The 57,671-nt window shown below is 72.9% G+C and carries 51 protein-coding genes (1 of these 51 running past the window's edge); 8 read left to right on the top strand and 43 right to left on the bottom strand.

What is annotated here, in order from left to right:
* The 7 genes from carB to efp all read right to left on the bottom strand — a co-directional run.
* Positions 1–3,097 carry the 5' portion of a carbamoyl-phosphate synthase large subunit gene (carB, locus tag ABD979_RS00250; protein WP_345505411.1) on the bottom strand. 239 nt of this gene lie to the left of the window's left edge, so 3,097 of the gene's 3,336 nt are visible here — the first part of the coding sequence; it begins with the start codon at positions 3,095–3,097; its stop codon lies beyond the left edge, outside the window.
* The gene (gene carA, locus ABD979_RS00245) at positions 3,097–4,308 is read right to left on the bottom strand and encodes a glutamine-hydrolyzing carbamoyl-phosphate synthase small subunit (RefSeq protein WP_425583871.1); all 1,212 of its coding nucleotides are present in this window, start codon (positions 4,306–4,308) and stop codon (positions 3,097–3,099) included. The genes carB and carA overlap by 1 nt, the downstream gene beginning before the upstream one ends.
* Positions 4,305–5,648, bottom strand: coding sequence for a dihydroorotase (locus ABD979_RS00240; RefSeq protein WP_345505410.1), 1,344 nt, complete (start codon positions 5,646–5,648; stop codon positions 4,305–4,307). The genes carA and ABD979_RS00240 overlap by 4 nt, the downstream gene beginning before the upstream one ends.
* Entirely contained in the window at positions 5,645–6,646 is a 1,002-nt protein-coding gene (locus ABD979_RS00235) for an aspartate carbamoyltransferase catalytic subunit (protein ID WP_345505409.1), read from the bottom strand. Before ABD979_RS00235 ends, ABD979_RS00240 begins: the two co-directional genes overlap by 4 nt.
* Positions 6,643–7,245 carry a bifunctional pyr operon transcriptional regulator/uracil phosphoribosyltransferase PyrR gene (gene pyrR, locus ABD979_RS00230; protein ID WP_345505408.1) on the bottom strand — a complete coding sequence of 201 codons (603 nt, stop codon included), beginning with the start codon at positions 7,243–7,245 and terminating at the stop codon, positions 6,643–6,645. Before pyrR ends, ABD979_RS00235 begins: the two co-directional genes overlap by 4 nt.
* Before the next feature lie 196 nt (positions 7,246–7,441).
* On the bottom strand, positions 7,442–7,855 hold the full coding sequence (gene nusB / locus ABD979_RS00225; RefSeq protein WP_345505407.1) for a transcription antitermination factor NusB: 414 nt from the start codon (positions 7,853–7,855) through the stop codon (positions 7,442–7,444).
* A gap of 16 nt (positions 7,856–7,871) precedes the next feature.
* On the bottom strand, positions 7,872–8,435 hold the full coding sequence (gene efp / locus ABD979_RS00220) for an elongation factor P (RefSeq protein WP_345505406.1): 564 nt from the start codon (positions 8,433–8,435) through the stop codon (positions 7,872–7,874).
* 268 nt (positions 8,436–8,703) lie between these two features.
* On the opposite strand from efp, the gene ABD979_RS00215 reads away from it, so the two are divergent.
* Positions 8,704–10,734 carry a HelD family protein gene (locus ABD979_RS00215; RefSeq protein ID WP_345505405.1) on the top strand — a complete coding sequence of 677 codons (2,031 nt, stop codon included), beginning with the start codon at positions 8,704–8,706 and terminating at the stop codon, positions 10,732–10,734.
* A gap of 18 nt (positions 10,735–10,752) precedes the next feature.
* On the opposite strand, the gene ABD979_RS00210 is transcribed toward ABD979_RS00215, so the two are convergent.
* The 3 genes from ABD979_RS00210 to ABD979_RS00200 form a co-directional block, all read right to left on the bottom strand.
* Entirely contained in the window at positions 10,753–11,046 is a 294-nt protein-coding gene (locus ABD979_RS00210) for a hypothetical protein (protein WP_345505404.1), read from the bottom strand.
* 29 nt (positions 11,047–11,075) lie between these two features.
* Positions 11,076–12,005, bottom strand: a complete 930-nt coding sequence (locus ABD979_RS00205) for an intradiol ring-cleavage dioxygenase (RefSeq protein ID WP_345505403.1) — start codon at positions 12,003–12,005, stop codon at positions 11,076–11,078.
* A 107-nt stretch (positions 12,006–12,112) separates the two neighbouring features.
* On the bottom strand, positions 12,113–12,976 hold the full coding sequence (locus ABD979_RS00200; protein ID WP_345505402.1) for a PHP domain-containing protein: 864 nt from the start codon (positions 12,974–12,976) through the stop codon (positions 12,113–12,115).
* Between the two features lie 79 nt (positions 12,977–13,055).
* On the opposite strand from ABD979_RS00200, the gene ABD979_RS00195 reads away from it, so the two are divergent.
* The 3 genes from ABD979_RS00195 to ABD979_RS00190 all read left to right on the top strand — a co-directional run bounded on the left by ABD979_RS00195 (position 13,056) and on the right by ABD979_RS00190 (position 15,292).
* On the top strand, positions 13,056–13,622 hold the full coding sequence (locus tag ABD979_RS00195; protein ID WP_345505401.1) for a GrpB family protein: 567 nt from the start codon (positions 13,056–13,058) through the stop codon (positions 13,620–13,622).
* 89 nt (positions 13,623–13,711) lie between these two features.
* The gene (locus ABD979_RS20070) at positions 13,712–14,425 is read left to right on the top strand and encodes a DUF6226 family protein (RefSeq protein ID WP_425583870.1); all 714 of its coding nucleotides are present in this window, start codon (positions 13,712–13,714) and stop codon (positions 14,423–14,425) included.
* A 237-nt stretch (positions 14,426–14,662) separates the two neighbouring features.
* Positions 14,663–15,292, top strand: a complete 630-nt coding sequence (locus ABD979_RS00190; RefSeq protein WP_345505400.1) for a Clp protease N-terminal domain-containing protein — start codon at positions 14,663–14,665, stop codon at positions 15,290–15,292.
* Between the two features lie 119 nt (positions 15,293–15,411).
* Here ABD979_RS00190 and aroQ read toward each other — a convergent pair whose 3' ends face one another.
* The 15 genes from aroQ to ABD979_RS00115 all read right to left on the bottom strand — a co-directional run bounded on the left by aroQ (position 15,412) and on the right by ABD979_RS00115 (position 32,888).
* Complete coding sequence (gene aroQ, locus ABD979_RS00185) at positions 15,412–15,849, bottom strand: type II 3-dehydroquinate dehydratase (protein WP_345505399.1); 438 nt, start codon at positions 15,847–15,849, stop codon at positions 15,412–15,414.
* Between the two features lie 10 nt (positions 15,850–15,859).
* Positions 15,860–16,987, bottom strand: coding sequence for a 3-dehydroquinate synthase (gene aroB, locus ABD979_RS00180; RefSeq protein WP_345505398.1), 1,128 nt, complete (start codon positions 16,985–16,987; stop codon positions 15,860–15,862).
* Positions 16,984–17,523, bottom strand: coding sequence for a shikimate kinase (locus ABD979_RS00175; protein WP_345505397.1), 540 nt, complete (start codon positions 17,521–17,523; stop codon positions 16,984–16,986). The genes aroB and ABD979_RS00175 overlap by 4 nt, the downstream gene beginning before the upstream one ends.
* Entirely contained in the window at positions 17,517–18,737 is a 1,221-nt protein-coding gene (aroC, locus tag ABD979_RS00170) for a chorismate synthase (protein WP_345505396.1), read from the bottom strand. The genes ABD979_RS00175 and aroC overlap by 7 nt, the downstream gene beginning before the upstream one ends.
* Positions 18,738–18,799: 62 nt before the next feature.
* A complete protein-coding gene (locus ABD979_RS00165) occupies positions 18,800–19,501 on the bottom strand; it encodes an A24 family peptidase (protein ID WP_345505395.1) in 702 nt (233 codons plus the stop codon).
* On the bottom strand, positions 19,498–20,355 hold the full coding sequence (locus tag ABD979_RS00160; protein WP_345505394.1) for a shikimate dehydrogenase: 858 nt from the start codon (positions 20,353–20,355) through the stop codon (positions 19,498–19,500). Before ABD979_RS00160 ends, ABD979_RS00165 begins: the two co-directional genes overlap by 4 nt.
* On the bottom strand, positions 20,349–21,614 hold the full coding sequence (mltG, locus tag ABD979_RS00155; RefSeq protein WP_345505393.1) for an endolytic transglycosylase MltG: 1,266 nt from the start codon (positions 21,612–21,614) through the stop codon (positions 20,349–20,351). Before mltG ends, ABD979_RS00160 begins: the two co-directional genes overlap by 7 nt.
* A complete protein-coding gene (ruvX, locus tag ABD979_RS00150) occupies positions 21,611–22,141 on the bottom strand; it encodes a Holliday junction resolvase RuvX (RefSeq protein ID WP_345505392.1) in 531 nt (176 codons plus the stop codon). The genes mltG and ruvX overlap by 4 nt, the downstream gene beginning before the upstream one ends.
* A gap of 2 nt (positions 22,142–22,143) precedes the next feature.
* A complete protein-coding gene (gene alaS, locus ABD979_RS00145) occupies positions 22,144–24,816 on the bottom strand; it encodes an alanine--tRNA ligase (protein WP_345505391.1) in 2,673 nt (890 codons plus the stop codon).
* Between the two features lie 303 nt (positions 24,817–25,119).
* Positions 25,120–26,172 (bottom strand): ABC transporter ATP-binding protein, encoded by a 1,053-nt coding sequence (locus tag ABD979_RS00140; RefSeq protein ID WP_345505390.1) that lies wholly within the window; start codon positions 26,170–26,172, stop codon positions 25,120–25,122.
* Positions 26,169–27,239: an ABC transporter ATP-binding protein gene (locus ABD979_RS00135; protein WP_345505389.1), complete on the bottom strand. Its 1,071-nt coding sequence runs from the start codon at positions 27,237–27,239 to the stop codon at positions 26,169–26,171. Before ABD979_RS00135 ends, ABD979_RS00140 begins: the two co-directional genes overlap by 4 nt.
* Complete coding sequence (locus ABD979_RS00130; RefSeq protein WP_345505388.1) at positions 27,236–28,222, bottom strand: ABC transporter permease; 987 nt, start codon at positions 28,220–28,222, stop codon at positions 27,236–27,238. The genes ABD979_RS00135 and ABD979_RS00130 overlap by 4 nt, the downstream gene beginning before the upstream one ends.
* Before the next feature lie 115 nt (positions 28,223–28,337).
* Entirely contained in the window at positions 28,338–30,116 is a 1,779-nt protein-coding gene (locus ABD979_RS00125) for an ABC transporter substrate-binding protein (protein ID WP_345505387.1), read from the bottom strand.
* 70 nt (positions 30,117–30,186) lie between these two features.
* Complete coding sequence (locus ABD979_RS00120) at positions 30,187–31,218, bottom strand: ABC transporter permease (RefSeq protein ID WP_345505561.1); 1,032 nt, start codon at positions 31,216–31,218, stop codon at positions 30,187–30,189.
* 266 nt (positions 31,219–31,484) lie between these two features.
* The gene (locus ABD979_RS00115; protein WP_345505386.1) at positions 31,485–32,888 is read right to left on the bottom strand and encodes a replication-associated recombination protein A; all 1,404 of its coding nucleotides are present in this window, start codon (positions 32,886–32,888) and stop codon (positions 31,485–31,487) included.
* 17 nt (positions 32,889–32,905) lie between these two features.
* Between ABD979_RS00115 and ABD979_RS00110 the strand changes: the two genes are divergently transcribed.
* Positions 32,906–35,101, top strand: coding sequence for an MMPL family transporter (locus ABD979_RS00110; RefSeq protein ID WP_345505385.1), 2,196 nt, complete (start codon positions 32,906–32,908; stop codon positions 35,099–35,101).
* Positions 35,098–35,874 carry a GNAT family N-acetyltransferase gene (locus ABD979_RS00105; protein WP_345505384.1) on the top strand — a complete coding sequence of 259 codons (777 nt, stop codon included), beginning with the start codon at positions 35,098–35,100 and terminating at the stop codon, positions 35,872–35,874. Before ABD979_RS00110 ends, ABD979_RS00105 begins: the two co-directional genes overlap by 4 nt.
* 27 nt (positions 35,875–35,901) lie before the next feature.
* On the opposite strand, the gene ABD979_RS00100 is transcribed toward ABD979_RS00105, so the two are convergent.
* The 3 genes from ABD979_RS00100 to aspS all read right to left on the bottom strand — a co-directional run bounded on the left by ABD979_RS00100 (position 35,902) and on the right by aspS (position 38,745).
* The gene (locus ABD979_RS00100) at positions 35,902–36,336 is read right to left on the bottom strand and encodes a VOC family protein (protein ID WP_345505383.1); all 435 of its coding nucleotides are present in this window, start codon (positions 36,334–36,336) and stop codon (positions 35,902–35,904) included.
* Positions 36,337–36,345: 9 nt separating this feature from the next.
* Positions 36,346–36,798: a helix-turn-helix domain-containing protein gene (locus tag ABD979_RS00095; protein ID WP_345505382.1), complete on the bottom strand. Its 453-nt coding sequence runs from the start codon at positions 36,796–36,798 to the stop codon at positions 36,346–36,348.
* A 117-nt stretch (positions 36,799–36,915) separates the two neighbouring features.
* Positions 36,916–38,745, bottom strand: a complete 1,830-nt coding sequence (aspS, locus tag ABD979_RS00090; RefSeq protein WP_345505381.1) for an aspartate--tRNA ligase — start codon at positions 38,743–38,745, stop codon at positions 36,916–36,918.
* A gap of 127 nt (positions 38,746–38,872) precedes the next feature.
* On the opposite strand from aspS, the gene ABD979_RS00085 reads away from it, so the two are divergent.
* On the top strand, positions 38,873–39,964 hold the full coding sequence (locus tag ABD979_RS00085) for an acyltransferase family protein (protein WP_345505380.1): 1,092 nt from the start codon (positions 38,873–38,875) through the stop codon (positions 39,962–39,964).
* Between the two features lie 88 nt (positions 39,965–40,052).
* Here the strand turns inward: ABD979_RS00085 and ABD979_RS00080 are convergent, their stop codons facing one another.
* Positions 40,053–40,967 (bottom strand): LysR family transcriptional regulator, encoded by a 915-nt coding sequence (locus ABD979_RS00080; protein ID WP_345505379.1) that lies wholly within the window; start codon positions 40,965–40,967, stop codon positions 40,053–40,055.
* A 72-nt stretch (positions 40,968–41,039) separates the two neighbouring features.
* Between ABD979_RS00080 and ABD979_RS00075 the strand changes: the two genes are divergently transcribed.
* Positions 41,040–42,017 carry an EamA family transporter gene (locus ABD979_RS00075; RefSeq protein ID WP_345505378.1) on the top strand — a complete coding sequence of 326 codons (978 nt, stop codon included), beginning with the start codon at positions 41,040–41,042 and terminating at the stop codon, positions 42,015–42,017.
* Here the strand turns inward: ABD979_RS00075 and ABD979_RS00070 are convergent.
* The 14 genes from ABD979_RS00070 to ABD979_RS00005 form a co-directional block, all read right to left on the bottom strand.
* On the bottom strand, positions 41,919–42,356 hold the full coding sequence (locus tag ABD979_RS00070) for a YchJ family protein (RefSeq protein ID WP_345505377.1): 438 nt from the start codon (positions 42,354–42,356) through the stop codon (positions 41,919–41,921). The genes ABD979_RS00075 and ABD979_RS00070 overlap by 99 nt on opposite strands.
* Complete coding sequence (locus ABD979_RS00065; RefSeq protein ID WP_345505376.1) at positions 42,353–43,030, bottom strand: NUDIX domain-containing protein; 678 nt, start codon at positions 43,028–43,030, stop codon at positions 42,353–42,355. Before ABD979_RS00065 ends, ABD979_RS00070 begins: the two co-directional genes overlap by 4 nt.
* 7 nt (positions 43,031–43,037) lie before the next feature.
* Positions 43,038–44,795 (bottom strand): CTP synthase, encoded by a 1,758-nt coding sequence (gene pyrG / locus ABD979_RS00060; RefSeq protein WP_345505375.1) that lies wholly within the window; start codon positions 44,793–44,795, stop codon positions 43,038–43,040.
* Positions 44,796–44,811: 16 nt separating this feature from the next.
* Positions 44,812–45,966, bottom strand: coding sequence for a glycosyltransferase family 4 protein (locus tag ABD979_RS00055; RefSeq protein WP_345505374.1), 1,155 nt, complete (start codon positions 45,964–45,966; stop codon positions 44,812–44,814).
* Positions 45,960–47,639 carry a lipid II flippase MurJ gene (locus tag ABD979_RS00050; protein WP_345505373.1) on the bottom strand — a complete coding sequence of 560 codons (1,680 nt, stop codon included), beginning with the start codon at positions 47,637–47,639 and terminating at the stop codon, positions 45,960–45,962. The genes ABD979_RS00055 and ABD979_RS00050 overlap by 7 nt, the downstream gene beginning before the upstream one ends.
* Positions 47,636–48,589 carry a hypothetical protein gene (locus ABD979_RS00045; RefSeq protein ID WP_345505372.1) on the bottom strand — a complete coding sequence of 318 codons (954 nt, stop codon included), beginning with the start codon at positions 48,587–48,589 and terminating at the stop codon, positions 47,636–47,638. Before ABD979_RS00045 ends, ABD979_RS00050 begins: the two co-directional genes overlap by 4 nt.
* Entirely contained in the window at positions 48,586–49,530 is a 945-nt protein-coding gene (locus ABD979_RS00040) for a copper transporter (protein ID WP_345505371.1), read from the bottom strand. The genes ABD979_RS00045 and ABD979_RS00040 overlap by 4 nt, the downstream gene beginning before the upstream one ends.
* On the bottom strand, positions 49,527–50,711 hold the full coding sequence (steA, locus tag ABD979_RS00035; protein WP_345505370.1) for a putative cytokinetic ring protein SteA: 1,185 nt from the start codon (positions 50,709–50,711) through the stop codon (positions 49,527–49,529). The genes ABD979_RS00040 and steA overlap by 4 nt, the downstream gene beginning before the upstream one ends.
* Positions 50,712–50,821: 110 nt before the next feature.
* The gene (gene recN / locus ABD979_RS00030) at positions 50,822–52,603 is read right to left on the bottom strand and encodes a DNA repair protein RecN (RefSeq protein WP_345505369.1); all 1,782 of its coding nucleotides are present in this window, start codon (positions 52,601–52,603) and stop codon (positions 50,822–50,824) included.
* A 61-nt stretch (positions 52,604–52,664) separates the two neighbouring features.
* Positions 52,665–53,579 (bottom strand): NAD kinase, encoded by a 915-nt coding sequence (locus tag ABD979_RS00025; RefSeq protein ID WP_345505368.1) that lies wholly within the window; start codon positions 53,577–53,579, stop codon positions 52,665–52,667.
* The gene (locus ABD979_RS00020; protein ID WP_345505367.1) at positions 53,576–54,379 is read right to left on the bottom strand and encodes a TlyA family RNA methyltransferase; all 804 of its coding nucleotides are present in this window, start codon (positions 54,377–54,379) and stop codon (positions 53,576–53,578) included. The genes ABD979_RS00025 and ABD979_RS00020 overlap by 4 nt, the downstream gene beginning before the upstream one ends.
* Positions 54,376–54,804, bottom strand: coding sequence for a hypothetical protein (locus ABD979_RS00015; protein ID WP_345505366.1), 429 nt, complete (start codon positions 54,802–54,804; stop codon positions 54,376–54,378). The genes ABD979_RS00020 and ABD979_RS00015 overlap by 4 nt, the downstream gene beginning before the upstream one ends.
* A 59-nt stretch (positions 54,805–54,863) precedes the next feature.
* On the bottom strand, positions 54,864–55,928 hold the full coding sequence (locus ABD979_RS00010; protein ID WP_345505365.1) for an HAD-IIA family hydrolase: 1,065 nt from the start codon (positions 55,926–55,928) through the stop codon (positions 54,864–54,866).
* On the bottom strand, positions 55,912–57,480 hold the full coding sequence (locus ABD979_RS00005; protein WP_345505364.1) for a tetratricopeptide repeat protein: 1,569 nt from the start codon (positions 57,478–57,480) through the stop codon (positions 55,912–55,914). The genes ABD979_RS00010 and ABD979_RS00005 overlap by 17 nt, the downstream gene beginning before the upstream one ends.
* Positions 57,481–57,671: the final 191 nt, after the last annotated feature.

The following is a 57,671-nucleotide window of genomic DNA, read 5'->3' as shown; positions in this document are numbered from 1 at the left end:
TCTGCACGGTGCCGTCGGTGATGAGGTCGACGATCGAGCGCTCGGTGGGGTCGCCCTCGCCGGAGCGCTCGGTGATCTTGCGGACGACCGTCGCCGGGATGCCGTTGCGCTTGAGGACCGCGGCGGTGCCCTTCGTCGCGAGGATCGTGAAGCCGAGGTCGACGAGGCGCTTGACCGGGAAGAGCATGGCGCGCTTGTCGCGGTTGGCCACCGACACGAAGATCGCGCCCGACCGCGGCAGGCCGGAGCCGCTGCCCTGCTGCGCCTTGGAGAACGCGGAGCCGAAGTCGCGGTCGATGCCCATGACCTCTCCGGTCGAGCGCATCTCGGGCCCGAGGAGCGAGTCGACGGCGACGCCCTCCTTGGTGCGGAAGCGCTTGAACGGCAGCACCGCCTCCTTGCACGAGACCGGCGCGTGGTCGGGCAGCGATCCGCCGTCGCCCGTGGGGGGCAGCACGCCCTCCTCGCGCAGCTCCGCGATCGTCGCGCCGAGCATGACGCGGGCGGCGGCGGTCGCGATCGGCACGCCGGTGGCCTTGGCCACGAACGGGACGGTGCGCGAGGCCCGCGGGTTGGCCTCGATGACGTAGAGGATGTCCTGCGCCAGGGCGAACTGGACGTTCATGAGGCCGCGCACGCCGATGCCCTCGGCGAGCTTCCGGGTCGCGACCCGCACCCGCTCGAGCTCGCCGTCGCCCAGCGTCGCGGGCGGCAGCGTGCACGAGCTGTCGCCCGAGTGGATGCCGGCCTCCTCGACGTGCTCCATGATGCCGCCGAGGTACATGTCCTCGCCGTCGAAGAGGGCGTCGACGTCGATCTCGATGGCGTCGTCGAGGAAGCGGTCGACGAGGATCGGGTGGTCGGGAGAGGCCTCCGTGGCCTTCTCGACGTAGGTGACGAGGGAGTCGTCGTCGTAGACGATGACCATGCCCCGTCCGCCGAGCACGTAGGAGGGGCGCACGAGCACCGGGTAGCCGATCTCGCGCGCGATGACGAGCGCCTCGTCGGCGCTGTAGGCCGTGCCGTGCTTCGGGGCGATGAGGCCGGCGCGGGCGAGCACCTGGCCGAAGGCGCCGCGGTCCTCGGCGAGGTGGATGGCGCTCGGCGAGGTGCCGACGATCGGCACGCCCTCGTCCTCGAGGGCCTGCGCGAGCCCGAGCGGCGTCTGGCCGCCGAGCTGCACGATGACGCCGGCGATCGGGCCCGCCTGGCTCTCCGCGTGGATGACCTCGAGCACGTCCTCGAGGGTCAGCGGCTCGAAGTAGAGCCGGCTGCTCGTGTCGTAGTCGGTCGAGACCGTCTCGGGGTTGCAGTTGACCATGACGGTGTCGAACCCCTTGTCGCGCAAGGCGAACGACGCGTGCACGCAGGAGTAGTCGAACTCGACGCCCTGGCCGATGCGGTTCGGCCCCGAGCCGAGGATGATGACGGCCGGTCGCTCGCGCGGCGCGACCTCGGTCTCCTCGTCGTAGGAGCTGTAGTGGTAGGGCGTCGCGGCCGCGAACTCGGCCGCGCAGGTGTCGACGGTCTTGTAGACCGGGCGCACGCCCAGCGCGTGCCGCACACCGCGGACGACCGCCTCGGGCATCCGCCGCAGGGTGGCCAGCTGGGCGTCGCTGAAGCCGTGCCGCTTGACGAGGCGCAGCAGCTCGGGCGTCAGCTGGTCGGCGTCCGCCACCATGGCCGCCACGTCGTTGACGAGCGCGATCTGGTCGAGGAACCACGGGTCGATGCCCGTGGCGTCGTGCACCTCCTCGACGGTGAGGCCGCCACGAAGGGCCTGCTGCACCAGGACGATCCGGCCGTCGGTGGGTGTGCGGGCGGCCTCGAGCGCGCGCTCGGCGGCCGCTCGGGTGATCTCGCCCTCCCAGTGGAAGGTCGCCCCCTTCTTCTCGAGCGAACGCAGCGCCTTCTGCAGCGCCTCGGTGAAGTTGCGCCCGATCGCCATGGCCTCGCCGACCGACTTCATCGTCGTGGTCAGCGTCGGGTCGGCCGCGGGGAACTTCTCGAAGGCGAAGCGGGGCACCTTGACCACGACGTAGTCCAGCGTCGGCTCGAAGCTCGCGGGCGTCTCGCGGGTGATGTCGTTCGGCACCTCGTCGAGGGTGTAGCCGATCGCCATCTTCGCCGCGATCTTGGCGATCGGGAAGCCGGTCGCCTTGGACGCGAGGGCGCTCGATCGCGAGACGCGCGGGTTCATCTCGATGACGATGATCCGACCGTCGGCCGGGTTGACGGCGAACTGGATGTTGCAGCCACCCGTCTCCACGCCGACCTCGCGGATGACGGCGATACCGATGTCGCGCAGCCGCTGGTACTCGCGGTCGGTGAGCGTCAGGGCCGGCGCGACCGTGATCGAGTCGCCGGTGTGCACGCCCATCGGGTCGAGGTTCTCGATGGAGCAGACGACGACGACGTTGTCGGCGTGGTCGCGCATCACCTCGAGCTCGTACTCCTTCCAGCCGAGGATCGACTCCTCGAGGAGCACCTCGGTCGTCGGGGAGTACTGCAGGCCGGCGCCGCCGAGGAGCCGCAGGTCGGCCTCGTCGTAGGCGAAGCCCGAGCCGAGGCCGCCCATCGTGAACGACGGGCGCACGACGACCGGGTAGCCGAGCTCGTCCGCGGCGGTGAGCAGCTCGTCCATGGAGTGGCAGATGACGGACTTCGCCGACTCCGCGCCGCACCGCTCGACGACGCCCTTGAACTTCTCGCGGTCCTCGCCGAGCTGGATGGCGTCGACGCTGGCGCCGATGAGGGGGCAGCCGTACTTCTCGAGGACCCCGTTGTCGTGCAGGGAGATCGCGCAGTTGAGGGCGGTCTGGCCACCGAGCGTCGCGAGGACGGCGTCGGGGCGCTCCTTGGCGATGATGGCCTCGACGACCTCGGGGGTGATCGGCTCGACGTAGGTCGCGTCGGCGAACTCCGGGTCGGTCATGATCGTCGCCGGGTTGCTGTTGACGAGGATGACGCGGATGCCCTCCTCGCGCAGCACGCGGCAGGCCTGCGTGCCGGAGTAGTCGAACTCGCAGGCCTGGCCGATGACGATCGGGCCGGAGCCGATGACGAGGACGCTCTTGATGTCGTCGCGCTTGGGCATCAGGCGCTGACCTCCGTGGTCTGGTGGGCGGTCTGTCGGTCGGTCATGAGCTCCACGAAGCGGTCGAAGAGGTAGGCGGCGTCGTGCGGGCCGGCCGCCGCCTCGGGGTGGTACTGCACGGAGTAGGCGGGCACGTCGAGGCACTCCAGCCCCTCGACGACGTCGTCGTTGAGGCACACGTGCGAGACGCGCACCCGGCCGTATGCCGTGTCGCTGTCCGTGTCGAGCGGGGCGTCCACCGCGAAGCCGTGGTTGTGCGCCGTCACCTCGACCTTGCCCGTCGTGCGGTCCATGACGGGCTGGTTGATGCCGCGGTGGCCGTACTTCAGCTTGTAGGTGCCGAAGCCGAGCGCCCGGCCGAGGAGCTGGTTGCCGAAGCAGATGCCGAAGAACGGGATCTTCCGGTCGAGCACCTCGCGGAGCAGGGCCACCTCGTGCTCGGCCGACGCCGGGTCGCCGGGACCGTTCGAGAAGAAGACGCCGTCCGGTCCGGACTCCCCCACGGCGAGCAGGTCCTCGATCGTCGCGGTGGCCGGCAGCACGTGCACCTCGATGCCGCGCTGCGCCAGGAGCGTTGGCGTCATCGCCTTGATGCCGAGGTCGACGGCGGCGACGGTGAAGCGCCTCTCGCCCACGGCGCGGACGGCATACGGCTCGGCGGTCGTCACCTCGGCCGCGAGGGCCGCGCCCGCCATCTGCGGGCTCGTGCGCACCGCGTCGAGCAGCTCGGCCTCGGAGCGGTCGGCCGCGTCGCCGCTGAAGATGCCGGCGCGCATCGCGCCGCGCTCGCGCAGGTGGCGGGTCAGGGCGCGCGTGTCGATGTCGCAGATGCCGACGACGCCCTGGTCGGCGAGCTCGTCCTCGAGCTCGCGCGTGGCGCGCCAGTTCGACGAGCGGATCGCGGGGTCGCGCACGACGTAGCCGGCGGCCCAGATGCGCGCGCTCTCGTCGTCCTCGGCGTTGACGCCGGTGTTGCCGACGTGGGGCGCGGTCATGACGATGACCTGCCGGTGGTAGCTCGGGTCGGTCAGCGTCTCCTGGTAGCCGGTCATGCCGGTGGAGAAGACCGCCTCCCCCACCGTCTGCCCGACGGCGCCGTAGGAGGCGCCACGGAAGGTGCGGCCGTCCTCGAGGACGAGGGTGGCCGCGCCGCGCGCGCGGGTGGGGCGGCCGTCCCGGCTCGGGACGGTCAGCGGTGTCTGGGTGGTCACAGGTCTGCTCCCGTGGTCGCGTTCGTCAGTTCTCGGTGGGTGGTGCCGGTGTCCGCCGCGCTGCGGACGTCGTGGGTGACGCGGCCCGCGTGGACCGTCGCCTGGACGGCGCCGCGGAGGGTGCGTCCGTGCCACGGGTTGTTGCGCGAGCGGCTGAGGCTCGCGGCGGCGTCGACGATGACCTCGCGGTCGGGGTCGACGAGGGTGATGTGGGCCGGGCTGCCGACGGCGAGATCCCTTCCCTGGTGGGCGAGTCCGCCGATGCGCGCCGGCGCGCTCGACATGACGCGCGCGACGTCGGCCCAGTCGAGCAGGCCCGGTCGCACCATGACGTCGCTGACGACCGAGAGGGCCGTCTCGAGCCCGAGCATGCCGAAGGCCGCGTCGACGAAGGCGTGCTCCTTGTCGTGCCGCGCGTGCGGCGCGTGGTCGGTGGCGACCGCGTCGATGGTGCCGTCGGCGAGCCCCGCCCGCAGCGCCTCGACGTCCTCCGTCGGGCGCAGCGGCGGGTTCACCTTGAACACGGGGTCGTAGCCGACGAGCAGGTCGGTCGTCAGGGCGAGGTGGTGCGGGGTGACCTCCGCGGTGACGTCGATGCCCTGCGCCTTGGCCCAGCGGACCACCTCGACGGTGCCCGCCGTGGAGACGTGCGCGACGTGCACGCGCGAGCCGGTGTGGCGGGCCAGCATGACGTCGCGGGCCACGACCGACTCCTCGGCGATGCCGGGCCAGCCGGGCAGGCCGAGCCGGCCCGACACCTCGCCCTCGTGGCAGCAGGCCTCGCGGCCCGCGAGCCGCGGGTCCTGGGCGTGCTGGCTGACGACCCCGCCGAACGGCTTGACGTACTCCAGCGCCCGCCGCATGATCCGCGCGTCGTGCACGCAGTGGCCGTCGTCGCTGAAGACCCGCACCCGGGCGCGCGATCGGGCCATCAGGCCGAGCTCGGCGAGCTCGGCGCCCTCGAGGCCCTTCGTCACGGCGCCGACGGGCACCACTTCGGTGAGCCCGCACGCGCGGCCGAGGTCGAGGATGCGCTCGGCCGCCTCGGCGGTGTCGGTGACCGGGCTCGTGTTGGCCATCGCGAAGACGGCCGTGAAGCCGCCGGCGGCGGCCGCGGCCGAGCCGGTGGCGATGGTCTCGGCGTCCTCGCGGCCGGGCTCGCGCAGGTGCACGTGCAGGTCGACGAGGCCGGGCAGGGCGACGAGGCCGTCGGCGTCGAGCACCTGGGCGTCACGGGGCGCACCGACGCTGCCGACCTCGGTGATGACGCCGTCCTCGACGAGCAGGTCGGCCGCGGCCGCGCCGAGGAGGCGGGCGCCGCGGATCACGAGGCGGGTCATCGGGAGGCTCCTTCGGCGACGGCGACGGGGACGGTGGGCGCCGGCGAGTCCTCGCCGGCGAGCAGGTGGTAGAGCACGGCCATCCGCACGGCCACGCCGGCGGAGACCTGGTCGAGCACGACCGACTGCGGCGAGTCGGCCGCCTCCGGCGCGATCTCGAGGCCCCGGTTCATCGGGCCCGGGTGCAGCACGAGCACGTCGCGGTTGCGCGCGACGAGCGTCTCGAGGCGGTCGCGGGTCAGGCCGTAGCCCACGGTGTACTCCCGCGGCGTCGGGAAGAAGCCGCCGCTCATCCGCTCGCGCTGGACGCGGAGCATCATGACCGCGTCGACGGGGCCGTGCTCGCCCTCGCCGGCGAGCACCGGGTCGAGGTGCCAGCTCGTGGCGAAGCCGTCGGCGGCGCTCCACGCGGCGATCCCGCTCGGCATGAGGGTGGGCGGCGCGACGACGGTGACCCGGGCGCCGAGCGTCTTGAGGGTGATGACGTTGCTGCGGAACACCCGCGAGTGGGTGAGGTCGCCGACGATGACGACGTGCTTGCCGTCGAGGTCACCGAGGCGCGTGCGCAGGGTGTAGGCGTCGAGCAGGGCCTGCGTCGGGTGCTCGTGGGTGCCGTCCCCCGCGTTGATGACGCTGCAGCGCACCCACTGGGCCACCTGGTGGCAGGCGCCGGAGGCGTTGTGGCGGATGACGAGGGCGTCGACGGCCATGGCGTCGACGGTCATCGCGGTGTCGCGCAGGCTCTCGCCCTTGCTCGTCGACGACCCCTTGGCCGAGAGGTTGATCGTGTCGGCCGACATCCACTTGCCCGCGATCTCGAAGGAGCTGCGGGTGCGCGTCGAGTCCTCGAAGAAGAAGTTGATGACGGTGCGCCCCCGGAGGGTCGGCACCTTCTTGACCTCGCGGCGCTGCAGGTCGTGCATCGACGCGGCCGTCTCGAGGATGTCCTCGACCTCGGTGCGCGTGAGGTCGGCGGAGGAGATGAGGTGCTTGGTCATCGGGTCTCCCCCCCGCTGATCCGCACGACGTCGAGACCGTCCACCTCGGCGACCCGCACGTGCACGCGCTCGTCGCGCGACGTCGGCAGGTTCTTGCCGACATGGTCGGCCCGGATCGGCAGCTCGCGGTGGCCGCGGTCGACGAGGACCGCGAGGCGCACGGCGCGCGGCCGGCCGAGCTCGGAGAGCGCGTCGAGGGCGGCGCGGATGGTGCGGCCGGAGTAGAGCACGTCGTCCACGAGCACGACGACCTTGTCGTCGATGCCGCCGTCGGGGATGCGCGACCGGTGGGCGGTGCGCACCGGGTTGCGGCGCAGGTCGTCGCGGTGGAGCGTGATGTCGAGCTCGCCGACGGGCACTGCCGTGCCCTCGACGTCCTCGATGCCGGCGGCGAGGCGCCGCGCGAGCGGGACGCCACGGGAGGGGATGCCGAGCAGCACGAGCCCCTCGCTCCCCTTGTTGCGCTCGAGGATCTCGTGACCGATGCGCCGCAGCGCCCGGGAGACGTCCCCCGCGGTCATGACGTCACGCGCGTCGTCGGGGATGCTCGGGCGGTCGCTCGAGGACTGGGCAGATGCACTCAGGTCTGGGCAGGCCATGGCTGCCGGACCTCCTTCCCCGCCTCACAGGACGGTGGTTAAAGGATGTCGTCGCCGTGGAGTCTAGCGTGGCACCGGGACCGGCCCGACGCCGGTCCAGTCCTCGGCATGCCGCGTCCCGGACCGCTTGAGGCCACCCGGAACGCACGAAGCCACCCGCGTGCGGGTGGCTTCGTGCGTTGGGCGCGGCCCGGTGTCAGACGATCGTCGCCTTGACCTCGGCGATGCGGCCGAGCAGGCCGTTGACGAACGTCGGCGACTCGTCGGTCGAGAGCTCGGTCGCCAGCGAGACGGCCTCGGAGATCGCGACGGCGTCGGGGATCTCGCTGTTCCAGAGCACCTCCCACGCGCCGAGGCGCAGGATCGCGCGGTCGACGGCGGGCATGCGCTCGAGCGTCCAGCCCTGGCTGTAGTCGGTCAGGGCTGCGTTGATGTCGTTCCAGTGGCCCACCACGCCGCGCACGAGCTCCGCGGTGTAGGGGTTGTTGGCCGCCCGCGACTCGCGGTCGCCCAGGCGCTCGTCGAGGAGCGTCTCGGCGTTGAGGCCGCGTTGGTCCGCCTCGAAGAGGATGTCGAGGGCCCGCGTGCGGGCCTTGGTGCGTGCTGCCAAGGGAGTTCTGGTCCGCTCAGTCGTTGACGCGGCCGAGGTACGACCCGTCGCGGGTGTCGACCTTGACGCGCGTGCCGGACTCGAGGAAGAGCGGCACGTTGATCTGCGCGCCGGTCTCGAGGGTGGCCGGCTTCGTGCCACCCGTCGAGCGGTCGCCCTGCAGGCCCGGCTCGGTGTGCGTGATCTCGAGGACGACCGACGCCGGCAGCTCGACGTAGAGCGGAGCGCCGTCGTGCGTGGCGACGATGGCGTTCTGGTTCTCGAGGAGGTAGTTCGCCGAGTCGCCCACCACGGTCTCCGACACGTTGACCTGGTCGTAGGTGTCCGTGTCCATGAAGACGAAGTCGCTGCCGTCCTTGTAGAGGTACTGCATCGTCCGCTTGTCGACGTTGCTCGTCTCGACCTTGGTGCCGGCGTTGAACGTCTTGTCGACGACCTTGCCGGAGAGGACGGCCTTGAGCTTGGTGCGCACGAACGCCGGCCCCTTGCCGGGCTTCACGTGCTGGAACTCGACGACGGACCAGAGCTGTCCCTCGAGGTTGAGCACCATGCCGTTCTTCAGGTCGTTGGTCGAAGCCATCGTCACAAACCACTTTCGTATGCCGGCGGGCCCGGTCGGGTGCCGCTGGGCACGCCGCAGCCCCGGGCGTTCTTTGACTTGGGGAGTTGCCGCACGAGTCTAGCCGGGCGCCCACCGGATCGCGGAATCGCTTCACCCCGCCGGTGTACCCTGATCCGCTCCTCCGTCCATCCCCACCGCAACACACCGTGCAGGTCAGGACCCACCGGCATCCGATCCCGGTGCGTTGCCGCCTTCTCGGTGTGCCGGGGTGCAGAAAGGTGCTCGCGTGACCGCCCTCGACTCCGAGCTCGCCCGGGAGCAGGCCTACCTCGACGAGGCCCGCGCGCAGCTGGCCCGGATGCGTGAGCTGGCCGAGTCGCTCGACGCGTCCAAGGCGAGCGACGCCGTCTCGGGCGAGGTGCTCGGCTGGGTGCTCGCCCGCCGCATCGCCTCCCTCCAGGACGACCCGCGCACGACGCTCTTCTTCGGGCGCATCGACGTCGAGCCGGCCGAGGGCCCGGCCGAGCAGTTCCACATCGGGCGCCGGCACGTCTCCGACGAGGCGGGCGACCCGGTCGTCGTCGACTGGCGCGCCCCGATCTCCACCGCCTTCTACCGCGCGTCGCCGACCGAGCCGCTCGACGTCGTGCGGCGCCGCCGCTTCGGCGTCGACCGGGGCCGCCTGACCGCGCTCGAGGACGAGCACCTGCGTGAGCCCGACGCGGCCGACGGCGCCGCCGGCTCGATCCTCGCCGCCGAGATCGAGCGGCCGCGCACCGGGCCGATGCGCGACATCGTCTCGACGATCCAGCCGGAGCAGGACGAGATCGTCCGCAGCGACGTCACCGTCAGCGTCTGCGTGCAGGGCGCCCCGGGCACCGGCAAGACGGCCGTGGGGCTGCACCGCGCGGCCTGGCTGCTGTACTCCTTCCGCGACCGCCTTGATCGCTCGGGCGTGCTCGTCGTCGGGCCCAACCGGGCCTTCCTCGACCACATCGGCGCGGTGCTGCCCTCGCTCGGTGAGGTGCGCGTGGGGCACGCGACCATCGAGACCCTCCTCGACCACGGCCGGGTGCGCGCCGTCGAGCCCGCGGACGTCGCGACCCTCAAGGGCGACGCCCGGCTCGCGGCCGTGCTGCGCCGGGCCGTCTGGTCGAGCCTCGTACGACCGACGGAGGCGCTCGTGGTGCCGCGCGGCGTGCGCAAGCGGCGCGTGCCGGCATACGAGGTCGCGGGGATCGTCGACGAGCTGGCGGCGCGCGGCGTGCGCTACGCGGCCGCGCGGGACCTGCTGCCGCAGCGGCTCGCCCACCACGTGCTGCTCGAGATGGAGCGCGCCGGCGACGCCCCCGACGACCGCGTGCAGGACGCCGTCGCGAAGTCGGCGGCCGTGAAGAAGTACGTCGCGTCGATCTGGCCCGCGCTCGACCCCCAGGCGGTGCTCCACCGGCTGTGGTCGGACTCGTACGCGTTGCGGGAGGCGGCCGGCGACGACCTGACCGCGGACGAGCAGGCAAAGCTGCTGTGGGACAAGCCGGCCCGCACGAAGGGCGCCGCCCGCTGGTCGCTCGCAGACATGGCCCTGCTCGACGAGCTCGACGACCTGCTGCGGCGCGTGCCGAGCCTCGGGCACGTCGTGCTCGACGAGGCGCAGGACCTCTCGCCCATGCAGCTGCGGGCCGTGGGGCGGCGCGCCTCGACGGGGTCGGTGACCGTGCTCGGCGACATCGCGCAGGGCACGACCCCGTGGGCCACTGCGTCGTGGGAGGAGGCGATGCGCCACCTCGGCAAGGAGGAGCACGACCTCGTCGTGCTCGACCGCGGCTTCCGCGTGCCCGCGGTCGTCATCGAGTACGCCGCCCGCCTCCTGCCCGTCATGGCACCCGGCCTCGGCGCCCCCGTGTCGGTGCGCGACAACCCCGGGCGACTCGAGCTGCGCCCGGTCGGCGCCGACAGCCTCGCGGCCGAGGTCGTGGTCGCGGCGCAGCGCGCGGCCGCGTCACCCGGCTCGGTGGGAGTCATCGTGCCCGACCGCGACGTCGAGCGCCTGTCCGCGGCGCTGGCCGCGGCCGGTGTCGAGCACGGCCGGCTCGACCTCGAGCACGGCGACGACGAGGACCACCAGGTCGAGGTCGTGCCCGCGAGCGTCGCGAAGGGCCTCGAGTTCGACCGCACAGTCGTCGTCGAGCCGGCCGCCATCGCGGCGGCCGAGCCCGACGCGCGCACCGGCCTGCGCCGGCTCTACGTCGTGCTCACCCGTGCGGTCTCGGAGCTGACGATCGTGCACGCCGAGCCGCTGCCCGACGCCCTGGCCTGACGGCCCTCGTCTGACCGTTCAGCGCAGCCCGCGGTGCGCCGCCCACACCTGCGCCGCGCGGTGACCCGCCGCGTCGACGAGGGCGTGCAGCTCGGGCCGGTCGGGCACGGTGAAGGACACGTAGGCGCCCCGGCCACCCTCGACCGGCCGGCCGTACGCCTTGGCCGCGAGGTGCCCGTCGGGCAGCATCCGCACGTTGAGCGTGTCGAGGCGGAACTCCTGCCCGCGGCGTGAGTCGGTCCACCGCAACGGCTCGGGGATCGACACGTTGATGGCCATCGCGCTGACGACGATGGGCTCGTCCTCGTCCATGACGCCCAGCCTGCCACGACGCCGGCCCGTCAGACCCCGATCGTCAAGGCGGCCGTGTAGCCCGACGACGCGTCGCCCGACATGGTTGCGAGCTGGTGCACGCCACCGTCGTCGCCGAAGACGTTGTCGCGCGCGAGGCTCACCTGCGCGAGGTTGCCGACGCTCTGCTCGTAGCCGCTCGTCGCGTAGACCGTGTCGCACGCTGCCTGGGACAGGGCGATCTGCGATGTCTTGACGATGGGCCCGCTCGACACCGCATCGCTCACCTTCGAGTAGACCTCGAAGTGGATGTGCGGCCACCGGCCGGAGTAGCACGCCGGGAAGATCGAGGTGAAGGTCGCCGTGCCGGAGTCGTCGGTCTCCTGCACGCCGCGGAGGTAGTTCTCGCCCGCGGCGGCCTGGCTGTACATCGAGTAGTTGCCGTCACGGTCGCAGTGCCAGACGTAGACGGCAGCGCCGACGAGGGCCGAGCTCGTGGCAAAATCCTTCACCGTCAGCTTGACGGTGAGAGGCACGCCCTGAGCCGTCGTCGTCGAGGAGCCGAAGCTGCTGCGGATGTCGCGGCGCACGATGCCCGAGTCGTCGAGCACGTTCTGGCCGTTGGAGCCGTCACCCGGGAACGGCCCGGCCGTCTCGTCCGGTGCCTCGACGAGGCCCGCAGCCGCCGCTGACGTCGCGCCGGCTGACGTGGCACCACTCGACGCGGCACCACTCGACGTGGCACCGCTCGAGGACGCGCCGGCTCCGGACGCTGCCGGTGTCGAGCCGGTGCCGCACGCGGCGAGGGCCCCTGTGACGCCGAGGGCACCGAAGAGCGTCAGGGCGCGGCGTCGGTCGACGAGCGTCCGCAGGTCGAAGACGAGGCCACGGTCGTGGTCCTCGATCTCGTTGCCGTGCTCGTCGATCCACTCGTGCGCGGGTGGTGCGGACGGGCTGTGCGGGTCGGTCGTCGGTGCCATGGTCGAGCCTCTCGTCGCGGACCCGACGGGTCCTTCTGGAAAGACTCTGGGAGTCGCGCCCCTGTCTCAGCGGTGCGCCGCCTGTGCTCGTTCTGTGAGCGCCGAGCTCACCGTCTCGGTGCCGGCCGACGGGTCCACAGGTCCTCCGGCCGTCGACCGGGTCGGAAGCCGAAGTGCTCCAGCATGTGCTGGGCCTCCGGGAAGCCGCCGGCCAATGCCGTCGGGACGTGGGCATCACTGCCGAAGGACACTGCCTGACCGCCCTCCTCCGTCCACCACTGCGGAAGCCACGACGACAGACGGCGGGTGTTCATCTCGAGGGCACGGCCCGACTCGGCGACCGCCCGGAGCGCGACACGGAACTGTCCCTCGAAGCGACGCGGGTCGAAGCGGCCGGCCTGCTCGACGGGCCAGTGCCGGACGGCGTAGTCGAGGTGCGTGAAGACCTCGAAGGCGTCCGAGGCGAGCATGGCGGGGACCTCGTCCAGGTAGGCGTCCATCACCTCGTCCGGGCCCCAGTGGCGGTAGAGCGTGATCGGTTCAGCGCGGTCCGGTCCGACCCGCAGCGTGTGCAGCGACCCGTTGACGCGGTCGAAGCGCGAAAGGTCGACGAGCTGACGAGCCCGGTGCTCGACGAGATGAGGCTGTCCGAACTCCACACCGCTGAGGATGGTGAGGTCCGGAAAGAGCCGACGGCACTCGGCGATCGCCCCGAAGTAGCCCTCGACGTCCAGGGGCGGCGGCACGAGATAGCCGGCTTCGTTGATGTGCTGGGACGCCGCTGGAGGGAACTCCTCCGTGCCGGCGCGCCACGCCTCCTCGACGTCGAAGTGCTCGGTGAAGATCAACGCGGGAAGCCCGATGCGCAGTGCCTGCTCACAGGTGGCCACCATGGTGCCGCGAGCACCGGAGTCCGGACCGCCGGTGTCCCAGGACCACTCACTGTGTACGTGGCTGTCGGCAGTGAGCATGCGCCATTATGGCGAGCGTAACTGCGGACGTCCGCGTCGACGGTTGCCGGCAGTCGTGGCGGCTGCTTACTCTCCTCTGATGCCTACTTCGCGACGCCCTCACCGACGCCCAGACGTCACCACCGCCGAGCTGGTCGGTGGCATCGAGAAGCGTGAGCTCGTCGTCGTCGATCCCGATCCCACGTGGCCCCGGACTTATCAGCGCCACGAGGAATGCATCCGGAACGCGCTCGGGCCGCGGGGTGCCGTGGCCATTGAGCACATCGGATCGACCTCCGTGCCCGGACTCGCCGCGAAGCCGATCGTGGACATCCTCGTGGTCGTGAGCGACATCACCGCCGAAGAGGACTACCTCCCCCAGCTCCTCGCCGCCGGCTACGTCCTGCGGGTCCGCGAGCCCGGCCACCGCTTGGTGCGTACACCGGAGCGTGATGTCCACGTGCACATCCTCGAGACCGATGACCCGCAGATCGCCGAGTACCTCCTCCTACGCGACCACCTACGCGGCGACGAAGCCGACCGCGAGCTGTACGTGCGCATCAAACGTGACCTCGTCGCGCAGGACTGGCCCGACATGAACGCTTACGCCGACGCCAAGACGGAGGTCATCACCCAGATCAAGGACCGAGCGCGACAGCGCATGTGACGTCCACGCTCGACCGACGCACCGTCGACGGCATGGTCGGACGTTCGGGCATCCTGCGGAGCGCCACTTGAGACAAAGCCGTTGCGCGGGTGTCGGCGGACGCTGATGATGCCGAAGTGAGTGACCCGAGTCCCGCCATTCCCCCAGCGTGGCTGAGTGCTCTGGTGCGGGACGTCGATCAGGCGTTCGCCGTGACCGGGGCTGCCACACCTGGCTGGGATGATCCACACCCGGATCGGAGCGCACTGGAGGAGGAGTACTCCAGGTGTTCGGATCCGGGCAAGTACAGGATCTTGGACGCTCGGGCGGATGCCTGGTGCGAAGTGCTTGCCCGTCAAGGGCTCGCGCACGTCACGAACGCCCGGGGGGCTCGCTGGATGGACGGTGTGCGCGACCCGGACGCCTGGTGGCGTGTCAGGCAACTGAACCCTTCGACCCCGGGCGGGCTCACACTGCACCTTGCTTCGACGCTGGTGGACGGGCAGCCCTTCGGCGTGGATGTAGGCGTCAGCGCCGCTACGCGGCCAGCGGTGCACCTGGGCTCCGTGCCCGACTGCGGGTGCGATGCATGCGACAGCGGCTCAGCTGAGCTGCTGGACGTTCTGGATGGGTGGATTCTCAGCGTCGCGGCTGGCGGCGTCGTGCATGCCCGCTCCGATGCCGCCTCGATCAGTCGGACCGCCGAGGGCGGGTGGCAGGCGGATGGCATGGGCTGGTTGGAGTCGTGGCTGGACGCGTCGTCACCCGTCCCTCGAGGTGTTCGGCGATGGATCGGCAGTCCGTGGCACGTGCATGCACATTGAGCGACATGGGCATGCCCACCGGGTCCGATCTGTGTGGGCGCCAGCGCGGCGAGTGTGACCGTACCCAGAGCGGCATGGTCGGACGTCGTCCGACGCGCGGCAAAGTCGGACGAGCGTAGCCGTCCTCAGCGCGGCATGATCGAGCGATCGTTGTCGCCCTCACGGCGTAGGCGTAGTAGACGTTCGACCAAGACCACATGAGTATCGTGGGCGACCCCGGGGAGGCAGGTGATCGGCGTGTTCGACAGGTTCGACAATGATGCGCGCGAAGCGGTGGTGTATGCCCAAGAAGAACTGCGGTCGATGGGCCACCACGAACTTGGGGCGGAGCACCTCTTGATCGGCGTATTGCGCGCAGGTGGAGGGGCAGCTGAGGCCGCCCTGCAAGTCTCCCTCTTGCGGGTTCGTGAACGGCTTGTCGGTACCCGACCATCCCGTCTCGGGTCGTCCTCGGGGCACATCCCCTTTACCGCGAACGCGAAAATGGCCATGGAACTCGCACTCCGGACCTCGCTGGAACTCGGCCAAAGTCGTGTTACGACGGCGCACCTTCTGGCTGGCGTTGTCAAGGTCGATGACCCACTGGTGTCTGGAGCCCTCATCGGCCTGGGCGTCGACCCCGCCGAGGCATACCTGCGTGCGCGAACATGGGCGGGCGACGACGCGCCGCTGGCAGAACGAGATCCGGGCGAGACGGCCGAACAGAGACCCCGCGCGCCATCGGAAGCCGAACTGCAGCGCAAACTCGGAGTCCTCGCCATCGCACTTCGCCGATACGGGCACCACGAGGGCGGCTGCCGGACGCCGGATGCTGCGTGTTCATGCGGTCTCGCCGAAGCACTGGACCTCGCCAGCAACCGGGATTAAGCCGCTCCTCTGGGTTCACGCACATCGGCATGTGGGGACGACTTCGCCCCTCGGTTTGGGGCGTCTAGGCGACGCCTCAACGCGTGCGGCGTCCACCGGTCCCGCCGGACCGCGAGGCATCAGACGAGAGCGCGGAGGGCGAGCAGGTAGGACTGCAGGCCGAACCCGGCGATGGTGCCCGTCGCGACACCGGCCACGACCGAGGTGTGCCGGAACTCCTCGCGCGCGGCCGGGTTGGACAGGTGCACCTCGACGAGGCTGCGACCGCTCGTCGTGACGATGGCGCACGCGTCGCGCACGGCGTACGAGTAGTGCGTGAAGGCCCCGGGGTTGAGCACGACGTCGGCGCCGACGTCGACGGCCTCGTGCAGCCAGTCGATGAGCTCGCCCTCGTGGTTCGTCTGTCGGCAGTCGGCGACGAGCCCGAGGTCACGCGCCTCGCGCTGCACGGCAGCATGCACGTCCTCGAGCGTGTCGGAGCCGTAGACCTCCGGCTCGCGCGTGCCGAGGCGGCCCAAGTTGGGGCCCGACAGGACGAAGACCGTGGGTGCCGTCATGGCGGCGAGTCTAGTGAGCGCGCGCCGCGCCGCGGCGCGCGACGAGGCCGTAGGCCGCCTGGAGCAGCGCGTCGTCGGGGCCGGCGAGCCGGTTCGGGCGGGCGAGGCCGTCGAGCACGACGAAGCGCAGGGTCGAACCGCGGGACTTCTTGTCGCGGCGCATCGCCGCGAGCAGCTCGTCCCAGCGGCCGGCGGCATACGTCGTCGGGAGGCCGAGCGACTCGAGGACGGAGCGGTGCCGCGCGACGAGCGCGTCGCCCTCGCTGCCGGAGAGGTGGCCGGCCAGGCGGGCGAGCTCGGCGACGTAGACCATGCCGACGGCCACCGCCTCGCCGTGGCGCCACGCGTAGTGCTCGACCTGCTCGATCGCGTGGCCGAAGGTGTGGCCGTAGTTGAGGATCTCGCGCAGCGAGCTCTCGCGCAGGTCGGCGGCGACGACCTCGGCCTTGACCCGCACGGCGCGCTCGATGAGCTCGCGCAGGTGCGGGTTGGCCGCGCTGCGGGCGAGCGCCGGGTCCGCCGCGACCGAGGACTCCACCAGGTCGAGGATCACCGGGTCGGCGATGAAGCCGCACTTGACGACCTCGGCGAGACCCGCGACGAGGTCCGCCTCCGGCAGCGTGGCCAGCACGTCGACGTCGCAGAGCACGCCCGCGGGCGGGTGGAAGGCACCGACGAGGTTCTTGCCCTCGACGGTGTTGATGCCCGTCTTGCCGCCGACGGCCGCGTCGACCATGCCGAGCAGCGTGGTCGGCACCTGCACGACGCGCACGCCGCGCAGCCACGACGCCGCGACGAAGCCCGCGAGGTCGGTGACGGTGCCGCCCCCGACCCCCACGACGGCATCGGTGCGGGTGAAGCCGGCCACGCCGAGCTGGGACCACAGCGAGGCCGCGACCTCCGCGGTCTTGGCGGCCTCGGCGTCGGGCACCTCGGCGACGTGCACCGCGTACCCCTCGCCCTCGACGGCGGCGGTCACACGGGCCGTCAGATCGGGCAGGGTCGGCGGGTGAACGACGAGCACGCGCTCGACGTCGGGCCCGAGCAGCCCCCCGACGCGGCCCAGCACACCCGAGCCGATGACGACGTCGTAGTCGGAGCCGACGGCGATGGTCGTCGGCTCGGCGGCACCGCTCACGCGCCGGCCGCCTCGAGCGCGTCGACGACGACGTCGACGACCTCCTCCGGGCTGCGCCCGGCCGTGTCGACCCGTACCGTCGCCACGCGCTCGTAGGTGGGGCGCCGGTCGTTCATCATCCGCACCCACGACGCGCGCGGGTTGACCGAGAGCAGGGGGCGCGAGCGGTCGAAGCCGATGCGCTTGCTGGCGTCGGCGATGGCGACGTCGAGGAAGACGACGGTGTGGCCCGCGAGGGCGTGCTCGGAAAGGGGGTCCATGACCGCTCCCCCGCCGAGCGACACGACCCCGGCCTCGGCGTCGAGCGCGCGCGCCACCTCGGCGCGTTCGAGGTCGCGGAAGGCCGACTCGCCGTCGTCGACGAAGATGTCGCTGATCGACCGGCCCTGGGCCGCCTCGATCGCGGCGTCGACGTCGTGGAAGGCGACCCCGAGGCGGGCGGCGAGCGCCTGCCCGACGGTCGTCTTGCCGGCGCCGGGAGGGCCGACGACGACCGCCACCGGTCGCGTGCCCGGTGTGCTCGACTCGTTCACCACGTGCGCAGCCCCTTCCGGATGCCGTCGAGGTAGGTCGTGTGGTTGCGCGCGGTCTCGCTGACCGAGTCGCCACCGAACTTCTCGAGGCACGAGGCGGCGAGCACGAGGGCGACCATCGCCTCGGCGACGACGCCGGCAGCCGGCACCGCACACACGTCGGAGCGCTGGTGGATGGCGGTCGCGGCCTCCCCCGTCGCGACGTCGACCGTCGAGAGGGCCCGTGGCACGGTGCTGATCGGCTTCATGGCGGCCCGCACGCGCAGCACCTGGCCGGTCGACATGCCGCCCTCGGTGCCACCGGCCCGCCCGGTGCGCCGGGTGATGACTCCGTCGACGAGCTCCATCTCGTCGTGGGCCTCCGAGCCGCGGCGGCGGGCGGTCTCGAAGCCGTCGCCGACCTCGACGCCCTTGATGGCCTGGATGCTCATGAGCGCCTGCGCGAGCTGGCCGTCGAGCTTGCGGTCCCAGTGCACGTGCGAGCCGAGGCCCGGCGGCAGGCCGTAGGCGAGCACCTCGACGACACCACCGAGGGTGTCGCCGTCCTTCTTCGCCGCGTCGACCTCCGCCACCATGGCGGCTGACCCCTCGGGGTCGAAGGCGCGCACCGGGTCGGCGTCGAGGCGCTCGAGGTCGTCGGGCGTCGGCAGCTCGGCGCCGGTGGGCACGCCCGCCGTGCCGATCGAGACGGTGTGCGAGACGAGGCGGATGCCGTAGGCCTGCTCGAGGAAGCGGGCGGCGATCTCGCCGAGGGCGACGCGGGCGGCGGTCTCGCGCGCCGAGGCGCGCTCGAGCACGGGGCGGGCGTCCTCGTGGCCGTACTTCTGCATGCCGACGAGGTCGGCGTGCCCGGGACGGGGTCGCGTCAGCGGCTTGTTGCGCGCGACCTCCTTCTCGGCGTTGACGTCGTCGGAGGCCGCGTAGTCGGCCTCGCTGACGGCCTCCGGGCTCATCACCGTCGTCCACTTCGGCCACTCGCTGTTGCCGACGCGCACGGCGAGCGGCGAGCCGAGGGTCACCCCGTGGCGCAGCCCGCCGAGGAACTCGACCTCGTCCTGCTCGAACTTCATCCGCGCGCCGCGACCGTAGCCGAGGCGGCGGCGGGACAGGGCGGCCTGGAGGTCCTTCGCGCCGACCTCGACCCCGGCCGGCAGGCCCTCGATCATGGCCACGAGGGCGGGGCCGTGGGACTCCCCGGCGGTCAACCAACGCAACATGCCCCGATCCTCCCACGCGCGCCGTGCGCCCTCGCGACCCGCCCGGTCCGCGGGACCGACCGTCAGAAGAGCGGTCGCACGGCGACGACGAGCGCGAGCAGCAGGCCGAGCAGCATCCACGGCCCGAAGGCGATGTCGTCCTTGCGGCCACCGCGGCGCAGGGCGATGCGCGACAGCCCGTAGGCCGCAGAGAGCAGGAAGGCGGCATACGTCGCGACGAGCGTGGCCGACACCCCGAGGTAGCCGGTCGAGAGGCCCACGAGACCGGCAAGCGTCACGTCGCCGAGGCCGAAGCCGCTGCCGAGCAGCGCCGCCACGAGGGCGAGCAGGGCGTAGACGAGCCAGAGCACCGCTCCCACGACGAGCGCGCGCCACAGGGCACCCCAGTCGCCCGAGGCGGCCGACGCGATCGCGAGCTGCACCACGAGGAGGGGGTATGCCGGCCGGGTCAGTCCGCGGGGCAGCCGGTGCACGTCCGCGTCGATCCACGTCAACGCGACCGCCACGGCGCCCAGGCCGAGGTAGGCCGGCGCCAGCGCCCACTCCGAGAGCGGGCCGAACCGCCACGCGATGAGGCCCCAGAGGAGCGCGAGCACGACGGGCACGACGGTGACGGGCACGCGGGGCGGCGGGCCGGTCTCGTCGTCGAGGCGGTAGCCGCCCGTGGCGAGGCGCCGGCGCAGCACCTCGCCCACCGCTCCGCCGGCGAGCGCCACGACGAGCACGAACCACACCGGCGTGGCCGGGAACGCGGCCCAGCTCATGCGCCCGCGCGCACCGGGGTGCCCCACTCGGGATCGACGACGGAGGCGAGTGCCGCGGCCATGGCCTCGAGCGGCGCCGGCCGGCCCGTCATGAGCGTCACCTGGGCAGCCGCCTGGTGCAGGAGCATGTCGGTGCCGGGGGCGAGGGCCCAACCGGCCGCCCGGGCCCGGCGCTGCAGCGGTGTCGGGCCGTCGCCGTAGACGACGTCGAGCACGGCCCCCGCGCCCCGCGGCTGCGGGAGGTCGTCGAGGCGGGTGACGGCATCCGGCGGCACGGTGCTCACGACGACGTCCGCCACCGTCCAGTCGCCGAGGCCGACGACGTCGACCGCCAAACCGGCCGACCGGGCCTGCGCGACGGTCTGCTCGCGCGGCGTGCCGCGCACCATGAAGGTCACGCGCGCGGCGCCGAGCACGCCGAGGGCGGCGACCGCGGACCGCGCCGTGGCGCCGCTGCCCACCACGAGCGCGTGCGCGGGCGCGGTGGCCCCGGCGGACCGGAGCGCCGCGACGATGCCGTGCACGTCGGTGTTGTGCGCGTGCCATCCGGCCTCGGTGGCCACGAGGGTGTTGGCCGCGCCCGTCGCCGCCGCCGTGGCGTCGACGACGGAGGCCGCACCGAGCGCCACCTCCTTGAGCGGCATCGTGAGCGAGAGCCCCCGCCACGTCGGGTCGAGCCCGGCCAGGGCGCCGCTGAAGCCGGCCTCGTCGACCTGCCGCCGGTCGTAGGACCAGCCGGTCAGCCCGAGGGCCGCATAGGCCGCGCGGTGGAGCACCGGTGAGAGCGAGTGCGCGACGGGGCTGCCCCAGACGGCGCAGTGCGCGGTGACCGGGCCCGGCTGCTCGCTCAGCACGCGCCCTTGTTCTGCGTGCACCACTGCTGGAACTGCGCGACGTTGCGCTGGTGCTCGGCGTAGGTCGAGGCGAACTTCGTCTCGCCCGTCGAGAGGTTGACGGTGACGAAGTAGAGCCACTGCCCTGCGACCGGGCTCGCCGCGGCGGCCAGGGCGCTCTCGCCCGGGTTCGCGACGGGGCCGGGCGGCAGCCCGGTGAACCGGCGGGTGTTGTACGGGTTGTTGCTGTCGAGCATCTGCTGGGTCGGCACGCCCCGCTTCTTGAAGATGTAGTTGACCGTCGAGTCGAACCCGAGCGACATCTTGGCGGCGAGGCGGTTCTCGACGACGCGCGCCACCTTCGAGCGGTCGGCCTCGTTCTGGGCCTCCCCCTCGACGAGGCTGGCGATGGTGACGACGCGCTCCATCCGCTCCGGCGCGATGCCGAGCGCGTCGAGGCGCTTCGTCGACTCGGCCACCATCTGCGTCAGCTGGTCGAGGGCGCTCGAGGTCGGCCCGAACTCGTAGCTGGCGGGGAAGAGGTAGCCCTCGATGCGGCCCTTGGCCGACGGCGGCAGGCCGAGCTCGTCGACCTTCTTGGCGGCGGCCTGGTACTGCGCCACCGGGATTCCCGACGCCGCCGAGAGCCGGGGGTAGATCTCACTCGCCCAGAGGCCCTCGGGCACGGTGACGCGGGTGACGAGACGGTTCTTCGGGTCGACGAGGATCGCGAGCGCGTCGGCCGCGCGCATCTGCTTCTTCATGACGTAGACGCCGGGCTGGATGCCGCTGCTCTTCGCGTCGGCGTTCGCGGCCTCGATGAAGGCCTTGCTCGACTTGACGACGTCGCTGTCGACGAGCTCCTTGGCGATGCTCGCCCCGCCCGCGCCCTGGGCGACGGTGACGCGCACCTCGCCGGTGCCGGGGCCGGGGTAGTCGTTCGACTCGAGGAACCCCTCGACGACCGGCCGCAGGGCCGTCCACGCGACGGCCACGCCGCCACCGATGACGCCGAGAGCGAGCACGATGACGATCAGCCGCCGCAGCGTGCGGGCCTTCCCCGGGCGCGCGCCACGACGTCGCCGGCGTCCGCGCCCACCGTCCGCACCGGTGTCGGCCCGCTCGCGGCGGCTCGCCGGCGGGGTGGCCGCCGCGGCGTCCGGGTGGTGCGGGTCGTCCTGCTCGTGCGCGTCGTGCACGTCGAGGGCGTGCGCCTCGTGGGCGGGCACGTCGTGGTCGTCGTGGTCACCGAAGATCGACGACTCGAGGTGGTCCTTCATCGACGGCGCTCCTTCTTCCGTTTGCCCTCGGCCGAGAGGGTCTCCCCCGGTGGCCGGCCCGAGAGCGCCTCGGTGTCGAGAGCCGTCTGCAGGATGAGCACGGCTGCGGCCTGGTCGATGACGGCCCGTTGCCCCCTGCCCGGGACGCCGCTGTCGCGTAGTCTGCGGTGCGCGTCCACCGTGGTCAAGCGTTCGTCGACGAGCCGCACCTCCACCGTACCCGCGCCACCGCCGGCACGGACGCCGAGACGGACGGCGAGCTCCCTCGCGTACGCGCGGGCGATCCGGGCCGACTCCCCCTCCTCGCCCGAGAGGAGCCGCGGCAGCCCGACGACGACCTCGACGGCCTCGAGCTCCTCGACGAGGGCGACGATGGCATCGAGGTCGGAGCCGCCGGCCACGTCACGCGGGAGCGTGCGCACCGGGTGCGCGAAGACCCCGGAGGCGTCCGACGCGGCGACGCCGACGCGGGCGTTGCCCACGTCGACGCCGACGCGTGCCCCGGGGCGGGAGCGCTGCTCCGCCAAGGTCAGGAGCCCCGCCGCGCCAGCTGGTCCTCGACCGCGCCGAGGGCGGCCGACACGAGCGAGGCGTCGGTGCCGCCACCCTGCGCGAGGTCGTCCTTGCCGCCGCCGCCACCACCGAGGGTCTGCGCCGCGACCTTGACGAACGCGCCCGCCTTGAGGCCGATGTCGCGGGCCCGCTCGTTCGTCGCGACGACGGCGACCGGGCGCCCGTTCGCGACGGAGGCCATCGAGACGAGGACGGGACGGTCGTTGCCCAGGCGGCCGCGCACGTCGGTGACGAGCTTGCGCAGGTCGTCGCCCGTCACGCCCTCGCCCGCGTCGTGGCTGACGAACGTCACGCCACCGATGTCGCGGGCGGAGGCGACGAGACCGGCGGCCGCGCCGAGCACCTGGCTCTGGCGGACGGCGGCGATCTCCTTCTCCGCGTCGCGCAGTCGGGCGACGATCGTGGCGATGCGGTCGGGCAGCTCGTCGCGGCGCACGCCGAGCGAGTCGGTCAGCTGGCTGACGATCGAGGCCTCGCGCGCGAGGTGCGAGTAGGCGTCCGCACCGACGAGCGCCTCGACCCGGCGCACGCCGGAGCCGATCGAGCTCTCGCCGAGCAGCTTGACGACGCCGATCTGGCCGACGCGCGGCGTGTGCGTGCCGACGCAGAGCTCGCGCGACCACTCGCCGATGGAGACGACGCGCACGCGGTCGCCGTACTTCTCCCCGAAGAGTGCCATCGCACCGAGCTTCTTCGCGGCGTCGATCGCCATGATGTCGGCCGTCACGGGCAGGTCGTCGAGGAGCACGGCGTTGATGCGCGCCTCCATCTCGGCCATCGCCGAGGTCGGCACCGCCTGGAGCGACTTGAAGTCGAAGCGAAGGCGTCCGGGCGAGTTCTCCGAGCCGGCCTGGGTGGCCGTGTCGCCCAGCTCGTCGCGCAGCGCCTGGTGCACCATGTGCGTCGCCGTGTGGGCGCGCGAGATCGAGCGGCGGCGCACGACGTCGACCTCGGCCTCCGCGTCCTCGCCGACGGAGACCTCACCGTCGAGCACGGTGGCCCGGTGCACGACGAGCCCGGTGATGGGGCGCTGGACGTCCGTGACCTCGACGAGCGCGCCGTTCGCGAGCCGGATGCGGCCGTGGTCGGCCTGCTGGCCGCCCGACTCCGCGTAGAGCGGGGTGCGGTCGAGCACGAGCTCGATCTCGTCGCCCGGTCCGACCCGGTCGACGACGAGGCCGTCGCGGATGAGCCCGCGCACGCGGGTGTCGGTCACGGTCTGGTCGTAGCCGGTGAACTCGACCTCGCGGCCGAGGGTGTCGCTCACCTGGCGGTAGACGCTCGTGTCGCCGTGCGCCGACCGCTTCGCCCGCGCGTCGGCCTTGGCGCGGTCGCGCTGCTCGCCCATGAGCCGGCGGAAGCCCGGCTCGTCGACCTGCAGCCCCTGCTCGGCGGCCATCTCGAGGGTGAGGTCGATGGGGAAGCCGTAGGTGTCGTGCAGCGCGAACGCCTCCGCGCCGCCGAGGCTCGAGGAGCCCGACGCCTTCGCCTTGGCGACGGCCGTGTCGAGGATCGTGGTGCCCGAGCTCAGGGTGTGGCGGAACGCCTCCTCCTCCGCGTAGGCGATCTGGCTGATCCGGCGGAAGTCGGTCTCGAGCTCCGGGTAGGACGCCTTCATCCGCTCCATGCTGACGGGCAGCAGGTGCTCGAGCGTCGGCACGTCGACCCCGAGGAGCCGCATCGAGCGCACCGCGCGGCGCAGGAGGCGGCGCAGCACGTAGCCACGGCCCTCGTTGCCGGGCGTCACGCCGTCGCCGATGAGCATGAGCGAGCTGCGCACGTGGTCGGCCACGACGCGGAAGCGCACGTCGTCGTCGTGGTTCGCGCCGTAGCGGCGACCGGTCAGGTCCTCCGCGGCCGCGATGACCGGGAAAACCTCGTCGGTCTCGTAGATGTTGTCGACGCCCTGGAGCAGGAACGCGACGCGCTCGAGGCCCATGCCGGTGTCGATGTTGCGCTTGGGCAGGTCACCGACGATGTCGAAGACCTCCTTGGAGCGCACGTTCTCGAGCTCGTACTGCATGAAGACGAGGTTCCAGAACTCGAGGTAGCGGTCGCCCGCCTCCCAGTCGCCGTCGGCGCCGAACTCGGGCCCGCGGTCGAGCAGGATCTCGGAGCAGGGGCCACCGGGGCCGGCGACGCCCATGTTCCAGTAGTTGTCCTTGCGGCCGAGGCGCACGATGCGGTCGTCAGAGAGGCCGGCGACCTTCTTCCACAGCGCGATCGCCTCGTCGTCCTCGTGGTAGACGGACGCGTAGAGGTCCTTCTCGTCGAAGCCGAGGCCGCCCTCGGACTGGCTGCGCGTGATGAGCTCCCACGCGAGCTCGATGGCGCCTTCCTTGAAGTAGTCGCCGAAGCTGAAGTTGCCGTTCATCTGGAAGAACGTGCCGTGGCGGGTCGTCTTGCCCACCTCCTCGATGTCGAGGGTGCGCACGCACTTCTGCACGCTGGTCGCGCGGCTGAACGCCGGGGTCTCCTGGCCGAGGAAATACGGCTTGAAGGGGACCATGCCGGCGTTGACGAAGAGCAGGTTCGGGTCCTCGTGCACGAGCGGCGCGCTCGGCACGACGGTGTGGCCGCGGCTGCCGAAGTACGAGAGCCAACGACGCCTGATCTCAGCGGTTTCCATGGTGAAGTCCTTGCAGTGGTCGGGAAGGTGGCAGGCGGGGCGGGGGCAGCGCGCGCGTCACGGGCGCGCGGCTGACCCCCGGCGAGCTCGCCTCGCTCGCGCCACGGCGAGCAGCCGGGTCGCGCTGGGTCCCGTTCGAACCACGGTCGTCGTCCTTCGTTCGTCGGCGCACGCAGTCGCGCCGAGGTCAGTCAACCCTAACGGACCCGGCCCTTGCGGGCCCACCACGTATGCCGTCACCACACGCCGCTGGGCCGGCCCCCTCGTGCGGGAGCCGGCCCAGCGGCATACGGCGTCGGCGGGTCAGGCGGTGCGCTCGACCTCGGCGACGAGGTTGGTCTTGACCTCCGGGAAGTGGCACGCCTGCAGGTGCACGCCGCCCTCGCGGTAGGCGCGCGTCGACTCGTCCGCCGTCGACGACGTGAGCGGCGGCTCCTGGGTGGCGCAGATGTCCTGCGCCTTCCAGCAGCGGGTGCGGAAGCGGCAGCCGCTCGGCGGGTCGATGGGGCTGGGCACGTCGCCGACGAGACGGATCCGCTCCTTGGGGGCGATGCCGCGGGCGACGTTGATGTCCGGCGCGGCCGAGAGCAGCGCCTGCGTGTACGGGTGCTCGGGAGCCTCGTAGATCTTCTTCTTGTCGCCGTACTCGACGATCTTGCCGAGGTACATCACCGCGACCTGGTCGCAGAAGTGGCGCACGACGCCGAGGTCGTGGGCGACGAAGATGAAGGCGAGGTCGAGCTCGTTGCGCAGCTTGGCGAGCAGGTTCATCACCTGCGCCTGGATCGAGACGTCGAGGGCCGAGACGGGCTCGTCGGCGACGATGAGCTTCGGCTCGACCGCGAGGGCCCGGGCGATCCCGATGCGCTGGCGCTGCCCGCCCGAGAACTCCGAGGGGTAGCGGTTGATGTGCTCGGGGTTGAGGCCGACGAGCTCGAGCAGCTCCTGGACGCGGGCCTTCTCCTTGCCCTTGTGCAGGCCGTGCACGCGCAGGGGGGTGCTGAGGATCGAGCCGACCGTGTGCCTCGGGTTGAGCGAGGAGTAGGGGTCCTGGAAGATCATCTGCACGTCGCGGCGGATGCCGCGCAGGTCGCTCTCCTTGAGGTGCGTGATGTCACGCCCCTCGAACTCGATGGAGCCCCCGGTGGGCTCGTCGAGGCGGGTCACGAGCCGCGAGGTCGTCGACTTGCCGCAGCCGGACTCGCCGACGAGGCCGAGGGTCTGGCCCTGCTTGACGGTGAAGCTGATGCCGTCGACCGCCTTGACGTTGGCCCGCACCATCCGGAGGCCCTGGACCTCGCGGAAGGGGAAGTGGCGCTGGAGGTCGGTGACCTTGAGCAGCGTCTGGTCGCTCATCGGGCTCCCTCGTCGTTGTTCAGGGTGGCGACGGGATCGGCCAGGTGGCAGCGGATCTCGCGGTTGAGCAAGCCCGGCGTCGGGCGCCACTCCGGCAGCTGCGTCCAGCACGCGTCACCCTCGACCTGCGACTTGAAGTCGCAGCGGGGGTGGAACGAGCAGCCGGACGGCAGGTTGAGCAGGCTGGGCGGCGAACCCTTGATGGCGCGCAGCTCCTCGAGGTCCTCGGACGTCGAGGGCAGCGACTGCAGCAGGCCGTGGGTGTAGGGGTGCGACGGTGCCGCCAGCACCTCCTTGGCGTCGCCCTTCTCGACGCCACGACCGGCATACATCACGAGGATGTCGTCGGCCGTCTCGGCGACGACCGCGAGGTCGTGCGTGATGAGGATGACCGCCGAGCCGAACTCCTTCTGGAGGTCGTTGACGAGGTCGAGGATCTGCGCCTGCACCGTCACGTCGAGGGCCGTCGTCGGCTCGTCGGCGATGAGCAGCTTCGGGTCGTTGACGAGGCCGAGGGCGATCATCGCGCGCTGGCGCATGCCGCCCGAGAACTCGTGGGGGTACTGGTTGGCGCGGCGCTGCGGATTGGGGATGCCGACGAGGTCGAGCATCTCCACGGCCCGCTTGAGCGCGACCTGCTTGCTCACCCGGTGGTGCGCGCGGTAGGCCTCGGCGATCTGCTTGCCGACCTTGTGGAACGGGTGCAGCGAGCTCTGCGGGTCTTGGAAGACCATCGCGGCCTTGGTGCTGCGGACCTTCTGGAAGGTCGTGGCCGGCGCACCGACGAGCTCGAGGCCGTCCAGCTTGATGCTGCCGGTGATCTGCGTGCGCTTCGGGTTGTGCAGGCCGAGCACGGCCATGCTGCTGACCGACTTGCCCGAGCCGGACTCGCCGACGATGGCGAGCGTGCGGCCGAGTCGCGCCTTGTAGTTGAGGTTGGAGACGGCCTTGACCAGGCCCTCCTCCGTCGGGAACGCCACGGTGAGGTCGGTGACCTCGAGGACGACGTCGCCCGCGTTGCGCGCCTCGGCGCCCTGGGTGGAGATGGTGTCTGCGGTCGCGGTCACGAGAGCCTCACTCGCGGGTCGATGAAGGAGTACATGATGTCGACCACGAGGTTCATGATGACGACGACCACGGCTCCGATGAGCACGGTGCCCATGATGACGGGCAGGTCCTGCGCCTTGAGGGCCGCGAGGCCGCGACGGCCGATGCCGTCGACGCCGAAGATCTGCTCGGTGATGAGCGTGCCGGTGAGCAGGGCTGCGATGTCGAGTCCGAGGATCGTCGCGATCGGGCTCATGGCGGCCCGGAAGCCGTGCCGCAGGAGCACGGTCCGCTCGCTGATGCCCTTCGAACGAGCGGTGCGGATGTAGTCCATCGACAGCGTCTCGATCATCGAGTTGCGGGTGTAGCGCACGTACGACGCGGACGTGACGAAACCGAGGATCAACGCCGGTGCCAGCATGCCGAGGAAGTACGGTCCGACCCCCGAGGAGAGGGACGAGTACTGCGGCAGGATGTTCCAGAGGATCACGGGGTAGAGCGCGACGAGCAGCGCGAGCACGTAGTACGGGATGGCGCCGAGCACCTGCGAGGCACCGACGACGGTGCGGTCGAGGGCGGTGCCGCGGCGGACGGCGGCGAAGATGCCGACCGCGACGCCGATGGTCACGAACACGACGGCGGCCATGAGGGCGAGCACGACGGTGTTCGGGAAGCGGGAGAAGAGCTCGTCGTTGACCGAGCGACGCGTCACGAACGAGAAGCCCAGGCAGGGCGCACCGCAGTGCACGGTGTCGCCGGCGTAGAGGAAGTCACGACCGACGAAGAGGCCCTTGAAGTAGTCGAGGAACTGCGCGCCGAGCGGCTTGTCGAGCCCGAGGCTCTTGGTGATCGCCTCGAGGCGCTGCGCGTTGCACCGGGTCTCGGGGCACATGGCGCGGGCGGGGTCGGACGGTCCCGCGAAGAAGATGAGGAACGTCGACACCAGCGTGGCCAGGATGACGCTCAGGGCGAGAGCCAGCCGCCTGAGGATGTACGTGAGCACGGTTTGCCTTCCAAACGAGGTGGGCGCCGGTGGTGGGGGCCCGGGATGTCCCGGGCCCCCACCACGGCTATCAAGTCAGATCCTGCTCCCCCGAGGGGGCGCTGTCACTGATGACTTACTGGTCGAGCCACACGTCGTTAAGGTCCGGCATGCCCTTGTTCGGGTTGTTGACGACGTTCTTGACCTTCGTGCCGAAGACCGAGTTGCCCTTGTCGTTGTTGTCCGGGATGGCGAGCAGGTACGTCTCCGTCAGCCACTTGTCCATCTTGCCCCACTCCGGGCCCTGCTCCGTGATCGAGAGCTGCTGGATGCGCTTGATCTCGGAGTCGATCTTGGCGTCGGAGAAGTTGCCGAACGTCGTGCCACCCTGCGAGAGGGCGATCGTGCCGAAGGTGGGCGGGATGATCGAGTCGGCGGACGGCCAGTCGAAGCACCAGCCGCGCGGCGACTGGAGCATGTTGTACTTGCCCTTCGGGTCGCCGACGAGCTTGCGACGCTCGGCGTTCGGCACGCCGATGTCGGTGACCTTGAAGCCGGCCTTCTGCAGCGCCTGCTTGCGGACCTGGTTCACCTTCTGGGCGGTGTCGTCGTCGTTCGTGTAGTAGTAGATGAGCTCGAAGGGCTTGTCGGCGCCGTAGCCGGCGGCGGCGAGCATCTTCTTGGCCTCGTCGGCGTTGCCGTCGCCCTGGCCGTTCATCTTGAAGCCCGGGGCGGCCTCGGCCGTGTAGTCCAGGTGGCCCGGGATCTGCGGCGGGATGATCGTGCTGGCGGGCGAGAACGAGTGCGTCGTCTCACCGCCGGCCTTGTGGATCGAGTCGAAGGGCCACGCCACGGCGATCGCCTTGCGGATCGGCAGCGGGATCTTGCGGGCGTCGAGGTTGACCATGAGCACGCACGAGGACGGGCCCTCGGCGAACTGCGCCTTCTTGTCGCCCTCGATCTGCGGGATGAGCGAGGAGTCGATCGGGTCCCAGTTGAGGCTCGTCGCGTCGTCGCCGTTGGAGGCGAGGATGGCGGTCTGCGTCTTGATGGTGTCGACGCCCCACTTGAAGTGGAAGCCGTCCGGGTAGTCGTGGCGCGCCGGGTCGGTGTTCTTGTCCCAGTTGGGGTTGCGCTTGAGGATGAGCTCGGTGCCGGGCGTGTACTTGTCGAACATGTACGGGCCGGTGGCGAGCGGGTGCAGCTGGTAGTCGGCCTTCTTGTCCTTCGCCTCGGGGATCGGCGTGAACTGGTTGAAGGAGACGAAGTACGGCAGCGTCTCGAAGCGCTTCTCGAGGTGGAAGACGATCGTCTTGTCGTCGGTGGCCTCGACGCCCTTCCAGTTCTTGTCACCCTTGTAGGGGCCCTGGTAGTCCGCGCCGCCCTTGAAGAACTCGCGCTGGTAGGTCGGGCCGTTCGCCGCGAGGTCGGGGTCGAACGAGCGCTTGGCCGCGAAGACGATGTCCTGGGCCTTGACCGGGCTGCCGTCCTCGTACTTGATGCCGTCCTTGAGCGTGAAGGTCCACGTCAGGCCGTCCTCGGACTGCTTGCCGAGGTCGGTGGCGAGGTCCGGAACGAGCACCTGCTTGCCCTCGCGGCTGACGTAGGTCGTCAGGGCGCGGTGGGTGAGCGAGAAGATGACGGCCGTGTCCTGGTAGAACTGGTCGCTCGGGTCGAAGTTGGCCGGAACCGAGGCGTAGGGCACCGTGAGGATGCCGCCGCGCTTGGCGCCCTGGATCTCCGGGGCGGGGCCCTTGGCGTTCGGGTCGAGGGCGGCGCCGGCCTGGTCGACAGGCGCGTTGCCACCGTTGGTGCCGTTGCCGGCCCCACCGTTGTTGGCGGACGGGGCGCCGCAGGCCGCGACGAAGCCGAGGGAAGCCGCGGCTCCCACGGTCAGGACTTTGGTCCAGCGCATTGTTGTTTGCTCCCTTGTGCTTGTCCCGGCTCTTTGCCGGGAACATCGGTGTGCCGAAGCCGGGGTGGGGCTAGCGGCGGCTGGTGGGGTCGAAGGCGTCGCGGATCGAGTCGCCGAGCAGGCTCAGGGCGAGGACGAGGAGCGACAGGCCGATGACCGAGGGCCAGAGCCACAGTGGATACGTGGCGAAGAGGTTCTGCGCGTCGGCGATGGTGCGGCCCCACGACGCGGTCGGCTCGACGAGGCCGGCGCCGAGGTAGCTCAGCGTCGCCTCGTACGTGATGTAGGCGGGCACGGCGATGGACGCCGAGACGATGATCGGGCCCACGAGGTTGGGCAGGATCTCGCGGAAGAGGATCTGGCGGGTCGGCACGCCGATGGCGCGCGCGGCCTGGACGAACTCGCGTTCACGCAGGCTCTTGACCTCTCCTCGGACCAGGCGGGCCAGACCCATCCAGCCGAAGACGAAGAGGATGACGATGAGCACGATGAAACGGATCTGCGAGATCTCGTCGGCGGTGAGGTCGCCGGTGCCGGCGAGGCTCTTCTGCATGATCGGCACGATGGCGAGCACGAGGAGCAGGATCGGCAGCGACAGGAAGAAGTCGATGACCCACGAGATGATCTTGTCGGCGACCCCGCCGAGGTAGCCGGCGACGAGGCCGAGCGTCACACCGATGATCGTCGAGGCGGCCGCCGCGACGAAGCCGATGATGAGAGAGGGGCGCGCGCCGATCGCCCAGCGGGCGAAGAGGTCACGGCCGAGGCGCGGCTCGACGCCGAGCCAGTGGGCCGAGCTCGCCCCGACCTCGGGCAGGCCGTTGAAGTCGATGAGCTCGGTGTGCGTCGCGTAGGGGTCCGCCTTCACCCCCGTCAGCGGGTCGACGGACTCGAGGGAGTAGAGCAGCGGCGCGAAGATCGCGACGATGATGAAGAAGAGCACGATGGCGAAGCAGACGATCGCCACCTTGTCCTTCTTGAGCCGCGACCAGGCCACCTGACCGGGAGAACGACCGGTGCGGGCCTCCTGGTGCTCGGGGGCCTTCGTCGAACCCTGCTCCTCGGATTCCTCGATCAGCGTTCCTGCTGAGGGCTCCGGCATTGCGTTCAACGCGTCGTCTCCATCCTGGGGGGATCTCATCGGCCCGACGAGCTCTGGCGGGCCCCCGACGTCGTGGCCGCAGCGATCGCGTGCCACCCCCGTCGGGACGTCGTCACACTGCCACACAGTTTCGCGCTGTCCAAGCACCGAGACGCGCATGGATGACAAATCGTTACCGAGCCCCGGGGCCTCGCCGCACGATGTCCGCCCGAGCGTGACCGCCCCGAAACAATCCCCGAAACGGTCCCCGGCGCGGCGCCCTCGCGTCAGTTGCGGCGCGTGCGTCCCAGACGTCCCGCCAGCCATTCCCAGCGTGCCCGGAGCCGCTCCTCGAAGCCCCGGTCGGTCGGGCGGTAGTAGCTGACCGCGTCGTGCAGGTCGTCGGGCAGGTACTGCTGGGCGGCCACGCCGTCCGGCTCGTCGTGGCTGTAGACGTAGCCCTTGCCGTGGCCGAGCCGCTCGGCGCCGGCGTAGCCGCTCCCGCGCAGGTGCGCCGGCACGACACCGCCTCGCCCGCCGCGCACGTCGGCGATCGCCTCGTTGATGCCGAGGTATGCCGCGTTCGACTTGGGTGCGAGCGCGTTGTGCACGACGGCCTGGGCGAGGATGATCCGCGCCTCGGGCATGCCGATCTGCGCGACGGCGTGCATCGCGGCGACCGCCGTCTGCAGCGCCGTCGGGTCGCCCATCCCGACGTCCTCGCTCGCCGAGATGACGATGCGCCGCGCGATGAAGCGCGGGTCCTCCCCCGCCTCGAGCATCCGGGCGAGGTAGTGCAGGGCGGCGTCGACGTCGCTGCCGCGCATCGACTTGATGAGCGCGCTCGCGACGTCGTAGTGCTGGTCGCCCGCCCGGTCGTAGCGGACCGCGGCCTGGGCGACGGCCTGCTCGACGTGCGCGAGGGTGATCGCCACGGGGTCGTCCGACGTGCGGCCGGCCGGCTCCGCGTCGAGGGCCACCCCGGCCGCGGCCTCGAGAGAGGTCAGGGCCCGGCGCGCGTCGCCCCCGGCGATGCGCACGAGGTGCTCGCTCGCGTCGTCCGCCAGGGTGTGGGCGCCGTCGAAGCCCCGCTCGTCGGTCAGGGCGGCAGCGAGCAGGTCGGCGACGTCGGCGTCGGAGAGCGACTCGAGCGTGACGAGCACCGACCGCGAGAGCAGCGGCGCGATGATGCTGAACGACGGGTTCTCCGTCGTGGCCGCGACGAGGATGACGGTCCGGTTCTCGACGCCGGGCAGGAGGGCGTCCTGCTGCGCCTTGGTGAAGCGGTGGATCTCGTCGAGGAAGAGCACGGTCTGGCGGCCGTAGAGGTCGCGGTCGCGCACGGCGCCGTCCATGACGGAGCGGACGTCCTTGACGCCCGCGGTCACGGCGGACAGCTCGACGAAGCGTCGCTCGGCGGCCGTCGCCACGAGGTGGGCGAGCGTCGTCTTGCCGGTGCCCGGCGGGCCCCACAGGATCGCCGAGAGCGGCCCCGCGGCGCCGCCGGAACCCTCGATGAGCCGCCGCAGCGGGCTGCCGGGTCGCAGCACCTTGGCCTGCCCGCGCACCTCCTCGAGCGAGCGCGGGCGCATCCGCACCGCGAGCGGTGCGGCGCCGGCCGACGCCGGGGCCTCACCCCGGTCGGCGGCGGCTGCCGCACCGAAGAGGTCCCCCGGGCTGTTCGTCGTCACTGTGGAAGGCTATCCGCGTGCAGCACCCCTCTCCTGCCGGCCCGGCGCCGCGCACCCGTCTCGCCCGCCTGGGCGGGCTCATCGCCCGGCACCCGCGCACGTGGGTCGCGGCGTGGGCCGTCGCCGCGATCGCCTGCTTCGCCGTCGCCGTCGGCGGCGTCACCGGCGAGTCGCTCTTCGAGCGCCTCCACTCCGGGGCCCCCACCGTCGAGTCCGAGTCGTCGCGGGCCCAGGACGTCATCGCGCAGAGCCAGCCGGCGCTCGAGACGCTCACCCTGCAGGTGACGGGCGCCGACCTCGGCGATGCCGCCACGGTCGCGGCCGGGCAGCGCGCCGCCCGCGCGGTCGCGGAGGTGCCGGGGGTGAACGAGGTGCGCTCGCCGCTCCTCGCACCGGGCGGCCTGTCCGACCGGTCGGTGGCCCCCCTCCTGCTCGGCGGCTCCCCCGCCGCCGGCGGCTTCGTCACCGTCGTCGACTTCCGGGCCGGGCTCTCGAAGCCGGACCAGGACCGCGCCGAGCAGGCGGCGGAGGCGGCGCTGCTCGAGGTGGCGTCGGCCGTGGACGGCCAGGGATCGGTCGGCAGCACGAGCAAGGTCATCACCGCGATCACGAGCACCGTCGAGCGCGACCTGCTCCGCGGCGAGGGCATCGCGCTGCCCCTGACGTTCCTCGTCATGGTGCTCGTCTTCGGCGGCTTCGTCGCCGCGGGCATGCCGATCGTCGGTGCCGTCGTGGCCATCGGCGGCGCCCTGCTCTCGCTCTTCGGCTTCTCCCACGCGGTCGAGCTCGACGCGACCGTCGTCAACATCGTCACGCTGCTCGGTCTCGGGCTCTCCATCGACTACGGCCTGCTCACGGTGAGCCGGTTCCGCGAGGAGCTCGGCGAGCGCGCGCACCGCACGCCGACGCGGGAGGAGATCGCGCACGCCGCCGAGCGCACCGTCGCGACGGCCGGTCGCACCGTGCTCTTCTCCGGCCTGACGGTGGCGATCGCCCTCGCCGGCCTGCTCGTCTTCGAGGCCTCGATCATGCGCGCCATCGGGGTCGCCGGCGTCAGCGTCGTGCTCGTCGCGATGGTCGTGGCCATCACCCTCGTGCCGGCGCTCTGCGTCCTCGGCGGCCGCCGCCTCGCGCGGCGGGCGACGGCGACGACGTCCGACGTCGGGGTCTTCTCCCGGCTCGCCGCCGGGGTGCAGCGCCGGCCCGTCGCCGTCATCGTCGGCGTCACCGTCGTGCTCGTGACCCTCGCGCTGCCCACCCTGTCGATGCGGCTCACGTCGTCGGGCACCGAGCTGCTCCCCAAGGACGCCCAGCAGCGCGTCTTCTTCGAGCAGCTGGCCCGCGACTACCCGGCGCTGTCGGCGCCCGAGGTCACCGTCGTCGCCGGGTCGGCCGACACCGCGGCGGTGCAGGACTGGGCCGCGCAGTTCGCGGCCGAGCCCGGCGTCGAGGGCGTCACGGTGAGCCCCCTCGGCCCGGACCACCAGCGGGTCGACCTGCGCGTCGCCGGTCGCCCGACGTCCGACGAGGCGCAGGAGCTCGTGGCGACGGTGCGCGCGGCGCGCGCGCCCTTCGAGACGCTGACGACGGGCCAGGCCGCCGGGCAGATCGACTTCCTCGACTCGATGTCGGCCCGCGCGCCGTATGCCGTCGGCCTCGTGGTCCTCGGCACGCTCGTGCTGCTCTTCCTCATGACCGGCTCGCTCGTCATCCCGGTCAAGGCCCTGCTGCTCAACGTCATCTCGCTCGGCGCCGCGCTCGGCGTCGTCGTGTGGATCTTCCAGGAGGGCCACCTCGAGGGGCTGCTGGGCTTCACCTCGGTCGGCGCCGTCGAGTCGTTGGTGCCGTTCCTCGTGCTCGCCTTCGGCTTCGGCCTCTCCATGGACTACGAGGTCTTCCTGCTCTCGCGCATCGTCGAGTTCCACCGCCACGGCGCGGGGAACGACCGCTCGGTGTCGTTGGGCCTGCAGCGGACCGGCCGCATCATCACGTCGGCCGCCCTGCTCATCGTCATCGTCTTCGCGGGGTTCGTCGCCGGCGACATCCTCATCATCAAGCAGATGGGTGTCGCCCTCGTCGCGGCCGTCGTCATCGACGCGACCCTCGTGCGAATGCTCCTCGTGCCGGCCACGATGACCCTGCTGGGGCGCTGGAACTGGTGGGCGCCCGCGCCGCTGCGGCGACTGCACGACCGCTTCGGGATCACGGAGTGACCGCGACGTCGGCCGGGGTCGTGACCGGCCACGGCCTCGAGGCGCTGCTGGAGGCCACCGGACGGCATCCGTTCGTGCGGTGGGAGGTGACCCCCGGCCTCGCCGACACGTGGTGGGCGGCAGCAGGGGCCGTGGCCTTCCAGCGCACCCGCAAGCAGGTGCGGCGCACCGTCAGCGTGCTCGGCCCAGACCAGGGCGTGGCCGCGCTGCTCGACCACCTCCCCGCCATCGCGGCGTCCGTCGCACCGAAGCGACGTGCCCTCTCGGTCAGCGTGCCGCAGCACCTCGAGGCGCGCCTGCGCGAGCGCTACCGCGTGCTCGACGGCGGCGACTGGGAGTGGTTCCACACGACGACCGCGCCAGACGAGCTGCCTTCGTACGACAGGGTCGTCGCCCTCGACGACGTCGGGCGCGCCGACGAGGTCGTCGCCTTCCTCGCGGCCCACTCCCCCACCGCCGACACCGAGCCGGGCCGCGGCGAGCGCTGGTTCGCGGTCGAGCAGCCTGACGGCGACCTCGCCGCGGTGGCCGCCTGGGGCACGACGCGCGCCGGGGCACCGCACCTCTCGTCGGTCGCCGTCGACACGCGCCTGCGTGGACAGGGGCTCGGGCGCACGATCGTCGGTGCGGTGACCCGACGGGCGGTGCAGGAGGCCGGCGTGTGCACCCTCGGGATGTACTCGCACAACACCGTGGCGCGGGCGCTCTACCTCTCGCTCGGCTACGACCGCACGTGCGCCTGGTCGAGCCGCCCGGTCCTCATCGACCCCTGATGGGCGGCTGGCCGGGCGGCTGACGCCTCAGGCGAAGTCGGCGGCGACGACCTTGCGGCCGGCCTCCTGCACGAGGACGACCCAGTTGCCCGAGTTGTCGCGGCACACGGCCTCGGTGCCGTAGGGCCGCGCCGACGGCGGCTGGAGGAACTCGACGCCCTTCGCGGTCAGCTCGGCATACGTCTGCTCGCAGTCGTCGACGGAGAGGCCGAGGCCGTTGAGGCCGCCGGCGTCGAGCGCCCGCCGCATCGCCGTGACGAGCTCGTCCGGGAAGGGCGGGCCGGGGATCGCGAGGCTGACCTGCAGCTCCGGCTGGTTGGGATGCACGACGGTGCACCAGCGGTAGCCGCCGTCGAGCGTGATGTCGTCCTTCTCCTCGAAACCGAGGACGTCGACGTAGAAGCGCTTGCTCTCGTCGATGTCCTTCACGAAGACGCTGACGATGGAGATGTTGGTGATCATGCGGCCACGCTAGGACGGCGACGGGCGGTCGTGCTTCTCCCGGGTTGCGGAGCTCTCCGCCAGTCCCCACATGAACATGACGCAGCCCGGGATGCGCGGCGCTCCGGTGGCGGCATACCGAGCCTGGAAGTCGCTGGGGCTCTCGCCCACCACGGCCCGGAAGCGGCTGCTGAAGGAGCCGAGGCTCGAGAAGCCGACGGCGTGGCACACCTCGGTCACGGTGAGGTTCGTGGCGCGGAGCAGGTCCTGGGCCCGCTCGATCCGTCGCCTCGAGACGTACTCGGCCGGCGTGGTCCCGTAGGTCGTGCGGAAGAGCCGGAGGAAGTGGAACTTCGACAGACCCGCGGCCGCGGCCAGCCGGGCGAGGTCGAGGGGCGCGGCGTACTCCCGGTCGGCGAGGTCGCGGGCGCGCCGGAGGTGGACGAGCACGTCGTCCGGCGCGCGCTGCTCCACGGAGGTCACCACGACAGTGTGCCCCCTGCAGATGGGGGGCCGAGCTGATCTCGGTGTCCCCCTGATCTCGGTGTCCGCGGAGTTCTGCCGGCACCACGTGCCGGCAGAACTCCGCTGACGCTCGGGTCAGCTCTGCTTGGGGCTCACCTCGGGGGAGCCCTGGGCGGCCGGTGCGGAGGCGGCCGGCTTGGCGTCGACGCCGGCCTCCTTGCGCTGCTCGGGCGTGATCGGCGCGGGAGCGGCCGTCAGCGGGTCGTAGCCGCCGCCGGACTTCGGGAAGGCGATGACGTCGCGGATCGAGTCGGTGCGCGCGAGGAGCGAGACGATGCGGTCCCACCCGAAGGCGATGCCGCCGTGCGGCGGGGCGCCGAAGGCGAAGGCGTCGAGCAGGAAGCCGAACTTCTCCTGCGCGTCCTCCTCCGACAGGCCCATCACGGTGAAGACGCGCTCCTGCACGTCACGCTGGTGGATACGGATCGAGCCGCCGCCGATCTCGTTGCCGTTGCAGACGATGTCGTAGGCGTAGGCGAGCGCCGGCCCGGGGTCGGTGTCGAAGGTGTCGAGGAACTCGGGCTTGGGCGAGGTGAAGGCGTGGTGCACGGCGGTCCACGCACCCGCACCGACGGCGACGTCGCCCGAGGCGACCGCGTCGGCGGCCGGCTCGAAGAGCGGGGCGTCGACGACCCAGAGGAAGCTCCACGCGTCCTCGTCGATGAGCTCGCAGCGGCGGCCGATCTCGAGGCGGGCCGCTCCGAGCAGGGCGCGGGAGGCCTTGGCCGCACCGGCGGCGAAGAAGATGCAGTCGCCCGGGCGGGCGCCGACGTGGGCCGCCAGACCCTCGCGCTCGGCGTCGGTGAGGTTCTTGGCCACGGGACCGCCGAGCTCGCCGTCCTCCTGGACGAGCACGTAGGCGAGGCCGCGCGCGCCGCGCTGCTTGGCCCACTCCTGCCACGCGTCGAGCTGCTTGCGCGGCTGGCTCGCGCCGCCCGGCATGACGACGGCGCCGACGTAGTCGGACTGGAAGACCCGGAAGGTCGTGTCGGCGAAGTACTCCGTGCACTCGACGAGCTCGTTGCCGAAGCGCAGGTCGGGCTTGTCGGAGCCGAAGCGCGCCATCGCGTCGTGGTAGGTCATCCGCTGGAACGGCGCGTCGAGCTCGACGCCGATGAGGCGCCACAGCGCCGAGACGATCGACTCACCGAGCTCGATGACGTCGTCCTGGTCGACGAAGCTCATCTCGATGTCGAGCTGGGTGAACTCCGGCTGGCGGTCCGCGCGGAAGTCCTCGTCGCGGTAGCAGCGGGCGATCTGGTAGTAGCGCTCCATGCCGGCGACCATGAGCAGCTGCTTGAACAGCTGCGGGCTCTGCGGCAGGGCGTACCAGGAGCCGGGCGCGAGGCGTGCCGGCACGAGGAAGTCGCGGGCGCCCTCGGGCGTCGAGCGGGTCAGCGTCGGGGTCTCGATCTCGACGAAGTCGCGGGCGCCGAGGACCGCGCGCGCCGCGGCGTTCACCTTGGAACGCAGGCGGATCGCGGCGCCGGCCGAGCTCGCGCCGGGGCGGCGCAGGTCGAGGTAGCGGTGCTTGAGGCGGGCCTCCTCGCCCACCGTGACGCGCTCGTCGATCTGGAAGGGCAGCGGAGCGGCCGGGTTGAGCACCTCGAGCTCGCTGACGATGACCTCGATCTCACCGGTCGGCAGGTCGGGGTTGGCGTTGCCCTCGGGACGCGTGCGCACCTCGCCGGTCACCTTGACGCAGTACTCGTTGCGCACGTCGTGGGCGCCACCCTCGGCGAGCACCTCGTCGCGGGCCACGACCTGGGCCACGCCCGAGGCGTCGCGCAGGTCGAGGAAGGCGACGCCGCCGTGGTCTCGACGCCGCGCCACCCAACCGGTGAGGGTGACGGTCTGGCCTGCGTGGTCGGCACGAAGAGTGCCGGCCTCGTGAGTGCGGAGCACGGAGGGTCCTTCCGGGGACGGGGGCGGGCGGCGACGGGGCCGCCAGGGCAGAGCGCGCGCCCGCTCGGCGTTGTGGCCGCGGGCACCGGGGACCAATCCTAGACCGCCTGCGCCTAGGCTCTTCGCCGTGCAGCACTCCCGCAACCGCGACCTCGACGGCGTCCGAGGTCTCGCGATCCTCCTCGTCGTCGCTGCGCACGTCGGCCTCCCGGTGCGGTGGGGCGGGCTCTCGGGCGTGACGCTCTTCTTCGTCCTCTCCGGCTACCTCATCACGAGCCTCCTGCTGCGCGAGTGGGACACGTGGGGCGCGCTCAGCCTGTGGCGGTTCTGGGGCCGGCGGGCCCTGCGGCTGCTGCCCGCCCTCGTGCTCCTGCTGGCCCTGACGCCCGTGCTCCTCGCGGCCACGGGTGACGAGCGCCTGTCGACGTATGCCGTCGGCGCCCTCGCGTCGTTGCTCTACGTCGGCAACTGGGTGCGGATCGCCGGCACCGATCTCGGGGTGCTCAACCACCTGTGGTCGCTCAGCGTCGAGGAGCAGTTCTACGTCGTGTGGCCTGCGGTCTTCATCGCCCTCATGACCTGGCTGCGGCGGCGGGCGCTCGCGGTCGTGCTCGCCCTCGCGGGGCTCGCGACGTTCTACTCGGTGTGGACCCGGGGCAGCGCCCTGCGGCTCGACATCTCGACCGAGACGAACGCGTTCGCGCTCCTGCTCGGCGTCGCCCTCGCCTTCGCGCTCGCCGGCGTGCGGGCGCAGGGCTGGCAGCTGCCGGCGACGAGTCCACTCGTCCCCTTCGTCGTGCTCGTGGCCGTCTCGGCCTTCCCGGGCCACTCACCGGACGTCGACCACGCGCTCTTCCGTCCGCTCGGCGCGGTCTTCGCGCTGCTCGGCGTGTGGCTCGTGTATGCCGCCGTCTCGGGTCAGTCACGCGTCGTGGGCTCCCGCCTCATGGTCTTCTTCGGCACCATCAGCTACGCGCTCTACCTGTGGCACCAGACGCTCATCAACAGCCGACTGCTCGGTGAGCACACCACGGCGCGCAACCTCGCGCTCGTCGCCGCGGCGGTCGTCCTGTCGTGGCTCTCGTGGGTGCTCGTGGAGCGTCCGGTCGGGCGGCTGCGGGGGCGTCTCCGTCTCGACCAGCCCTCGCGCCGACAGCAGCAGCGCCGCGCCGCGCGGGCACAGCAGGAGGGGCAGCGCCCCTCCCTTCCCACGGCATAGCGCCGCAGGGGGCTTGCGGCAGGACCCCCGTCCGGGCGCAGCATCCACACCTCGCGCACCAGCGCTCGCCCGCGCTCGTCGACGCCGGCTAGATCGCCACCAGCTCGCGGGAGCCCTCTGCCGCAAGGGCTTCCACAGCCGCGGCGAGCGCCGGGCCCTCGGTCATCGTCCGTCGCCAGACGAGGCTGACGGTGCGCTCCGAGACGGGGTCGACGATGGGGACGGCGACGACGCCCTCGGGCAGCGGCCCGCGGCCGAGGCGCGGCACGAGCGCGATCGCCTCGCCGCGGTCGACGAGCGCCACGTGGGTGGCGAACTCGAGCGCGACGTGGGCGATCCGGGGCGCGCGGCCGACGTCGGCATGCATCTTCTGGAGCCACTGGTGGCAGATCGACCCGGGGGCGACACTGGCCCAGGACTCGTCGAGCACGTCGTGCACGCCGATGCTGGTGCGCCCGGCGAGCGGGTGGCCGACGTGCAGGAGCACGTCGGCACGGTCGCGCCCGAGGTGGCGCACCTCGAGGTGGTCGGGGATCGCGAGCGGCAGGGGCTCCCAGTTGTGCACGAGGGCGAGGTCGTGGGATCCCGACGCCACGGCGTCGACGGCGTCGAAGGGGTCGATCTCGTCGGGACGGAGCGCGACTCCCGGCGCCGCCGTCCGCAGCCGGCCGAGCGCGCCGACGACGATGCCGCGGTAGGCGGTGGCGAAGGTCGCGAGGCGCACCGTGCCGACCACGGCGCCGCTCGCGTCGTGCAGCCGGGACTCGAGGCGCTCGAGGTGCGCGAGCAGGTCGCGCGCCGACTCGGTGAGGGTGCGGCCGGCCTCGGTGAGCAGCACGCCGCGTCCCTGGCGCTCGAGCAGCTGGACCCCGGTCTGGGACTCGAGCCGCTTGATCTGCTGCGACACGGCGCTCGGCGTGTAGTCGAGGGCCGCGGCGGCAGACCCCACCGAGCCGTGCGTCTCGACGGCCACGAGCGAGCGGAGCGCGACAGGATCAATCATGCAGCGATGCTACACAGTCAGGGATGCGAATGTTTGATGGACGTGAACGGTGCAGGCGCCCACGATGGCGTCATGCGCCGACGTGACATCGCCCTCGCCGTCCTCGTCGCCGTCGTGTGGGGCACCAACTTCGTCGCCATCCGCGCCGGCCTCGACTCCGTGCCGCCCCTGCTGTTCCTCGCCGTGCGCTTCGTCGTCGTCTGCGTGCCGGCCGTCCTCCTCGTCCGACGGCCGGCCCTGCCGTGGCGCGACCTGGCGCTCATCGGACTGTTCACGAGCCTCGGCCAGTTCGCCCTGCTCTACCTCGCGCTGCACCTCGGCATGCCGCCGGGCCTGTCGTCCCTCGTCCTGCAGGCCCAGGTGCTGCTGACCGTCGTCATCGCCGCCGGGTGGCTGCGTGAGCGGCCGAGGACGGCGCAGCGCATCGGTGTCGCGCTCGGTGGCGCGGGGCTCGTCACCATCGCGGCCGGCCGGGGGCTGTCCGCTCCCCTGCTGCCGCTCGTCGTGCTCGTGCTGGCCGCGGTCTCGTGGGCGGTCGGCAACGTGCTCACCCGACGCGCCGGTGCGCTGACGGGCCCGGGGGCGGGTCTCGGGGTCACCGTGTGGTCGGGCCTCGTCGTGCCCCTCCCGGCCCTCGCCCTCTCGTTCCTCGTCGAGGGCCCGGGCGCCATCGGGGCCGCCCTCACCCACGTGCAGTGGTCGGCCGTGCTGTCGACGGCCTACACCGCCTACCTCTCCTCGCTCGTCGGCTACGGCATCTGGAACACCCTGCTCAGCCGCCACCCGGTCGCCGCGGTCACGCCCTTCGCCATGCTCGTGCCGGTGTTCGGCATGGCCGCGGCGGCCGTGGCCTTCGGCGAGCGCCCCCACCTGCTGGAGCTCGTCGGGGGCGTCCTGCTGCTCGCAGGGGTCGGGGTGGCCGTGCTGCGTCGGCCGCGCCGGTCCCCGCGGTCAGGTCAGGTCGCCGTCGACGTAGACCCAGCGCCCCGCCCGGCGCGTGAACCGGCTCACCTCGTGCAGCTCACCCGTCCGGTCGGTCCCTCGCGCTGACGGCTCGCGCCAGCGCGCGACGAACTCGACGACACCGTCGCCATCTCCCGGCCCGCCACGCTCCGTGCGCAGCACGGTGAGCCCGGTCCACGTCGTGCGCGGGTCGAGCTCGAGGTCCTCCGGGCGCGTGCGCGGGTGCCACGTGCGCACGAGGTGACCGACGTCGCCGAGCAGGTATGCCGTGTAGCGCGAGCGCATGAGCGCCTCGGCCGTCCCGGCCGGGTCGTCACCGCTGAGCAGCGGGCCGCAGCAGCCGGCATACGGCCTGCCGGAACCGCACGGGCACGGCCCGGCGCCGGTCACACCACCGCGGGGCGCGGCGCCGAAGACCGAGGTCACGACCGGAGGCTGCGCTGGGCGTCGCGGGCCGGCCACGCGGCGTCGCGCGGACGCAGCGACGACCAGCCGCGCTGGCGTGCGAGCCCGGCGGAGAGCAGACCGACGAGGGTGGCCGAGTTGCTGATGCGCCCGGCGAGCGCGGCGTCGACCGCGTCGTCCAGGGGTACCCAGAGCGGGCGCAGGGTCAGCTCCTCGGCGGTGCGCCGGTGCGCCTCCTCGGGCGGCACGTCACGCAGCTGCCGCGCGAGGAAGATGCGCACCGTCTCGGGGAAGGCCCCCGGGGAGGTGACGTCGTCGGCGAGCACGTGCCACTCGTCGGCGAGCAGGTCGACCTCCTCGGCGAGCTCGCGGGCCGCGGCCTCCCACGGCGGCTCGCCGTCGACGTCGAGCAGCCCTGCGGGCAGCTCCCACACGTGGCCGGCGCTCGCGTGGCGGTACTGCCGGATCATCAGCACGTGCGGGACCCCGTCGACCTCGCGCAGGGCGAGGACCGCGACGGCGCCGGGGTGCGTCACGAGGTCACGGGTGACGACGCCCCCCGCGCCGAGGTCGACCCGGTCGCGGCGCACGTCGAAGATGAGCCCCCGGAACGGGGTCTGCACCTCGAGGACGGGCTCGCTCACCCACTCCTCGACGAGGTCGGCGCCGGTCCCGAGCGGCGAGCGGAGGCCCACCCCGTCCTCAGCCGGCGTCCGACGCGGTGGCGAAGGCCTCGGCGGCCTCGTCCACGCGCTCAGACCCGCGCGCCTCGGCCCCGGCGTCGACGGCGGCGCGGTGCCGCTCGACCTCGACGAGCCGCTCGCTGCGCTGGCGCTCGAGGGCGGCGCCCACGAGTCCGGCGAAGAGCGGGTGCGCGCGGTTCGGCCGCGACAGGAACTCCGGGTGCGCCTGCGTCGAGACGTAGTAGGGGTGCACCTCGCGCGGCAGCTCGACGAACTCGACGAGGGTGCCGTCGGGCGAGGTGCCGGAGAAGACGAGGCCGGCCTGCTCGAGGTCGTCGCGGTAGGAGTTGTTGACCTCGTAGCGGTGGCGGTGCCGCTCCTGCACGAGCGCCTCGTCGTAGGCGGCGCGCACGACGCTGCCCTCCCGGAGCGCGGCGGGGTACGCGCCGAGGCGCATCGTGCCGCCGAGGTCGCCGGCGCCCTCGACGAAGGCCTTCTGCTCCTCCATCGTGGCGATGACGGGGTGCTCGGTGTCCGCGTCGAACTCCGTCGAGCTCGCGTCGGCGACGCCGAGCACCGAGCGGGCGTACTCGATGACCATGCACTGCAGGCCGAGGCAGATGCCCAGCGTCGGCACCTGCTTCTCGCGGGCCCACGTCAGCGCGCCGAGCTTGCCCTCGATGCCGCGCACGCCGAAGCCGCCGGGCACGAGCACGGCGTCGACGCCGCCGAGGGCGCGCGAGGCGCCGGCCGGGGTCTGGCACTCGTCGCTCGCCACCCACCGGATCCGCACGCGGGCGTCGTGGTGGAAGCCGCCGGCGCGCAGCGCCTCGGTCACCGACAGGTAGGCGTCGGGCAGGTCGATGTACTTGCCGACGAGCGCGATCTCGACCTCGTGCTCGGGGTCGTGCACGCGCTGGAGCAGCTCGTCCCACTCCGTCCAGTCGACGTCGCGGAAGTTGAGGCCGAGCCGGCGGATGACGTAGGCGTCGAGGCGCTCGCGGTGCAGCACCTTGGGGATGTCGTAGATGCTCGGGGCGTCGACGCACGCGGCGACCGCGTCGACCTCGACGTCGCACATGAGCGAGATCTTGCGCTTGATCGGCTCGGGGATCTCGCGGTCGGCCCGCAGCACGAGGCCGTCGGGCTGGATGCCGACCTGGCGCAGCGCGGCGACGGAGTGCTGGGTCGGCTTCGTCTTGAGCTCACCGCTCGGGGCGAGGTACGGCACGAGCGAGACGTGGAGGAAGAAGCTGTTGTCACGGCCGATGAGGTGGCGCACCTGGCGGGCCGCCTCGAGGAAGGGCAGCGACTCGATGTCGCCGACGGTGCCGCCGATCTCGGTGATGATGACGTCGGGCGCGTCGGGGCCCTCGGTCGCGAGCGCGCGCATGCGCGAGACGATCTCGTTGGTGATGTGCGGGATGACCTGGACGGTGTCGCCGAGGTACTCCCCGCGCCGCTCCCGGGCGATGACGTTGTTGTAGACCTGGCCGGTCGTCACGTTCGCGCTGCCGACGAGGTTGACGTCGAGGAAGCGCTCGTAGTGGCCGATGTCGAGGTCGGTCTCCGCGCCGTCGTCGGTCACGAAGACCTCGCCGTGCTGGAACGGGTTCATCGTCCCCGGGTCGACGTTGATGTAGGGGTCGAGCTTCTGCATCGTGACCCGCAGGCCCCGCGATCGCAGAAGTCGTCCGAGGCTCGAGGCCGTGAGCCCCTTGCCGAGCGAGGAGGCAACGCCCCCGGTCACAAAGATGTGCTTCGTCGTTTCCACCACGGGCTTTAACTCTACGTCATCCCGGGAGGGTGTCGAGATAGCGTCCGACCCACCGGCGCGCCTCGTCGTCCGGGCCGGCCCACGACGCGGCCACGGCACGGGCCGCGGCGCCGAGCCGGGCCCGCTCGTCGGGGTCCGCGAGCAGGCGGTCGACCTCATCGGCGACGGCGTCCGGGTCGCCCACCGCGACAAGGGAACCGGCGTCACCGATCAGGCCCGGCAGGCCCCCGGTGCGCGTCGCGACCACCGGCAGCCCGGCCGCCATCGCCTCCTGCACGACGAGCGCCCGCGCCTCCCACCGGCTCGTGACGACGAACACGTCGGCGGCCCGGAGCCACGCGGCGACGTCGTCACGGGCACCGACGAGGCGTACGTCGGCTCCCCGCCGCTCCCCGGTCCGAGTCCGGATGCCGTCGGCCTCGTCGACGAGGGCCGCGCGCAGCCGCTCGTCGCCGTCGCCGACGACGACCCAGACGGCCGCCGCGCGGGATCGGGCGGCGGCCGCGACGAGCGTGCGGAGGTCCTTCTGCGGCGCGATCCGCGAGACGGTGAGCACGACGGGCTGCTCGGCGAGCCCCGGCGCCAGGCCGGCGGAGGCGAACAGCTCGCGGCGCCCGTCCGGCGTCAGGGGCGCGGCTGCCAGCAGCTCGCCGACCCGGGTGGCGGGCACCACCGCGAGCGAAGCCCGCCGGGCCCCGAGCTCCTCGGCGAGGCGCACGAGGTCGTCGCTGGCGCCGGTGACGAGCGCGGCCCGGCGCAGCGACCACCGGAGCAGCCGGCCGAAGAGCCCGGCCGCCACGCGGCGGGCGGGCGACCCACCGGCCGGTGGGAGGTCGTTGTGCAACGAGACGACGAGGCGGGGTCGCGGTCGGGCCCTCGCCACCGCCACGGCGGCCACGACGGCCGCCTGGTGGCCGTGGGCGTGCACCACGTCGACGGTGCCGGCGAGGCGCATGACGCGGTGCCACTCGAGCGGGCCGCGCACGGCGGCCGGGCCCCGGTGGAGCGGCCAGAGCCGCTGCGCCTCGAGGGCGCCGAAGGCGTCGGCGGTCTCGGCGGCGGTGACGACGTCGACGTCGTGCCCGAGCAGGCGCAGCCGGCTCGTGAGGTCGTCGACGTGCGCGCCGACCCCTCCGGCGGCCCGCCCGAGCACCATGAGCACCCTCACCACCCGCCCACCGTGCCCTCCTCGGCGGACTCCGGCAGCGGGAGACCGGTGCCCCGATGCCGCAGCCGCGACACGACCGAGCGGTCGACGAGCAGGGTCACCGCGACGAGCACGAGCACGGCCCCGAGCGCGACGACGGCGCACTGCACGGCTGCAGCCGCGAGCCCCTCGACCTGCCAGACCCCGCCGAGCCACCACCCGGCAGCGGCCGCGGCGGCGGCACCGACCGCGCCCGCGACGACCGGGCGGGGCGGCACGGCGAGGGAGCCGCTCCCCCACCCGCGCCGCACGAGCACGGCCAGCGCGACGGCACCCAGCACCAGCCCGAGGCTCGTACCCGCCGCGAGCCAGCGCACCGTGCCGGCCGGGCCGGCGTCGCCGCCGAGCACGAGGAGCGGGAGCACGGTGGTGCCGAGCCACGCCAGGGCGACCACGGCGCCGGCGGCCCGGGCCCGCCCCCGCACGTAGGAGGCCCGGCTCAGCACCCCGATGACCGACAGCGCGAGGATGCCGGGCGCGAGGAGCGCGAGCGCGTCGGGGATGGCCGAGAGGGCGGCGGCGCCCGTGCCGGCGCCGCGCCCGGCGTCGAGCAGCGCGAAGAAGCCGCCCACGGGCCGGGCGACCGCGACGAGCAGCGCCGCCGCCGCGATCCCGGCGAGGAGGGTGGCGAGCCACGCCCGGCCCAGGACGGCGAGGGTGCCGACCCGGTCGGTGGCGGCGCTGCCGGCCAGCGACGGGAAGGCGGCGGTGGCGAGCGGGACGGCCAGGACGGCATACGGCAGCAGCGAGACGGCCTGCACGTAGGTGTGCACGTTGAGCGTGCCCGGGCCGCCGCGGTCGTTCGCGAGGCGGATGACGACGAGCGTGGCGAGCTGCTGGCCGGCGACGGCGAGCAGCCCGGCCACGGCCAGGCTCCGCACCCGCGTCGCCACCCCGTGCGGGAACGACGTCGTCAGGCGCAGGCGCACACCGGCCCGCCGCACCGGGCCCAGCAGGGGAAGCGCGAGGGCGACGACGCCGAGCGTCGTGCCGACGCCGAGGACGGTCGTCGCCGACGCCGGCAGCTGGGCGACGGCCGCCGTGGGGTCGGGCACGAGCGCGCCGTAGGCGAGGTAGGTCGCGATGACGACGAGGCTCGAGAGGAGGGGCGCGAGCGCCGCGGCCACGAAGCGGTGGTGGGCCTGGAGCACCCCGCCGAGCACGATCCCGACGCCGTAGAGCGGGATCTGCAGGGCGAAGACCCGCAGCAGGTCGGCACCGAGCCCGACGGCGCCGGCGCAGTCGCGGGCCGAGCCGAGCAGGGTGCCGGCGATGGGCGTGGCGGCGAGGGCGACGACGACGGCCACGGGCACGAGCACGAGCAGGACCCAGGTCAGCAGGGCCGAGGCGGTGTGGTCCGCCTCCTCCCGGTCGCCGCGGGCGAGGGCGGCCGCGACGAGCGGCACCGCGACGGCGGCGAGCACGCCACCGGCGGCGATCTCGAAGAGCACGTTGGGCACCGCGTTGACCGACTGGTAGGTGCTGCCCACGCAGGTGGCCCCGATGGCGTGCGAGAAGACGAACCAGCGCCCGAAGCCGACGACGCGCGCGACGAGGGTGATGACCGCGATGGTGCCGGCTGCGGCGAGGAGCCCGCGGCGCGGCCCGCCCCCGGCACCGGCGGCGGGCCCGGTCATCGGCGCTCCCGGCCCCACTCGTCGAGGCGGCGCAGCGTCGGGTGCGACTCGATGACCCGGGTGAAGCTGACCCGCTCGGAGGCCAGCGTCAGGGCGACGAGTCCGGTCAGGGCCACGGTCCGACCGGCGAGGCCGGTGCGCTCGACCAGCGCGAGCCCGAGCAGCGCACCGGCGGCGTTCGCGCCCGTGTCGCCGAGCATCGCCGTGGCCTCGAGGTCGTCGCGCGCCACCCCGAGCGACGCGCCGAGCACGGCCGCCGCGGGCGTCGCGGTGACGAGCGGCAGGGCCGCGGCCACGGTGACCTTGAGCGCGCGACCGGGCCGCAGGTCGAAGAGGTTGACGGCGTTGGCGGCGCCGGCCACGACCGCGCCACCGACGAGGGTCGCGGCGAGGGACCGCGGCCGGGACGTGCGGGCGGTGGGTGCCGTGCGGGCGGCGCGGGAGTCGGCGAGCGCGGCGCCGGCGAGGCCGGTGAGGCCCAGCCCGACGACCTTGAGCGCCCCGGTCGTCACCTCACCCCGGGCCAGCGCGCCGAGGTGGCCCTTGAGGCCCTTGTCGGAGACGCCGCCCGCCAGGTCGTCGAGGGCGCCGAGCGCGCCCGCCGCGAGCGCGACGACGGTGGTCGGCGCGCCCGATCGGAGCTCATCCGGCCTCGCCCCCGACCTGGCGCGGGTCACCGCACCGGCCACGGCGGCGCCGGTCACCGCCCCGGCGACGACGGCGGGGCCCTCGAGCAGGGTCACGGGCCGGCCGGCGTGGTTCGTGCGCTCCCAGGGGGCTCGCGCGGTCTCGGGCAGGCGCCGCGCCAGGCGCAGGGCCGCCGCGGAGGCGACGGCCGCGCCGACGAGCGTGGCCACGGTGACGGCGGAGGGCACGGTGGACGGCGCGGTGGCGGACAGGGCGGAGGCCATGGCGGAGCCCGCCGACGACCGGTGGCGGCTCCGCGTCACGGGAGCACCCGCGGCACCGTGGCGGTGGCCCCGGCCGAGATGCCGTAGTGCGCGACGCGCTCGTCGAGCACGTCCTCGAGGGCGAGCACGACGGTCGCGGGGCCGGCGCCGGCGCGCGCGTGGTCGACGGTCGCGACGAGCGCGGCGGTCTCGGACTTCTCGCGGACCGCCTGCACGGCGTTGGAGGTGACCGGCTGGCCGGCCGCCGCGAGGGTCTCGCCCCCGGCGACGACCGCACCGCGCGACGCCCCGGCGAGGGCGGTGACGAGGGCGCGCACCGTGTCGGATCGGGCGCCCACGGCCTCCTCGGTGCCGGCGTAGTCGCCCGAGACGACGACGGCGAGGTCGGCGACGGTCAGCTCGGCGGCCGAGCTGTCGATGAGGCCGGCATCCGCCAGCACCTTGACGGCGGCGGTGCGCTGGGCCGAGGTGCCGGAAGCCGTCACCCCGACGGTCAGCGCCGTGACGACCTCGACGAGCAGGTCGTCGCCCGTCGCGCTCGTGGAGAGCCCGAGCGTGGCCGCCGCCGACCGTGCGGCCTCCGCGCGGTCCGACGCCTGGCTCGCGTCGAACCAGTCGGGGCTCACGGTCACCGTGCCGGTCAGGACCGCGCCGCTCTGGCGCACGACCTCCTCGAGGTTGGTCACCATCGTGCCGTCGGCCGAGGGCAGCACGACGACGACGACGCGGTGCGAGGCGAGGCGCCCGCTCACGACGCGCTGCTGCACGGCCTCGGCGTACTGGGCGGTCGCGTCGACGGCCTTCTCGCTCGTCGTCAGCTTGTCGTTGAGCGCCTGCTTCTCGGTGCGCAGGGCCGCCACCTGGTCGCCGAGCTGGTCGCCGAGGTTGGCCTGCAGCGGCCCGGCACCGAGCACGATCCCCACGGCGAGCGCGAGGAACACCGAGATGATCGAGACGAGGTGGTAGCGGAAGTCGATCACGTGAAGATCCCCACGACGGCGGTCCAGAGGTCGTCCCAGCGCGCGGCGAGCACCTGCAGCCACACCTGCCCCGCGGGGGTGGACGCGAGCGCCGCGACGAAGGCGAGCAGCCCGACGAGCAGCATCGTCGCGAGCAGGCGGCCCGGGATGCGCGCCCGGTAGAGCCGGCTGACGCCCTTGGCGTCGACGAGCTTGCCACCCACCCGGAGCCGGGTGAGGAAGGTCGACGCCTGGCCGTCGCGGCCCTTGTCGAGGAACTCGACGAGCGTCACGTGGGTGCCGACCGCGACGATGAGCTCGGCGCCGGCGTCGTCGGCGAGCAGCATGGCGACGTCCTCGCTCGTGCCCGCCGCGGGGAAGACGACGGGCGTCAGCCCGAGCGCCTCGACCCGGGCCAGCCCGGGCGCCCGCCCGTCGCGGTAGGCGTGCACGACGATCTCGGCGCCGCACGAGAGCGCCGCGTCGGACACCGAGTCCATGTCGCCGACGATGAGGTCGGGCCGGTGCCCGGCCTCGATGATGGCGTCGGCGCCCCCGTCGACGCCGATGAGCACGGGCCGGTACTCGCGGATGTAGGGGCGGAGGGTGTCGAGGTCCTCGCGGTAGTGGTAGCCGCGCACGACGATGAGCGCGTGCCGGCCGTCCAGCTCGGTCGTGATCGGCGGGATGCCGATCCCGTCGAGGAGCAGGTCGCGCTCCTTGCGGATGTACTCCATCGTGTTGGTGGCGAACGCCTCGATCTGCACGGCCAGCCCGGCCCGGGCCTCGTGCATCTGCTGGGCGACCAGCTCGGCGTCGAGCACCGTGCCCGTCGCGACGAGCTCGTCGCCGCACCACAGCTGCGGGCCGTCGAGGCGCACCGGCCGGCCGTCCTCGATCGTCAGCACCGCCGAACCGGCGGCGTCGAGCACGGGGATGCCTGCGTCGACGAGGATCTGCGGCCCGAGGTTCGGGTAGCGGCCCGTCGTCGAGGCGCTCGCGTTGACGACGGCGGCGGGCCGGGCCGTGACGAGCGCGTCGGCACTCACCTTGTCGAGGTCGGCGTGGTCGATGACGGCGACGTCGCCCGCGTGGAGGCGCTTGGTCAGGTTCTTCGTGCGCCGGTCGACGCGCGCGGGACCCACGACCCCCGGGCCACTGGGGCCGGGGTGGGCGGCGCGACGACGGATGGAGAGGGCCATGATGGCCTCAATCGTGCCACGCGCGGCGCCTGCCGAGCGCACCGGCCACGCGGGCCGGACGGTCGGGATCGGGCGCGCGCCAGGCGGTCGGGATCGCTCGCGCGTCCGGGTCAGGAGCGGGCGCGCGCACCCGAGCGGGCCCGGGCCGTGGCGGTCTGCTCGAGCAGGTCGCCCGCGTGCGCGAGGCCCGCCTCGGAGTCGGGGTCGCCGCCCATCATCCGGGAGAGCTCGCGCAGCCGGGTGGGACCGTCGACGACGGAGACGCTGCTCGAGGTGATGCGCCCGTCGTCTGACTTGTGCACGACGAGGTGCCGGTCGGCGAAGGCGGCCACCTGGGCGAGGTGCGTGACGACGATGACCTGCGCGTGCTCGGCGAGCGCGGCCAGCCGGGCACCGACGTCGAGCGCCGCGCGCCCGCCGACGCCCGCGTCGACCTCGTCGAAGACGAACGTCGGCGGGCCGCTGGCGCTCGCGGCCGAGTGCCTGCTCGAGCCGACCACCTCGAGCGCGAGCATGACGCGGGAGAGCTCGCCGCCGGAGGCCGCGCGCGCGACGCTGCGGGGCGCCGCCCCGGCGTTCGCCGCCAGCAGGATCTCGACGTCGTCGATGCCGTGCCGGGCGAGGCGCACCCGGTCGCCGTCGGGCAGGGCCACCCCGTCGGGGTCGGTGCGGTGGCGCAGGTCGACCTGCACGACGGCCGAGCCCATCGCCAGGTGCGAGAGCTCCTCGGACACGCGGGTGCCGAACTCGTCGCCTGCGGCGCGACGGGCGTCGGACAGCGTGACGGCGGCCGCGACGGCGGCCGCCTCCAGCTCACCGACCCGGGCACCGAGCCGCTCCACCCGGTCGTCGGCGGTGACGAGCTCGTCGAGGCGGGCCGCGGCGCGGCCCGACCAGGCGAGCACCTCGTCGACGCTCTCGCCGTACTTGCGGGTCAGGGCGCCGAGGGCCGCCCGCCGCTCTTGGACGAACTCGAGCCGCCCCGGGTCGAGGTCGACGTCGTCGAGGTAGGCCGTGAGGTCGGCCGAGAGGTCGGTGACGAGGGTGCTGACCTCGTGCAGGCGCGCGTCGAGCGCGGCCAGGGCCTCGTCGTGGTCGGTGGCCGGCGCCAGCGCGGCGCGCGCGGCGCCGAGCAGGTCGCGCACCGTGGGCCCGGCGTCGGGGCCGAACTCGTCACCGCTCAGTCCGCCGAGCGCCTGCGACGCCGCGAGGCGCAGCGTGTCGGCGTGGGCGAGCCGGTCGTCCTCGGCGCGCAGCGCGACGTCCTCCCCCGGTTGGGGGTCGACCGCCTCGATCTCCTCGAGCGCCGCCGTCAGCGAGTCGATCTCACGGGCCCGCTCGCGGGCCTCGGAGACGAGGCGCGCGTGCTCCCGGGCCGTGGCCCGCCACTCGTCGTGCAGCTGCGCGACCCGCTCGCGCAGCGCCGCCAGCTCGGGGCCGGCGAAGTCGTCGAGGACCTCACGGTGCGCGTCGCCCTGCTTGAGGCGCCACTGGTCCGACTGGCCGTGCACGGCCACGAGGAGTCGTCCGAGCTCGGCCAGCACTGCCACGGGGGCCGTGCGGCCACCGACGTGCGCGCGCGAGCGCCCGGCCGCGGCGATGGTGCGGGCGATGACGAGCTCGCCGGCGTCGTGGTCGGCCCCCGCCTCCTCGGCGCGGACGAGGGCCGGGTGCCCGTCGGGCAGCTGGACGACGCCCTCGACGAGGGCGCTGTCGGCACCGGTGCGCACGAGACCCGTGTCGGCCCGTTCGCCGAGCAGCAGGCCCAACCCGGAGACGACCATCGTCTTGCCGGCTCCGGTCTCACCCGTCAGGACGTTGAGCCCGGGGCTCAGCTCGAGCACGGCGTCGTCGATGACCCCGACGCCGCGGATCCTCATCTGGCTGAACACGGGCCCCACCCTATGTCCGAGCTCCCACAGCGGCGACGACGCCGGGCGGCTGACCGCTGCCTCAGGAGACCGTGCCCGCCGGCCCGTTGCCCCGCCAGCCCTCGACCGAGAGGTTGAACTTCGCGACGAGCCGGTCGGCGAATGGCGCGGTCGTCAGCCGGGCCAGGCGCAGTGGGCGGTCGCCCTTGCGCACCTCGATGCGCGCGCCGGGCGGCAGGTCGACGTGCCGACGCCCGTCGCACCACATGACACCGCTGCCCTCGGTCGCGGCCTTGATCTCCACGGCGAGGTTGGTGTCCGGGCCGAGCACGAGGGGCCGGGCGAAGAGCGCGTGCGCGGCGCTCGGCACGAGGAGGATGGCCTCCACCTGGGGCCAGATGATCGGCCCTCCCGCGGAGAAGGCGTAGGCCGTCGACCCCGTCGGCGTCGACACGATGACGCCGTCGCAGCCCCAGCTCGACAGCGGTCGTCCGTCGACCTCGACGGTCACCTCGAGCATGCGCTCGCGCGATGCCTTCTCGACGCTGACCTCGTTGAGGGCCCAGCTGCTCGCGATGAACTCGCCGTGCAGCTTGGCATCGACCTGCAGGGTCATGCGCTCCTCGACGGCGTAGGCGTCGTTCGCGATGTGCTCGACGGTCGCGTCGAGGTCGTCGCGCTCGGCCTCGGCGAGGAAGCCGACGTGGCCGAGGTTGACGCCGAGCAAGGGCACGTCGACGCTCCGGGCGAACTCCGCGCCGCGCAGGATGGTGCCGTCGCCGCCGAGCACGACCACGAGGTCGCAGCCGTCGGCCACCTGCTCCTCCGCCGAGGCGATGTGCACGCGAGAGCTGTCCGTGAGGTCGAGCGCCTCGGCCTCGTCGGCCTGCAGCGAGACGTCGATGCCGAGGTGGGTGAGGCGCTCGACGACGCCCTTGGCCACCGTCAGGGCCTCGGGGCGTCGGGGGTGGGCCACGAGCAGGATCCGGCGCGTCACGTCTCTCCGTCCAGGTCGATGGCCTCCAGCATGTCATCCGCGGCGGTCGGGGCCGCGCCGGGGACCGGACGGGGTGCGAGCCAGAAGAGGAACTCCCGGTTGCCGTCGCCGCCGGTGATCGGGCTGGCCGTCGCGCCGTGCAGGTGCAGCCCCTCCCCGCGCGCCGCCGTGAGGACGTCACGCAGCACCCGGGCGTGCTCGTGCCGCGACGTGACGACGCCGCTCCGGCTGAGCCGCTCGCGCCCGACCTCGAACTGCGGTTTGACGAGCACGACGAGGTCACCGTCGTCGGTGACGAGCGGGCGCATCGCCGGTAGGGCGATCGCGAGCGAGATGAAGCTGAGGTCGGAGACGACGAGGTCGAAGCGGCCCCCGAGCGCGGCCGCGTCGACGTCGCGCACGTTCGTGCCGGGCAGGTCGCGCACCCGTTCGTCCCGGGCGATCGAGGCCACGAGCTGGTCATGCCCGACGTCGAGCGCCGTCACGTGCGTGGCGCCCCGCTCGAGCAGCACCTGGGTGAAGCCGCCGGTGCTGGCCCCGACGTCGAGGCAGCGGCGGCCCTCGACGGGGATCGGCCAGCGGTCGAGGGCGTGGAGCAGCTTGAGCGCCGCCCGCCCGACCCACCGGTCGGGCTCACGCGTGAGCGAGACCTCGTCGTCGGCGGTGACCGGCTGCGAGGGCTTGCCGGCGGGTCGGCCGCCCACGAGCACCGTCCCGGCCAGCACGAGGTCGCGAGCCTGCGTGCGCGAGCGCGCGAGGCCCCGGGCCACGAGCTCGACGTCGAGGCGGCGCGTCGTCACGCCCCACCGAGGCCGCCGAGGCGGCCCTGGAGGCTGCGGTGGGCGTGCTCACCCGCCTCGATGCGCTCGGCGAAGGTGCCGGACTGTGCCTCGGCGAGCCGCATCGTGGCGTCGTCGACGGCCTCGTCGCCCGTCACCGGCGGCTCCGGGGCCGGGGTCGCGTCGACCGGTGCCCACGGGGACTCCGCCTCGGCGCCAGAGCCCTCCGCAGGGGCGTCGTCGTCGCCGTCGTGACCGGCCTCGTCGTCGTCCTGATCGTCCGAGTCGCCAGAGTCGTTCGTGTCGTACTCGTCGTACTCGTCGTCCAGGTCGTCCGTCTCGTCGCCGGCGTCGTCCATCGGGTCGAGCTCCTCGACCACCCCGAGGGGCGCCTCGGCGTCCCCGGTGCTCCCGTCGTCGCGTCGGGCGTCGTTGTCGCCGAGCATGCCGTGCCTCCGTGCCGGTTCGTGGATCCTGCAGTCACGCTACCGGGTCGGCGCCGCGGTCAGCGGGCCGGTGCGGTGAGCAGCTCGTCGAGGGCCGTTCCCACCCGTCGGCCGTCCGGGACCGCTCCCGTGCGACCGTCCGAGGCAGCCTGCCGCGTGCCGTCGAAGGCGGCGATGCCCGCGCGCACGGCCTCGACGGGCGACGCCCCCACCTCGTCGACGACGAGGTCACCGTCGGCGAGGTGGACCCGCGCGTCACCGCACCGCCAGCCACCGGCGTCCGCCCACGCGACGGCATACGGCTCGAACAGCTGCGCGAGGGAGTCGATCACGTAGGTGGGGCGCAGGCTGCGCGCGAGCAGGTCGCTCGGTCGGTCGACGCCCGTCAGCACCCACGCGGAGTCGATGCCGGTCGCCAGCGCGCCGGCGACGTCGGTGTCGAGGCGGTCGCCCACGGCCAGGGTGCGCTCAGGGGCCGTCGAGAGGCGGTTGAGGGCCAGGCGGTAGAGCGGTGGGTGCGGCTTGCCGACGACCTCGGGGCGGCGCCCGGTGGCGGTCGCGAGCAGCACGACGTAGGCCCCGTTGCCCGGCGACTGGCCCCAGGGGAGCGGCAGGGTGGCGTCGTCGTTCGTGGCCACCCACGGCAGACCCGACGCGAGCAGACGCGCCGCGGTCTCGAAGTCGCGCACCGTGAGCTCGCGACCGAAGCCCTGCAGCACGGCCGCCACCTCGACGGCCGCCCCGTCGACGGCGTCCGGCGGCGCGACGGGGCGCAGACCGCTGCGGGTGAGCGCCTCGACCACGCCCGGGCCCCCGAGCGCCAGCACCCCCGACCCGGTGGGCACGAGCCCGGCAAGTCGTTCGGCGCCGGCCTCGGCGCTCGTGACGACGTCGGCGGGCTCGGCCGGTGCTCCGAGCGACGCGAGGTGCGCGGCGACCTCGGCCGGCACGCGCGAGGCGTTGTTCGTCGCGTAGACGAGGCCCGTGCCGTGGGCGGCCATGCGCTGCAAGGCTTCCGGCGCACCCGGCACGGCGTCGTCCCCGCGGTAGACGACACCGTCGAGGTCGCACACGACCCCGTCGTATGCCGTCAGCACCGCAGGAGTCTCAGCGCTCGTCGTCATCGCCTTCGTCGTCATCGCCTTCGTCGTCGTCGTCGTGGTCCGTGTCGACGACAGCGCTGGCGTCAGTACCGTCCAGCTCGTCGTCACCGAGCAGGTCGGTGACGTCGACACCGTCGAGCTCCTCGAGGCGCTCGGCCGCGTCGGTGGTCAGCTCGTGGTCGGCGTCCGCCGCCCGGGCGAACCACTCGCGCGCAGCACCGGTGTCACCGGCTGCGAGCCGGGCGTCGGCGTAGGCGTAGTACAGCCGCGCCGCGGACGGCCGGTTGGGGTTGATGCGCTTGACCATGTCGCTGAGGCCGGCCGCGGCCGCGTCGAGCTGGCCCATGTCGCGGCGGATGCCCGACACGACGATCGCGAGCTCGACCCGGTCGTCGATCGCGAGGTTGGCTCCCTCGTCCGACTGCGCCAGCTCGAGAGCCTTGTCGTGGCGACCGAGGGCGCGCTCGCAGTCGACCATGAGCGGCAGCAGGTGGTGTGAACCCGACAGGCGTCGCACGGTGCGGAACTCCCCCAACGCACGCGCCCAGTCACCGAGCCGGTAGGCGACGAGACCGAGGGCCTCGCGAGCCGCCGGGACGCGACCCGCACGGCGGACGGCGGTCTCAGCGTGGGCCAGGGCAGCCTCGGGCTCGACGTCGAGCAGCTCGGCCACCATGACGAGGTGCTGCGCCACGCCCTCGGCGTTCTCCTTGCTCAGGGTGCGCAGCTGGTTCTTGACGCCGCGGTCGACCTCGTGGCCGGTCACGCCCTCCCGGATCGCGGGCTCAGGGCGGCGCGGCGACTTCGGGGTGAGCCGGGGGCCGCCGCGCTGGTCGTCGTCGCGCGGCCGGCCCGCGCCACCGCGCGGACGGTCGTCGCGACGGGGGCCGCGGTCACCACGGTCGTCGAAACGACGGGGCCCGCGGTCGTCCCGGCTGCCGGACGTGCGACGCTCGTCGGAGCGGTAGCCGCCTCGGTCGCCGCGGTCGTCACGACGGGGCGCGCGGTCGTCCGAGCGGTAGCCACCGCGGTCGTCACGACGGGGCCCACGGTCGTCAGGGCGGGGCGCGCGGTCGTTGGAGCGGTAGCCACCGCGGTCGTCCCGGTTGCCCGAGGGGCGACGGTCGTCGGAGCGGTAGCCACCCCGGTCGTCACGACGGGGCGCGCGGTCGTCCGCGCGGTATCCACCGCGGTCGTCCCGGTTGCCCGAAGGGCGACGGTCGTCGGAGCGGTAGCCACCCCGGTCGCCGCGGTCGTCACGCCTGGGCCCACGGTCGTCGGAGCGGTAGCCGCCACGGTCGTCACGACGGGGCCCACGGTCGTCCGAGCGGTACCCACCGCGGTCGTCCCGGTTGCCCGAAGGACGACGGTCGTCGGAGCGGTAGCCACCCCGGTCGTCGCGCCGGGGCGCGCGGTCATCGGGACGGTGACCGCCCCGGTCGTCACGGCGCGGACCCGACGAGCGCGGCGCACCGGACCCGCGGCCGGCACCTCCCCCGTGGCGCGGACCCCGCTGACCGTCCTCACGGTCGCGTCGCTCGCCTCGGTCGTGCCTGCGGTCGTCGTCGCTCATGTTCGTCATCCTTCCGCGCCGACCGGGGTCGGCGCCACCTCTGTGAATCTGTTCAGGGGACACCAATGCAGAGCGCCCCAGTCGGATCAATGAAGTTCCGTCTGGGGCGCTCTGACAAATTGTGTCCGGCTGCGTCCTACTCTCCCACACCGTCACCAGTGCAGTACCATCGGCGCTGAAGGGCTTAGCTT

Source organism: Terrabacter aeriphilus (assembly GCF_039542985.1).
Lineage (GTDB): Bacteria > Actinomycetota > Actinomycetes > Actinomycetales > Dermatophilaceae > Terrabacter > Terrabacter aeriphilus.
The sequence above is the reverse complement of the archived record's forward strand: the minus strand, read 5'-3'. Positions and strand labels throughout refer to the sequence as shown.

Bases quoted from the DNA above. Each gene is read 5' to 3' on its own strand.
- ABD979_RS00010 (WP_345505365.1), bottom strand. From the start codon at position 55,928: ATGACGACGAGCGCTGAGACTCCTGCGGTGCTGACGGCATACGACGGG.
- ABD979_RS00210 (WP_345505404.1), bottom strand. From the start codon at position 11,046: ATGGACGAGGACGAGCCCATCGTCGTCAGCGCGATGGCCATCAACGTG.
- ABD979_RS00240 (WP_345505410.1), bottom strand. From the start codon at position 5,648: ATGACCCGCCTCGTGATCCGCGGCGCCCGCCTCCTCGGCGCGGCCGCG.
- ABD979_RS00205 (WP_345505403.1), bottom strand. From the start codon at position 12,005: ATGGCACCGACGACCGACCCGCACAGCCCGTCCGCACCACCCGCGCAC.
- efp (WP_345505406.1), bottom strand. From the start codon at position 8,435: ATGGCTTCGACCAACGACCTGAAGAACGGCATGGTGCTCAACCTCGAG.
- steA (WP_345505370.1), bottom strand. From the start codon at position 50,711: ATGGCCCTCTCCATCCGTCGTCGCGCCGCCCACCCCGGCCCCAGTGGC.
- ABD979_RS00235 (WP_345505409.1), bottom strand. From the start codon at position 6,646: ATGACCAAGCACCTCATCTCCTCCGCCGACCTCACGCGCACCGAGGTC.
- ABD979_RS00165 (WP_345505395.1), bottom strand. From the start codon at position 19,501: ATGAGCTGGGCCGCGTTCCCGGCCACGCCGGTGTGGTTCGTGCTCGTC.
- ABD979_RS00050 (WP_345505373.1), bottom strand. From the start codon at position 47,639: ATGACCGGGCCCGCCGCCGGTGCCGGGGGCGGGCCGCGCCGCGGGCTC.
- aroQ (WP_345505399.1), bottom strand. From the start codon at position 15,849: ATGACGGCACCCACGGTCTTCGTCCTGTCGGGCCCCAACTTGGGCCGC.
- ABD979_RS00005 (WP_345505364.1), bottom strand. From the start codon at position 57,480: ATGAGCGACGACGACCGCAGGCACGACCGAGGCGAGCGACGCGACCGT.
- ABD979_RS00200 (WP_345505402.1), bottom strand. From the start codon at position 12,976: ATGCTCACTGCCGACAGCCACGTACACAGTGAGTGGTCCTGGGACACC.
- ABD979_RS00140 (WP_345505390.1), bottom strand. From the start codon at position 26,172: ATGAGCGACCAGACGCTGCTCAAGGTCACCGACCTCCAGCGCCACTTC.
- pyrR (WP_345505408.1), bottom strand. From the start codon at position 7,245: ATGGCCTGCCCAGACCTGAGTGCATCTGCCCAGTCCTCGAGCGACCGC.
- ABD979_RS00015 (WP_345505366.1), bottom strand. From the start codon at position 54,804: ATGCTCGGCGACAACGACGCCCGACGCGACGACGGGAGCACCGGGGAC.
- ABD979_RS00075 (WP_345505378.1), top strand. From the start codon at position 41,040: ATGCGCCGACGTGACATCGCCCTCGCCGTCCTCGTCGCCGTCGTGTGG.
- alaS (WP_345505391.1), bottom strand. From the start codon at position 24,816: ATGGAAACCGCTGAGATCAGGCGTCGTTGGCTCTCGTACTTCGGCAGC.
- ABD979_RS00080 (WP_345505379.1), bottom strand. From the start codon at position 40,967: ATGATTGATCCTGTCGCGCTCCGCTCGCTCGTGGCCGTCGAGACGCAC.
- ABD979_RS00195 (WP_345505401.1), top strand. From the start codon at position 13,056: ATGCCTACTTCGCGACGCCCTCACCGACGCCCAGACGTCACCACCGCC.
- aroC (WP_345505396.1), bottom strand. From the start codon at position 18,737: ATGTTGCGTTGGTTGACCGCCGGGGAGTCCCACGGCCCCGCCCTCGTG.
- ABD979_RS00120 (WP_345505561.1), bottom strand. From the start codon at position 31,218: ATGCCGGAGCCCTCAGCAGGAACGCTGATCGAGGAATCCGAGGAGCAG.
- ABD979_RS00125 (WP_345505387.1), bottom strand. From the start codon at position 30,116: ATGCGCTGGACCAAAGTCCTGACCGTGGGAGCCGCGGCTTCCCTCGGC.
- mltG (WP_345505393.1), bottom strand. From the start codon at position 21,614: ATGAAGGACCACCTCGAGTCGTCGATCTTCGGTGACCACGACGACCAC.
- ABD979_RS00100 (WP_345505383.1), bottom strand. From the start codon at position 36,336: ATGATCACCAACATCTCCATCGTCAGCGTCTTCGTGAAGGACATCGAC.